Source organism: Arthrobacter sp. Soil736 (assembly GCF_001428005.1).
Classification (GTDB): domain Bacteria; phylum Actinomycetota; class Actinomycetes; order Actinomycetales; family Micrococcaceae; genus Arthrobacter.
In genome coordinates, this window is sequence record NZ_LMSB01000045.1 from 1 (window position 1) to 57,671 (window position 57,671).

Annotated in this window: 44 protein-coding genes, 2 tRNA genes, 1 pseudogene and 1 riboswitch (1 of these 48 running past the window's edge); of the genes and pseudogenes, 28 read left to right on the forward strand and 19 right to left on the reverse strand. The window is 67.3% G+C overall.

Features of this window, described 5'->3' with window-relative positions; all coding sequences use genetic code 11:
- Positions 1 to 138: 138 nt before the first annotated feature.
- From ASG92_RS21200 to ASG92_RS21210, 3 genes are all read right to left on the reverse strand, one after another.
- Positions 139 to 1,011 (reverse strand): site-specific DNA-methyltransferase, encoded by an 873-nt coding sequence (locus ASG92_RS21200; RefSeq protein ID WP_056633006.1) that lies wholly within the window; start codon positions 1,009 to 1,011, stop codon positions 139 to 141.
- A gap of 8 nt (positions 1,012 to 1,019) precedes the next feature.
- On the reverse strand, positions 1,020 to 2,735 hold the full coding sequence (locus tag ASG92_RS21205) for a DEAD/DEAH box helicase (protein WP_056633009.1): 1,716 nt from the start codon (positions 2,733 to 2,735) through the stop codon (positions 1,020 to 1,022).
- A gap of 299 nt (positions 2,736 to 3,034) precedes the next feature.
- On the reverse strand, positions 3,035 to 4,573 hold the full coding sequence (locus ASG92_RS21210; RefSeq protein ID WP_056633011.1) for an RNB domain-containing ribonuclease: 1,539 nt from the start codon (positions 4,571 to 4,573) through the stop codon (positions 3,035 to 3,037).
- A 41-nt stretch (positions 4,574 to 4,614) separates the two neighbouring features.
- On the opposite strand from ASG92_RS21210, the gene ASG92_RS21215 reads away from it, so the two are divergent.
- Positions 4,615 to 5,301, forward strand: coding sequence for a ferritin-like fold-containing protein (locus tag ASG92_RS21215; RefSeq protein WP_056633014.1), 687 nt, complete (start codon positions 4,615 to 4,617; stop codon positions 5,299 to 5,301).
- A 48-nt stretch (positions 5,302 to 5,349) separates the two neighbouring features.
- On the opposite strand, the gene thiE is transcribed toward ASG92_RS21215, so the two are convergent.
- The gene (gene thiE, locus ASG92_RS21220) at positions 5,350 to 6,054 is read right to left on the reverse strand and encodes a thiamine phosphate synthase (protein WP_056633017.1); all 705 of its coding nucleotides are present in this window, start codon (positions 6,052 to 6,054) and stop codon (positions 5,350 to 5,352) included.
- Positions 6,055 to 6,081: 27 nt separating this feature from the next.
- Positions 6,082 to 6,202, forward strand: a riboswitch (TPP riboswitch).
- On the opposite strand from thiE, the gene thiO reads away from it, so the two are divergent.
- The 4 genes from thiO to ASG92_RS21240 all read left to right on the forward strand — a co-directional run bounded on the left by thiO (position 6,195) and on the right by ASG92_RS21240 (position 9,342).
- Positions 6,195 to 7,535, forward strand: a complete 1,341-nt coding sequence (gene thiO, locus ASG92_RS21225; protein WP_056633018.1) for a glycine oxidase ThiO — start codon at positions 6,195 to 6,197, stop codon at positions 7,533 to 7,535. (Overlaps the previous riboswitch by 8 nt.)
- An 18-nt stretch (positions 7,536 to 7,553) precedes the next feature.
- Positions 7,554 to 7,790: a sulfur carrier protein ThiS gene (gene thiS, locus ASG92_RS21230; protein ID WP_056633019.1), complete on the forward strand. Its 237-nt coding sequence runs from the start codon at positions 7,554 to 7,556 to the stop codon at positions 7,788 to 7,790.
- 5 nt (positions 7,791 to 7,795) lie between these two features.
- Positions 7,796 to 8,611: a thiazole synthase gene (locus tag ASG92_RS21235; protein ID WP_056633022.1), complete on the forward strand. Its 816-nt coding sequence runs from the start codon at positions 7,796 to 7,798 to the stop codon at positions 8,609 to 8,611.
- Between the two features lie 65 nt (positions 8,612 to 8,676).
- On the forward strand, positions 8,677 to 9,342 hold the full coding sequence (locus ASG92_RS21240) for a 4a-hydroxytetrahydrobiopterin dehydratase (RefSeq protein WP_056633025.1): 666 nt from the start codon (positions 8,677 to 8,679) through the stop codon (positions 9,340 to 9,342).
- A 45-nt stretch (positions 9,343 to 9,387) separates the two neighbouring features.
- Here the strand turns inward: ASG92_RS21240 and ASG92_RS21245 are convergent, their stop codons facing one another.
- The 3 genes from ASG92_RS21245 to ASG92_RS21255 are packed head-to-tail and all read right to left on the reverse strand — an operon-like array spanning position 9,388 to position 10,649.
- Positions 9,388 to 9,690, reverse strand: a complete 303-nt coding sequence (locus ASG92_RS21245) for a hypothetical protein (RefSeq protein ID WP_056633027.1) — start codon at positions 9,688 to 9,690, stop codon at positions 9,388 to 9,390.
- Positions 9,691 to 9,698: 8 nt separating this feature from the next.
- On the reverse strand, positions 9,699 to 9,923 hold the full coding sequence (locus ASG92_RS21250) for a DUF3107 domain-containing protein (RefSeq protein ID WP_056633028.1): 225 nt from the start codon (positions 9,921 to 9,923) through the stop codon (positions 9,699 to 9,701).
- A gap of 57 nt (positions 9,924 to 9,980) precedes the next feature.
- Positions 9,981 to 10,649 (reverse strand): TetR/AcrR family transcriptional regulator, encoded by a 669-nt coding sequence (locus ASG92_RS21255; RefSeq protein ID WP_056633029.1) that lies wholly within the window; start codon positions 10,647 to 10,649, stop codon positions 9,981 to 9,983.
- Positions 10,650 to 10,733: 84 nt separating this feature from the next.
- On the opposite strand from ASG92_RS21255, the gene moeB reads away from it, so the two are divergent.
- Positions 10,734 to 11,933: a molybdopterin-synthase adenylyltransferase MoeB gene (gene moeB / locus ASG92_RS21260; RefSeq protein ID WP_056633030.1), complete on the forward strand. Its 1,200-nt coding sequence runs from the start codon at positions 10,734 to 10,736 to the stop codon at positions 11,931 to 11,933.
- Between the two features lie 34 nt (positions 11,934 to 11,967).
- Here the strand turns inward: moeB and ASG92_RS21265 are convergent, their stop codons facing one another.
- From ASG92_RS21265 to ASG92_RS21275, 3 genes are all read right to left on the reverse strand, one after another.
- On the reverse strand, positions 11,968 to 14,316 hold the full coding sequence (locus ASG92_RS21265; protein ID WP_056633035.1) for a multicopper oxidase domain-containing protein: 2,349 nt from the start codon (positions 14,314 to 14,316) through the stop codon (positions 11,968 to 11,970).
- Positions 14,313 to 14,999 (reverse strand): hypothetical protein, encoded by a 687-nt coding sequence (locus ASG92_RS21270; RefSeq protein ID WP_056633037.1) that lies wholly within the window; start codon positions 14,997 to 14,999, stop codon positions 14,313 to 14,315. The genes ASG92_RS21265 and ASG92_RS21270 overlap by 4 nt, the downstream gene beginning before the upstream one ends.
- Positions 15,000 to 15,097: 98 nt before the next feature.
- Complete coding sequence (locus ASG92_RS21275) at positions 15,098 to 16,447, reverse strand: glutamyl-tRNA reductase (protein WP_056633040.1); 1,350 nt, start codon at positions 16,445 to 16,447, stop codon at positions 15,098 to 15,100.
- Between the two features lie 158 nt (positions 16,448 to 16,605).
- Between ASG92_RS21275 and hemE the strand changes: the two genes are divergently transcribed.
- The 10 genes from hemE (at position 16,606) to hemL (ending at position 27,596) form a co-directional block, all read left to right on the forward strand.
- Positions 16,606 to 17,700: a uroporphyrinogen decarboxylase gene (hemE, locus tag ASG92_RS21280; RefSeq protein ID WP_056633043.1), complete on the forward strand. Its 1,095-nt coding sequence runs from the start codon at positions 16,606 to 16,608 to the stop codon at positions 17,698 to 17,700.
- Between the two features lie 4 nt (positions 17,701 to 17,704).
- A complete protein-coding gene (gene hemG, locus ASG92_RS21285) occupies positions 17,705 to 19,162 on the forward strand; it encodes a protoporphyrinogen oxidase (RefSeq protein WP_056633046.1) in 1,458 nt (485 codons plus the stop codon).
- A 113-nt stretch (positions 19,163 to 19,275) separates the two neighbouring features.
- On the forward strand, positions 19,276 to 20,166 hold the full coding sequence (locus ASG92_RS28625; protein WP_157372370.1) for a hypothetical protein: 891 nt from the start codon (positions 19,276 to 19,278) through the stop codon (positions 20,164 to 20,166).
- A gap of 73 nt (positions 20,167 to 20,239) precedes the next feature.
- On the forward strand, positions 20,240 to 20,941 hold the full coding sequence (gene hemQ / locus ASG92_RS21295; protein ID WP_056633053.1) for a hydrogen peroxide-dependent heme synthase: 702 nt from the start codon (positions 20,240 to 20,242) through the stop codon (positions 20,939 to 20,941).
- On the forward strand, positions 20,938 to 22,179 hold the full coding sequence (locus ASG92_RS21300) for a ferrochelatase (RefSeq protein WP_056633055.1): 1,242 nt from the start codon (positions 20,938 to 20,940) through the stop codon (positions 22,177 to 22,179). Before hemQ ends, ASG92_RS21300 begins: the two co-directional genes overlap by 4 nt.
- A complete protein-coding gene (gene hemC / locus ASG92_RS21305) occupies positions 22,176 to 23,174 on the forward strand; it encodes a hydroxymethylbilane synthase (RefSeq protein WP_056633057.1) in 999 nt (332 codons plus the stop codon). Before ASG92_RS21300 ends, hemC begins: the two co-directional genes overlap by 4 nt.
- Before the next feature lie 20 nt (positions 23,175 to 23,194).
- Positions 23,195 to 24,172 carry a uroporphyrinogen-III synthase gene (locus tag ASG92_RS21310; protein WP_056633061.1) on the forward strand — a complete coding sequence of 326 codons (978 nt, stop codon included), beginning with the start codon at positions 23,195 to 23,197 and terminating at the stop codon, positions 24,170 to 24,172.
- Positions 24,173 to 24,182: 10 nt separating this feature from the next.
- A complete protein-coding gene (hemB, locus tag ASG92_RS21315) occupies positions 24,183 to 25,163 on the forward strand; it encodes a porphobilinogen synthase (RefSeq protein ID WP_056633065.1) in 981 nt (326 codons plus the stop codon).
- A complete protein-coding gene (locus ASG92_RS21320) occupies positions 25,163 to 26,251 on the forward strand; it encodes an LLM class flavin-dependent oxidoreductase (protein ID WP_056633068.1) in 1,089 nt (362 codons plus the stop codon). Before hemB ends, ASG92_RS21320 begins: the two co-directional genes overlap by 1 nt.
- Before the next feature lie 13 nt (positions 26,252 to 26,264).
- On the forward strand, positions 26,265 to 27,596 hold the full coding sequence (gene hemL, locus ASG92_RS21325; RefSeq protein ID WP_056633071.1) for a glutamate-1-semialdehyde 2,1-aminomutase: 1,332 nt from the start codon (positions 26,265 to 26,267) through the stop codon (positions 27,594 to 27,596).
- Between the two features lie 115 nt (positions 27,597 to 27,711).
- On the opposite strand, the gene ASG92_RS21330 is transcribed toward hemL, so the two are convergent.
- From ASG92_RS21330 to ASG92_RS21345, 4 genes are all read right to left on the reverse strand, one after another.
- Entirely contained in the window at positions 27,712 to 28,554 is an 843-nt protein-coding gene (locus tag ASG92_RS21330) for a MetQ/NlpA family ABC transporter substrate-binding protein (protein WP_056633074.1), read from the reverse strand.
- A 113-nt stretch (positions 28,555 to 28,667) separates the two neighbouring features.
- The gene (locus tag ASG92_RS21335) at positions 28,668 to 29,339 is read right to left on the reverse strand and encodes a methionine ABC transporter permease (RefSeq protein ID WP_056633077.1); all 672 of its coding nucleotides are present in this window, start codon (positions 29,337 to 29,339) and stop codon (positions 28,668 to 28,670) included.
- Complete coding sequence (locus ASG92_RS21340) at positions 29,336 to 30,406, reverse strand: ATP-binding cassette domain-containing protein (RefSeq protein WP_082579650.1); 1,071 nt, start codon at positions 30,404 to 30,406, stop codon at positions 29,336 to 29,338. The genes ASG92_RS21335 and ASG92_RS21340 overlap by 4 nt, the downstream gene beginning before the upstream one ends.
- Positions 30,407 to 30,716: 310 nt before the next feature.
- A complete protein-coding gene (locus tag ASG92_RS21345) occupies positions 30,717 to 31,427 on the reverse strand; it encodes a 3'-5' exonuclease (RefSeq protein ID WP_056633080.1) in 711 nt (236 codons plus the stop codon).
- 109 nt (positions 31,428 to 31,536) lie between these two features.
- Between ASG92_RS21345 and ASG92_RS21350 the strand changes: the two genes are divergently transcribed.
- The 3 genes from ASG92_RS21350 to ASG92_RS21360 all read left to right on the forward strand — a co-directional run bounded on the left by ASG92_RS21350 (position 31,537) and on the right by ASG92_RS21360 (position 38,848).
- Positions 31,537 to 31,953 carry an MGMT family protein gene (locus ASG92_RS21350; protein WP_056633083.1) on the forward strand — a complete coding sequence of 139 codons (417 nt, stop codon included), beginning with the start codon at positions 31,537 to 31,539 and terminating at the stop codon, positions 31,951 to 31,953.
- Between the two features lie 98 nt (positions 31,954 to 32,051).
- Positions 32,052 to 35,342 (forward strand): ATP-dependent DNA helicase, encoded by a 3,291-nt coding sequence (locus ASG92_RS21355; protein ID WP_240987262.1) that lies wholly within the window; start codon positions 32,052 to 32,054, stop codon positions 35,340 to 35,342.
- Entirely contained in the window at positions 35,339 to 38,848 is a 3,510-nt protein-coding gene (locus tag ASG92_RS21360) for an ATP-dependent DNA helicase (RefSeq protein ID WP_056633086.1), read from the forward strand. Before ASG92_RS21355 ends, ASG92_RS21360 begins: the two co-directional genes overlap by 4 nt.
- A gap of 98 nt (positions 38,849 to 38,946) precedes the next feature.
- Here ASG92_RS21360 and ASG92_RS21365 read toward each other — a convergent pair whose 3' ends face one another.
- On the reverse strand, positions 38,947 to 40,332 hold the full coding sequence (locus ASG92_RS21365; RefSeq protein WP_056633089.1) for a macrolide 2'-phosphotransferase: 1,386 nt from the start codon (positions 40,330 to 40,332) through the stop codon (positions 38,947 to 38,949).
- A gap of 153 nt (positions 40,333 to 40,485) precedes the next feature.
- Between ASG92_RS21365 and nudC the strand changes: the two genes are divergently transcribed.
- From nudC to ASG92_RS21380, 3 genes are all read left to right on the forward strand, one after another.
- On the forward strand, positions 40,486 to 41,538 hold the full coding sequence (gene nudC / locus ASG92_RS21370) for an NAD(+) diphosphatase (RefSeq protein WP_056633091.1): 1,053 nt from the start codon (positions 40,486 to 40,488) through the stop codon (positions 41,536 to 41,538).
- 116 nt (positions 41,539 to 41,654) lie between these two features.
- Complete coding sequence (locus tag ASG92_RS21375) at positions 41,655 to 43,787, forward strand: ATP-dependent DNA helicase UvrD2 (protein ID WP_056633093.1); 2,133 nt, start codon at positions 41,655 to 41,657, stop codon at positions 43,785 to 43,787.
- Complete coding sequence (locus tag ASG92_RS21380; RefSeq protein ID WP_056633096.1) at positions 43,787 to 44,407, forward strand: M48 family metallopeptidase; 621 nt, start codon at positions 43,787 to 43,789, stop codon at positions 44,405 to 44,407. The genes ASG92_RS21375 and ASG92_RS21380 overlap by 1 nt, the downstream gene beginning before the upstream one ends.
- A gap of 60 nt (positions 44,408 to 44,467) precedes the next feature.
- Here ASG92_RS21380 and ASG92_RS21385 read toward each other — a convergent pair whose 3' ends face one another.
- Positions 44,468 to 45,898, reverse strand: coding sequence for a zinc-dependent metalloprotease (locus ASG92_RS21385; RefSeq protein ID WP_056633097.1), 1,431 nt, complete (start codon positions 45,896 to 45,898; stop codon positions 44,468 to 44,470).
- Positions 45,899 to 46,120: 222 nt separating this feature from the next.
- On the opposite strand from ASG92_RS21385, the gene ASG92_RS21390 reads away from it, so the two are divergent.
- The 5 genes from ASG92_RS21390 to ASG92_RS21410 all read left to right on the forward strand — a co-directional run bounded on the left by ASG92_RS21390 (position 46,121) and on the right by ASG92_RS21410 (position 52,089).
- Positions 46,121 to 47,272 carry a S16 family serine protease gene (locus ASG92_RS21390; protein WP_056633100.1) on the forward strand — a complete coding sequence of 384 codons (1,152 nt, stop codon included), beginning with the start codon at positions 46,121 to 46,123 and terminating at the stop codon, positions 47,270 to 47,272.
- Positions 47,273 to 47,512: 240 nt separating this feature from the next.
- Positions 47,513 to 50,440, forward strand: a complete 2,928-nt coding sequence (locus ASG92_RS21395) for a UPF0182 family protein (protein ID WP_157372373.1) — start codon at positions 47,513 to 47,515, stop codon at positions 50,438 to 50,440.
- Between the two features lie 254 nt (positions 50,441 to 50,694).
- Positions 50,695 to 50,768: transfer RNA gene (locus ASG92_RS21400), tRNA-Met, on the forward strand.
- 143 nt (positions 50,769 to 50,911) lie between these two features.
- A tRNA-Met gene (locus ASG92_RS21405) sits at positions 50,912 to 50,988 on the forward strand.
- A gap of 165 nt (positions 50,989 to 51,153) precedes the next feature.
- The gene (locus ASG92_RS21410; RefSeq protein ID WP_056633106.1) at positions 51,154 to 52,089 is read left to right on the forward strand and encodes a cytochrome b/b6 domain-containing protein; all 936 of its coding nucleotides are present in this window, start codon (positions 51,154 to 51,156) and stop codon (positions 52,087 to 52,089) included.
- Positions 52,090 to 52,098: 9 nt separating this feature from the next.
- Here ASG92_RS21410 and ASG92_RS27710 read toward each other — a convergent pair.
- The 3 genes and pseudogenes from ASG92_RS27710 to ASG92_RS21425 form a co-directional block, all read right to left on the reverse strand.
- Positions 52,099 to 52,801 (reverse strand): annotated as a pseudogene (locus tag ASG92_RS27710) (deoxyribodipyrimidine photo-lyase); the annotation flags it as partial.
- A 100-nt stretch (positions 52,802 to 52,901) separates the two neighbouring features.
- Complete coding sequence (locus ASG92_RS21420; RefSeq protein WP_056633112.1) at positions 52,902 to 53,696, reverse strand: PspA/IM30 family protein; 795 nt, start codon at positions 53,694 to 53,696, stop codon at positions 52,902 to 52,904.
- Positions 53,697 to 53,820: 124 nt separating this feature from the next.
- Positions 53,821 to 55,851, reverse strand: coding sequence for a TPM domain-containing protein (locus tag ASG92_RS21425; RefSeq protein WP_056633115.1), 2,031 nt, complete (start codon positions 55,849 to 55,851; stop codon positions 53,821 to 53,823).
- Positions 55,852 to 56,173: 322 nt separating this feature from the next.
- Between ASG92_RS21425 and ASG92_RS21430 the strand changes: the two genes are divergently transcribed.
- Positions 56,174 to 57,671, forward strand: partial view of a trypsin-like peptidase domain-containing protein gene (locus ASG92_RS21430; protein WP_056633118.1) — the 5' portion only. Its footprint extends 182 nt past the window's final position; the window shows 1,498 of its 1,680 coding nt (coding positions 1–1,498); its start codon is at positions 56,174 to 56,176; its stop codon lies beyond the right edge, outside the window.

Below are 57,671 nucleotides of genomic sequence, written 5' to 3' on the forward strand. Positions count from 1 at the left end.
CCGCCCAGCCACAACCGCCCGCCAGAACCAATGGCGAGACGACAACGAACTTTCTCCTGCCACGGCGCGGCAGCGACGCCTGACCGCTAGGTAGCAGCACGCGCGGTTCTGAAGCCTGAGAACGGCGTGAGCTGCTATCTAGTTGGGCGGGTAGGAGGCGAACTCGGCGTGCGCGCCCAACCGCTTGGCCATGACGTCGATCGCCGGCTGGTTCTGGTCCACGCAGACAAACCTGCGGCCCAGCTTGGCGGCAACTGCGCCGAGCGTCCCGGAACCGGCAAAGAAATCCAGGCACCAGTCGCCGGGCCGGCTTGAGGCAGCAACCACGCGGCGCACCAGGCCTTCCGGCTTCTGCGTCGGATAGCCCGTCTTCTCCTTGCCCGTGGGGGAGACGATGGTGTGCCACCAGACGTCGGTGGGGAGTTTGCCCAGCTCACGTTTGGCGGGCGTCACGAGCCCCGGCGCCATGTACGGCTCCCGGTCCACTTCGGCGCTGTTGAAGTGGTATTTTGCCGGATTCTTCACGTAGACAAGGATGTTGTCGTGCTTGGTGGGCCAGCGGTATTTGGCGCGCGCCCCGTAGTCGTACGCCCAGATGATCTCGTTCAGGAAGCACTCCCTGCCGAAGATGGCGTCCAGCATGACCTTGGCATAGTGCACCTCGCGGTAGTCCAGGTGCAGGTACAGCGTGCCGTCGTCAGCCAGCAGGCGCCATGCCTCGACCAGCCGCGGCTCCAGGAAGGACCAGTAGTCACTAAAGGCGTCGTCGTAGCGGTGCAGGGCGCCCTTGATCGTGTCATAGGAACGGCCCTTGAAGCCGACCCGGTCACCGTCGCCGCCGGCGTTGAGCACCATCCTGGTTTCCTGGCGCTGCTGCGCCCGGCCGGTGTTGAACGGCGGGTCCACGTAAATGAGCGTGAAGGCGCCGTCCGGCAGCGTGGGGAGGAACTGCGCGTTATCCGCGTGCACCACCAGGTTGCTGCCGTCCGGCGCCCAGACAGTTTCAGTCATTGAGGCTTTTAGGCCTCGGTGCCGCTTGGCTGTGAGCCGGTTGCCGCCGACTCGCTGCCGGCCACCACTTCGCCGTTACGGCGGCGGGTGCGCGTGCGGTTGCGGCGCGCGCGCGACGGCTGCTCGCCGTCGGCGGTTGCCGTTGCGGCGGAACCTGCTGCGGGGCCGGTTGCTGCGTCAGTGGCGGACTCGGAGGAACGACGACGGCGGTCTCCCGAACGTCCGCCCGTTTCGCCGCCGCTGCGGCGGCTGCCTTCCCTGCTGCCGGTGCGGCCGGCGTCGCGTCCGCCGGAACGGCCGCTCTCGCGTGCGCTGTCCCGTCCGCTGCTGCGGGTGGTCTTCTTGCCGGTCTCGCCCAGGTCCTCCAGGACTTCGGCGTCGACGCCGGCCAGCGTGCGCTTGCTGCGCGGCAGCCGGCCCTTGGTGCCTTCCGGAATGTCCAGGTCCTCGTACAGGTGGGCCGAGGAGGAGTACGTTTCGATGGGCTCGGGAACGCTCAGCCCCAGCGCTTTGTTGATGAGGCCCCAGCGCGGCATGTCGTCCCAGTCCACGAACGTGACGGCGGTGCCCTTGTTGCCGGCGCGGCCGGTGCGGCCCACGCGGTGCAGGTAGATCTTCTCGTCCTCGACGCACTGGTAGTTGATGACGTGCGTGACGTCGTCGACGTCGATGCCGCGGGCGGCGACGTCGGTGGCAACAAGGACGTCCACCTTGTTGTTGCGGAAGGCGCGGAGGGCCTGCTCGCGGGCGCCCTGTCCGAGGTCGCCGTGGATGGCGGCGGCGGCGAACCCGCGGTCCACGAGTTCCTCGGCAACCTTTGCGGCTGTGCGCTTGGTCTTGGTGAAGATGATGGTGCGGCCGCGGCCGCGGGCCTGCAGGATGCGGGCAACGACCTCGGTCTTGTCCATGCTGTGCGCACGGTAGATGAGCTGGCGGATGTCGCGCTTGGTCAGGCCCTCGTCGTCCGGATCCGCGGCGCGGATGTGGGTGGGCTGCGTCATGTACCGGCGGGCCATGGCGATGACCGGGCCAGGCATCGTGGCGGAGAACAGGAGCGTCTGGCGGACGGCCGGCGTGCCGGCGATCAGGGTCTCGACGTCCGGAAGGAAGCCGAGGTCCAGCATTTCGTCGGCTTCGTCAAGCACCACGATCTTGACGTTCTTCAGAACCAGGTGCTTCTGCTTGTAGAGGTCAATCAGGCGGCCGGGGGTGCCCACCACCACCTCCACGCCCTTCTGGAGTGCCTCGACCTGCGGCTCGTAGGCGCGGCCGCCGTAAATCGTGGCGATCCGGGCATTGCGCTTGCGTGATGCGTTCTGGAGGTCGTTGGCAACCTGCACGGCGAGCTCACGCGTAGGAACGATCACCATGGCCTGCGGGGCACCCGGGGCGGGCAGCTTGTCAAAGCCGGCGTCGTCCGGGCCCACCACGCGCTGCAGCGCAGGAATGCCGAAGCCGAGGGTCTTGCCCGTGCCGGTCTTGGCCTGGCCGATGATGTCGTGGCCGGACAGTGCCACGGGCAGCGTCATCGCCTGGATGGGGAAGGGGTGGGTGATGCCGGCATCGGCGAGGGACTCGACAATATCGGCGCGCACGTTGTAGTCCGCAAAGGACTTCTCCGCTATTTCGTGGGGTTTCTCATCGGAGATGATGGTCTCTTCAGGCTCGATGGTCTCGGTTCCGGAGTCATCAGAGAGAAGCTGGTGGGTATGCAATTCACTCACAGGGGAGTTTCCTTATTCATTTGGGCATTGACGCCGCCTGCTCAACGGGGCCGGCCCAAGGGGCCGTTCCGGAGCACGTCGGGCGCGCAAGCAATTCCAGTGGAAGCCGATCGCGGGCTATCTAAATGCTGGCACTGGGGACCAGCGGGTGTGTCTCAAGATCGCGTAGGGGCGGGCTTGTTGAATTCAAAATCAAGGAAATCAACGACCGGGCATCCATTACTACCCCTTCAGTCTAGCTGGCAAAACCGGATTCACTGACTGGCGCGGCCGCGCACCGGCAGGAACCAGCTGCAGGATCAGCCCACGAGCTCGAGGTGGATCTCGCGCGTGGCGATGTCCGAGGAGATAAGACGGACCCTCACCTTGGTGCCTGGCTCCATTTCGCCGGCGCATCTGGCCGTGACGGCCGGCTCCGCTATCTGGACGACGCCGGACGGGCCTGTGCCGTTGAAAGCCTTGCCGTTGAAACCTTTGCCGTTGGACGGTTTGCCGTTGGAACCCCTGCCGTTCCCGTTCCCGTTCCCGTTGCCGTTGCCGTTTTTGGCGGGCTTCGACCCGGAGATCACCACGGCGTCGAATTCCTGGCCAATGTGGTTGATCAGCAGGGCGGCCTCCACGGTGTCCAGGGCCAGCTTCTCCATCCTCGAAGCCAACTGGTCCGACGCAGCCATGATGACCGGCAAGGAGGGAAGCGCTTCACGGGCCCAGGCCGGCACGGTCTTGTTGTTGCTCAGTGCCTCGCAAATGACCAGGACGAAGCGGTCCACGAGCCGGCGCAGCGGCGCCGTGGTGTGTGCGTACGCCGTCCCGATGGCGGACTGGGTGGCCGCATCCGGGGCCGTCCCGTCGAAGTGGGTGTATCCGGCCCCGCGGAAGAGCATGCTTGCCGAATGGAGGATGGCCAGCTGCCGGTGGTCGGTGGGATCCAGCGTCCGGAGGTAATCCCCGTAGCTGGCCTTTCCGTCCCACGGCTTCCCCAGGGCGGCGGTCTGGCGCCTGAAGTGGCTGAGGGAGCGTTCGTCCGGTGCCGGCATGGTGCGCAGGATGCCCACTTTGCCCTCAAGCATCAGGGAGGCCGCCGCCATCCCCGTCATGAGGGAAATCTGGGCGTTCCAGTCCTCCACCGGAAGCGGCGGCGCCGCCACAATCCGGTAGCCGCCGTCGGGAAGCTGCACAATTTCCTGCTCCGGCATGTTCAGGCTTGCCCCGCCGCGTGCCCGTTCAAGCTCGACCCGCTTCAGCCCGACCTCTCTCAGGAGCACAAGCACCGGCGCGGCCGTTCCGGCGTCAAGTTCAGCCTGGACGCTCTTGTAGTTGAGCTTGGCCCGGCTGCGCACCATTGCCCGGCGCACCAGCACGGAGGTCACCTCGGCTGCGGCATCGAGCTCGAAGTCCCACACGAACGCTGAACAGAGCTGCCCGGCAAGCAGGCTGCCGGCATTCTCACTGATGACTACCGGGTGCAGCGGAATGCGGCCGTCCGGGGCGTAGAAGGTCTGTCCGCGGCGTCGGGTCTCGGCGTCGAGCGCACCGCCCGGAGCCACGAAGGACGGCACGTCCGCGATGGCATAGAGAATCCGGTAGCCGTCTCCTGACCGTTCGATGAAGAGTGCCTGGTCCAGGTCGGTGGATGACGGCGGATCGATCGTCATGAACTCGACGGCGGTCATATCAAGTTCGGGAAGCTGCCGCTCCGCGACGGCCGCTTCCGCTTCCTTGAGCACATCCTCCGGGAACGCTCCCGGCAGTTCCAGCTCCGTTCGGAGCGCGCTCAGGGCGTCCGTCAGCGCACTGGTCTGCTCGTGGACGCTGGGGGACAAGCGATGATGTGACACGAAAATCAGGTTAGCCCGAATTGCGCCGTTAGTCTTGGATTATGGGCACATCCTCGGCTGACACCGCTCGGTACGACCGCTTCGTGGCAGATCTGTTCGGCGTCATGGCATACGGCGAGCTTTCCGCCTTCGAACGGCTCTCCTCGGACGCCCGCTACTCACCCACGCTGCACGACCGCGCCGTGCTCGGCCGGATCGCCGTCATCGAGTTCCAGCATTACGAGATCGTGAGTGCCAAGCTCGCCGCCATGGGCGTTGACGTCGAGGACGCCATGCTCCCGTTCCAGGCCGCCGTGGACCACTTCCATGAGCGGACCCGCCCGGCGGACTGGTACGAATCCCTGATGAAGGCCTACGTGGTGGACACCGTCTCCGCCGACTTCTACCGCATGGTGGCCCGGTATGTGGACGCCGAAACCCGGGACGTCATCGAACAGATCCAGTCGTCGGAGGAAGCAACGGCCGTGCTCCGGCAACGTCTGAAAGGTGCACTCGCGGATGATCCGCGGCTCGCCTCGCGGCTGGCGCTGTGGGGCCGCCGGCTCCTTGGCGAGGCGGTCACGCAGGCCCAAAGGGTGGGCTACGAACACGCCTTCCTGAGCGGACTGCTCACCAATGCGGAGAGCGGTGCAAACGATGCCGCGGCGCGGGAGCTGGTACGCAGCCTCACTACGGAACTCGCGGAAAACCACTCGCGGCGGATGGTGCAGCTCGGACTGAGCGGGTAGCAGCCCGCCCGTCCGGCAACGGTCGCGGCGGCTGCCAGGCGTACGCCGCTACGACGCAGCGGCCGCCGGCTCGGCGGCATCCAGGGCAGCCAGCAGCTCGGCTGCCGCGGCCTCCGGGTCCGGAGCCTCGGTGATGGCACGCACCACCACGATCCGGTTGGCACCGGCCGCCAGGACCTCCTCCACGTTGCTGAGATCGATCCCGCCGATGGCGAACCAGGGCAGGAGCAGGCCGCCGACTCTCTCCTCATCCGCCTTCCGGACCGCCTCCGCGGCATACCGGACAAGGTCAAGACCGACGGCGGCACGTCCCGGTTTCGTGGGGGTGGCCCACACCGGACCCACACAGAAATAGTCCAGCCCGGTGCGGCCGTGGGTGGCGGCGATGGCGGCATCCACCTGGCCGGTGGTGTGCGTGGACAAGCCGATCACCGTGGAGGCGTGCAGCAGCTTCCGCGCCGAGCGGAGCGGCAGGTCCTTCTGGCCGATGTGGAACACCGGTGCGCCGGACAGCGATGCGATGTCGGCCCGGTCGTTGACGGCCCAGAGCCGGCCGTGCCTGTGGGCTGCCTGGCCCAGGACGTCCAGGAGTTCGAGTTCCTCGGCGGCCTCGATGGTTTTGTCCCTCAGCTGGATGATGTCCACCCCGCCGGCGAATGCCGCATCAACGAAGTCAGCGAAATCGCCGCGCTCCTTGCGGGCATCGGTGCAGAGGTACAGGCGGGCGGTCGTGTGGACGTCATGCGCGGTCATGGCACCTAGCCTAGTTCCTCTAAACTGGGCAGGTACCGCGGGAGCCCGCTGCAGCTGTCACAAACGGCGCAGGGCTGAGAGGGCGTAAGAGCCGACCGCTTGACCTGATCCGGTTAGTACCGGCGTAGGGAAGGATTTCCATGAACCCTGGATCCGGCGGGAACACTTCTGCCACACCAACACTGCATGCCGATGTGGCCGTCATCGGCGGCGGCGTGGTGGGCCACGGGATCGCCTGGGAGGCAAGGCGCTCGGGACGCTCCGTGGTCCTCATCGATGAATCGCCCGGGACGGGTGCCAGCTGGGCGGCCGCTGGGATGCTGGCACCGGTCAGCGAGCTGCACTACCAGGAAGAGGGACTCCTGGAGCTGATGCTCGAGTCCTCGGCCCGGTGGCCGGCCTTCGCTGCCGCGCTCGCCGACGGCGGCCGGGACACCGGTTATCTTCCGACGCCGACCCTCGCCGTCGGCGCGGACCCCGCCGACCGCCGCGCCCTGATGGACCTCCGCGAAGTCCAGCGGGCGAGCGGGCTCGTCGTCGAACCCCTGACCATCCGGGAGGCACGGTCCCGGGAGCCGCTGCTGAGCCCGGGCATCTCCTGCGCCCTGGACATCCCGGCCGACCACCAGGTGGATCCGCGGCGGCTCGTGGAAAGCCTCGCCGCTGCCCTGGCCGAGCACACCCCCGGCTCCGGGACCGCCGTCGCCGGAGCGTGGAAGGGGTACGCGGTCAGGGAACATGCCACCGGCCTGCTGTGGGACAGCGCGGGCGTCTGCGGGGTCCGGCTGACCGGCGGCGGGACTGTCCGGGCCGCCGAGACGGTGGTGGCCAACGGCCTAGCCGCGGGATCGCTGGACGGGCTGCCGGAGGGGCTCAGGCTTCCGCTGCGGCCGGTCTACGGGGACATTCTCAGGCTCAGGATTCCGGAGCGACTCCGCCCGCTGCTGACTGCCACAGTCCGGGGCATGGTCCGCGGGGTGCCCGTGTATCTGGTTCCGCGCCGGGACGGCACAGTGGTGATCGGTGCAACCCAGCGGGAAGACGACCTTTCCGGGCCCAGCGCAGGCGGGGTGTATCAGCTGCTCAGGGATGCGCAGTCGCTGGTGCCTGCAGTGGCGGAGCTTGAGCTCCTTGAATCAACGGCAAGGGCGAGGCCGGGAACGCCGGACAATGCGCCCTTGCTGGGCCGTGTCCCGTCCGGCCCTGTCCCGTCGGGGCGAGGCTCCGGACCGGCAGTGGCCGGAGCAGCAGTGCCCGGACCAGCAGTGGCCCGAACCTCGGTGGCCGGGCTCATCATCGCCACCGGGTTTTTCCGCCACGGCGTGCTCCTGACCCCGGCAGCCTCAGTAATCTGCCGCGAGCTGATGGACGGCGTAGAGGACGGGCGGTGGGATGCCTTCCGGCCCGGGAGGTTTTCCCCGGAACTGTCCGGCAGTTCGCCATCCGGAACGGCCACATTCATCAGGCCCAGTCACATTTGACCAGAACGAGGAACCAGCATGAACATCACACTGAACGGTATTGAACAGGCAGTAGGCGCCGGCGCCTCCGTCACAACACTTGTCAGCCAGGTCACCGGGCGCAAACTTGCCGCCAACGGACAGGCCGCTGACGGCCAACGGCTCGGGGTGGCCGTGGCTCGCAACTCAGAGGTGGTGCCGCGGAGCCAGTGGCACAGCACTGCCCTTGCAGAGGGCGACGACATCGAACTCGTCACGGCAGTCCAGGGAGGATGAGGACGATGACAGAAACAACAACGGCCGCAGCGCAGCCGGGGACCGGCTCAGCCGACCGCCTCGTCATTGACGGGGTGGAACTGTCCTCGCGGCTGATCATGGGCACGGGCGGGGCTCCCAGCCTGGACGGGCTCGGCGCCGCGCTTCTTGCCTCCGGCACGGAGCTGACCACCGTAGCCATGCGGCGCTACTCGCCCGCCGAAACGGGGTCCCTGTTCCAGCTGCTCCTGGACAACAACATCCGGGTGCTGCCGAATACCGCCGGCTGCTTCACGGCGCGGGACGCCGTCATGACGGCAGAGCTGGCGCGCGAGGCCCTGGAAACCGACTGGGTGAAGCTCGAAGTCATCGCCGACGAACACACACTCCTGCCGGACGCCGTGGAGCTCGTGGACGCCACCGAACAGCTGGTCAACCGCGGCTTCAAGGTCTTCGCCTACACCAACGATGATCCCGTGCTGGCGCTGCGGCTGGAAAACCTGGGGGCGACCGCCGTCATGCCGCTGGGGTCACCCATCGGGACCGGGCTGGGAATCCTCAATCCGCACAACATCGAGCTGATCGTGTCACGGGCCTCTGTTCCGGTGGTGCTGGATGCGGGGATCGGCACGGCGTCGGACGCGGCGCTGGCCATGGAGCTGGGCTGCGACGCCGTACTGCTGGCCACTGCCGTGACCAGGGCCCAGAACCCGTCGCTCATGGGGGAGGCCTTCAAACACGCCGTTATCGCCGGTAGGCTGGCGAAAGCGGCCGGGCGGATCCCGCGCCGCGAGCATGCCTTGGCGTCATCGGCCATGGAGGGCCGGGCAGAGTTCCTGTAGGCCCGGACAACCCACGGAAACCATGCGGCGCGGCAGGCTCACAGGATCGCTTTTAGGAGTCAGCCGTGGCCGCCAGGGACGATATCCTCACCCGCCCCCAGATCGACGACGCGCTCGCCAGCCTGCCCGACTGGCGCTACCGGCTTGGCGGCCTGGTCACCGTCTACAAGACGCCGACGGCGGACGCCGCGCTTGAGCTGATTGCCGCCGTCGGGCGTCTTGCCGAAGAGCGCAACCACCATCCCGACCTGGACTGGCGCTACAACCGTGTGTTCATCCGGTTCAGTTCCCACGACGCCGGCAGCGAGGTCACCCCGCTCGACGTCAACGCCGCTGCCGCGGTCAGTGACGCAGCCGCGGCGGCGGGCGCCCAGGCAGAGCCTGGCCTGTACCGGACCGTGGAGATCGGGATCGACACCGCGGACGCGGCGGAGATCTCGGAGGTCTGGCGGGTGGCCCTGGGTTACCGGAAGGGGCGTGACGGTGGCCTGGCGGACCCGTACGGCCGCGGTCCGGGGCTGTGGTTCCAGGAAACAGATACTCCAAACGACAACCGCCTGCATGTGGACGTCCACCGGTCCAAAGAGGAGTCGGCGCCGGCCCTGGAGAAGACAGCGGCCACCGGCGCGTTAATGAACAGTGACCACGCACCCGGCTGGGTGGTGGTCACTGACGCCCAAGGGAACCGGCTTTGCCTGTGCACTGAGGAAGGCACCGGACCGGACCTCTAGGATTCCGGGGTCTGTAGGATTCCGGGTCTGGAGAAGCGCAGGAAGCTAGATCTTCAGGGCTGCCGTCAGCCGCCGGGTGTCGTGCCTCGCACGGACCCTGCCCAGGAATACGGCCACGGCCACAGCCGCCGCGGTGCCCGCCACCATGGGAACGATCCACGGCATCCACGTGAGTCCCGGCTTGTAGCCGAGCCCCGCCGTCATGCAAATGATCCAGGCGAGCATGCCCACCGCGGCGGCCACGCCTGCCGGGAGGAGAATGCCGTATTTGGCGTGCCGTTTGTCATTGGCCCAGACGATGAAGCCTGCGGCAACGGTCACCAGGAGCACGATAACGAGGGACAGCACGGTGCTTCCTACAGTGCGCCGAAGCCGACCCGGCGGACTTCCTCGGCGCCGATTTCGACGTAGCCCAGGACGTTCGCGGGGATGATGATCTGGCGGCCCTTTTCGTCGGTCAGCCGCAGCTCCGTGCCTTTGGCGAGGGATTCCGCTACGACCTTGGCCACGGAGTCTGCATCCTGAGCCGATTCCAGCACAATTTCGCGGCCGATGTTCTGAATGCCGATCTTTACTTCCACAGCAAGGCCTCCCAGCCAATCAAAGTTGAAATTTCAAAGGTGTTCTCCCTTTGTAGTCTAGGACTCTTTGGGGAAGCGAGAGATTCCGCGCCAAGCTAAACGGTAGATAAGGTCACTGGCGACATCCAGGTCAAGATTGCCGTCCGTTTCGAGCCAGTAGCGTGCGCTGACCTGCGCCATGCCCGCGAGGCCCCGGCCGAGCAGCTGCGCCTCCAGCTGAGGCAGCTTGGTGTCTTCGGCGATGACCCGCGCGATGGCGTCCGCAAAGGCCTTGTTGAATGTCTCGAGGCGCGCACTGACGTCAGGATCGTTGACGAGGTCGGACTCGAACACGAGGCGGTGCGCCTGGTCGTCACTGTCGATGAACCGGTAGTAGGCACGCATGACGGCCTGGACGCGCTCTTTGTTGTCGGTGGTGGAATTAAGCGCGCCCATCAGGAGATCGGTCAGAGCCCCGAGGTGGCTGTCCAGGAGCGCCAGGTAAAGCTCGCGCTTAGAGGGAAAGTGTTGGTAGAGCACCGGTTTGCTCACATGGGCCGTTTCCGCGATCTCGTCCATGGCGGCTCCGTGGTAGCCGTTGGCGACGAACACTTCCTGGGCGGCCGCCAGCAGCTGGGCCCTGCGCTCATCCCGCGGCAGCCTGGCGGATCGCTGCCCGGCGGCGCGGGGGGTGGCGGCACGGGATTGCGCGGCCTGAGTTCGATCAACGTGTGCATGATGAACCACTGTTGGCCTTCTTTCAATTGCTGTTAACTTCACTTTACCCGGGGGTAATATGACCGCGCGGTATCTTCAGGCATACATTGAAGTATGGCTTCTCCGTCCACCGCAAATACTGCACGCACCTCACTGGACCCCTTGGTTGATCCGGCCCCTGGACTCTCGCCCGAAGAGGTGGAGCGGTACTCCCGGCACCTCATCATTCCCGAGATCGGCGCGCTCGGCCAAAGGCGGCTGAAGAACGCGCGCGTCCTGGTCATCGGCGCCGGCGGACTCGGCTCTCCCGCGCTGCTCTACCTGGCCGCCGCCGGCGTGGGGACCATCGGAATCATTGACGATGACTCCGTTGACCTGAGCAACCTGCAACGCCAGATCATCCACGGCGTCGGGGACGTCGGACGCCCCAAAATCGAATCGGCGCGGGATGCGATTGCCGCGCTGAACCCCTTCGTCGACGTGCGGCTGCACAACGTCAGGCTGGACGCCTCCAATGCCCTGGAGCTTTTTGCCGGCTACGACCTCATCCTTGACGGGGCGGACAACTTTGCTACCCGCTACCTCGTCAACGACGCCGCGGCGATCCTCGGCAAGCCCTACGTCTGGGGGTCGATCTTCCGCTTCGACGGGCAGGTCAGCGTGTTCTGGGAACAGCACGGCCCCACCTACCGGGACCTGTACCCGGAGGCGCCGCCGGCAGGTTCCGTGCCGTCGTGCGGCGAGGGCGGCGTTTTCGGGATGCTCTGCGCGGCCGTCGGGTCCCTGATGGTGACGGAGGCCGTCAAGCTGATCACCGGCGTCGGGCGTTCCCTGCTCGGACGTGTGGCGCTGTATGACGCCCTGGGCGGCAGCTGGCGCGAGATCAGGGTGGCCAAGGACCCGGCGGCCCCGAGAATCACCGAACTGACGGATTATGAGGCGTTCTGCGGAATCACCCCCCTGGAAGCCGCCGACACGGAACACACCGTCACCGCAACACAGCTGGCCACCATGCTCGCTTCGCGCAATGCCGGGCTGAGGGACTTCGAGCTCGTGGACGTCCGGGAGACAGGGGAGTACGACATCGTCCGGATTGACGGCTCCGTCCTGATTCCGCAGGGCCGGATCCTCGCGGGCGAGGCCTGGGGCGAGCTGCCGCAGGACAAGGACATCGTGTTCCACTGCAAGGCCGGGACACGCTCCGCGGCCGTGCTGGCCGCCGCACAAAAGGCCGGCTACCAGCGCGTGAGCCATCTCGACGGCGGCATCCTCGCCTGGGTCAGGGACGTGGAGCCGCAGAAGCCCGTCTACTGACGGGGGTGCCGTGTTATCGGCGGGGCAGGCCATGTCACCCCGCGATGACCGGGATTTGCCGGGACAGAATGACCTTCCCGGTGATCCAGTCCAGCAGGTCCACGGTGAGCTTGTACGTGCCCGGTGCAGGCGGACGCAGGAGCATGTCATAGCGCTCGGCCGCGCCGAAATTGACGATGCTGGTCCGCAGTGGGCCCGTGGCGGAAATCGGCCGTGCCGGCCCTGACGGGCTTGACGTGTCGCGGAAGGGCCGTCCGTCGTGCGCTATCAGTTCAGCCATGGCAACGCGCTTGCCGGCGGCGTCCGTGAAGTAGGCGTTGACGGGGAAGTAGTTGGCGTTCAGCAGGCGGAGCAGGGTGGGTTTGACAGTGCCTCCTGCCATCCGGGCGCGGATGCGGGTGAGGAAGAGGGGGCCTTCCTTGGTTGGTCTCGGGGCGAGTTCTCCTCCCATCAGGTAGAGGTGCTTGGGCTCGAATTTGTCCAGGCCCGCGTCGTCGCCCGAGAGCCCTGCCGCGTGGTTCAGTTCGTGCCAGCGGGGGTCCACCGAGTAGGGGACAAGCATCGTTTCGGTACCGATGTCGTATTCCGGCCCGTCAACGAACGCCCGGCGGGCACCCTTGGTCACCGGGTAGTCCGGATGGGCCACCGGGTCAATGATCAGCGGGCCGAACATCCCCATTTGCACATGCAACGTGGTGTTGACGTGGCAGTGATAGAAATACGTGCCGGCCGCCCCCACATTCGGATTGCCGGGTTGCCCCCGGTCCGGCTGCCACTGATAGGTGTAGTCCCCCGACACCTCGAAGGAGGTGTGGCCCACGCCGTCGTTCCGCGGATCCGGTTCGATGCCGTGCCAGTGAATCGTGTGGACCCTCTTGCTCGGCCGGATCGTGCCGTGGAACACCTGGCCCTCCGTGACCCGCACCAGGGGCGCCGGGTAGATCCGTCCGGAGTTCTCGGTTTCGAACGTCCACATCTCGAATTCACCGCCGTCGTCGAACTTCATCTTTCGGTTGAAGAACTTAAACTCATGGGCCACGTCCGGTGTCTGGCGGAACTCCGTTGCGGGGCTTCCCTCATGCATCTGCTGGGAGCTGAAGTCGACCTGGCTGCGGAACAGCTGGTGCGACGCGGTGCTGGCCGCGGCAGGCCCTGGGGTAGCCACCGTCCAGTGTCCCACCAGTCCGCCTGGATACATCCCGCCCCTGGCCACCTGGGAGGGTTCGGCGTGGCAGTGCATCGGGTAGAACCAGTCCTCCTTGCGGGCGTTCCATACCTGATCGGTGGCCTCCGGGGGGCGCCTCACGGGGAGGACAGAGTCCTTTCGGTCCAGGGGGTGCATCTCAATGACGTCCTCCCACTGCTGGAGCACGATGTGGCCGTCGGCATCGACCCTCCCGCCGGTACGGGGGAACGGGGCTCCGTTCCGGCTCACGGTCCAGAGATGGTTTCCGTGGAAATGCAGCTGGTGATGGACCACCCCGGCGTTGAGGAAGCGCATGAGCTGACCGGTCCTGAGCGTGCCGGCCGTGGCGGCCTGGCTAAAGTTGCGGACGTCGATGTGCCGGGCGGACCCGGACATCAGGGTGTCCTCTTCACGGACGCGGTTCAGGGCCTCATCCGTGGAGGCGGCCAGGGACTGGAAGCCGCTACGGCCGTTGAGCGTGAAATACCGCGGGAACACCGGCGTCTTATCGGGATCCACGGTCCCGTTGCGGGAGGCGATGCCGGCCCATACGGGGTCGACGTTGTGCAGCATCCACAGCCACTGCCGCTCGAATTCCGGCCCGTTCGGCATGGGCAGCCACGGCGAGGCCGGGTCGGTGACCAGCAGGGCGCCAAACAGGCCAAGAATACGCTGGACGGGGTCGGCGTTCGGATCGGCCGGATCGGCGCCGGGGTCGCAGTAGAGGTAGGTGCCTGCCTTCGGGGCCGGGAATTGCAGTGTCTTGGTCTGGCCGGGCCTGATCACGCCCGTACCGACATGGCCGTTTCCGGGCCCGGCGTTCAGGAACTGCAGCGCATGCTCCTGGGCGAGGTGGTTGGTCACCCGAATGCTGATGGTGCTGCCGGTTTCCGCGATCAGCGTGCGGTCCGGGAAGAAGCTGGCCCAGTATGCGCGGCGGACCAGGAATTCGCCGGGGTTGGCCGGGTCCTTGGCGGCGGGCGCCGGACGCCCCAGGGGCGGGACGGCCGCCTTGAGCGGGTAGGTGCGGCTCGCCACCACGGTACCGTTCCGCAGGAATACTCGGGGACTCACCGCGAGGCTCGGCTTCGGATCCGTGACGAGGGTGCGCCGGTCCCCGAATCCGCGATGGTAGACGAGTGAACCGTCCACCATGGGCAGGAAGCCGTCGTTAATGTGCAGGTCCAGGGGACTCATGACTTCACCTGGCTTGCGGTCAGGAGCGGCAAGGCCAGGCTCATGGTCCCGTCCTGCTCCGGCTCCGAATACTCCAGCTCCAGGTCAAGGGCGTCGTGGGGCGCAAGGTAGCTGATCCAGAGACGCTCCGTGGCACCTGCGGCTATGGCGCCCGGGCCTCTGTTGAAGTCCTGGGGCGTGACCGTGATGCCCGAAGGCACCAGCTTCAGGCGAAGCTGCCCCGGGGCAAACAGGACGGGCTCCGGCCGGCTGTTGGTCACGGCCACTTCGAGGAGGACGACGTCGCCCCAGGTGAAATTGGCAGGCTGCGGCCAGCCGGAATCCGGAATGACCCCGCCGTCATGCGTATGGACGGCGAGGCTGACGCCCTGATCGCCAGGTCCCCGCCGGGACGCGCCGGACAACGAGGCCACGGCGCCAGGTCCGGTAATCCGCGATGCGGCGGCGGCCAACGACTTTGTCGCCGGCCTGCCCTGCGCGTCCAGCCTGGCCAAACGGCCCGCATTCACTACCGACAGGGAGCCGAAGGCGGTGGCAACCGGTTCGGCGCTGTTCGACGTGCTCCACGAGTCCACGCCGTATGTGCCTCCGGCCGCGAGCAGCAAGGCCCCGCCGCCTACGATGAGGCCGAATTGCCGACGGGTCAGGGCAGGGGCGGTTACTGCAGGCGGATTCGGCTTCATGGTCGCACCCCTTAAAAGGATTCACGGACAGGTTCAATGCTGTCCGTGAAACCTATGGAAAGGTTGAGCGTGCGGCGCTCTAATCAGGGCGGAGGAAGCTAAGCGGAGTTCCGGCGCGCCCCGGCCTCGGGGAGCGTGGCCGGTGCCAGCTGGCTGTGATCGACGGGGCACTCGGCCTTTGCCGCGGCCGCCGGCTGTTCCACCGTGATGCCGTAAAGGGTTTCCAGGGCGGCGACGTAGTCGTCCTGCTGGCCGTTGGACGCCAGCTCCCGGGCCCGGACGGTAGGGACGTGGAGGAGCTGCTTAACCATGCGGCGCAGCGCAAATTCGACCTCTTCGGCCGCCGCCGTGCAACCGTGGCGGGCGCGCACCTTTTCCATTTCCGCGTCCAGGACGCTCATGGTGTGGCGGCGCAGGGCCACGATGGCCGAATCCACTGACCGGGCCTCCCGCTCCTGTTCAAAGGCTACGGCTGCGCCGGACACCAGGCTGCTGGCCTGGGCGAGGGACTCCGCCTGCTCCTGGGGAGCCGCGAGGCGCACGGACTCCAGCGTGAGGAGCTCCACGCCGTCGAGCTCTCCCACGGCGGGGTCGAAATCGTGCGTCAGCGCCAGGTCGATGGCGATCAGCGGCTGGGCGGAATTTGCGCGGACCTGGGCGAGCTCGGCTGCTTCCACCCTGGCGTCCGAGCCGCTGCACCCGATCATGACGTCGGCGGCCGCCACAGCGGCCGCAAGGGAGTCGCCGTCGAGCGCCGTGCCGCCGCGGGTGGCCACGAACGTTGCCGCCCGTCCTGATGAGGAGAACACCGAGATGTCGCGGCAGCCGCGTTCGCGCAACAGCGCCATGGTGGCTCCGGCATAGGCGCCGGTGCCGAACACCACAACCTTCTTCTGCGACCAGTCGGTTTCCTCGGAAAGGTCCGTGGCGAGATCGAGGGCCACCGAGACGATGGACAGGCCCCTGGACCCGAGCGCCGTCTGGGCGCCGACGTCCTTTGCCGTCTTGGATGCGGCCTGGAACAGGCGTACCAGGCCGGAGCTGGCGGTGCCCTCATGTTGGGCGGTGATCAACGCGCGTCGCACCTGTCCCGCGATTTCGCGTTCGCCGACCACCGCGGAGTCGAGGCCCGAGCTAACGGCAAAAAGGTGCTGGCTCACTTCGGGGCCCGTGTGGGTGCTGAATGACCGGGACACGAGCTGTTCACTGAGCCCGCTCATCTCGCTGATCTGGCCCACCAGGGCGGCGCGGGCGGCTTCGACGTCGTCCGCATGCGGCGTCTCGCCGTAGATTTCATAGCGGTTGCAGGTGGCAAGGACAACCGCACCCGTCACTGCCGGCGATCCGGCGAGGGCGGATGTTGCGATGCCTGAAGAACCGTTGCTTAGCTGAGCGACGGTTTCGAGGTCGATGTCGGCGTGAGTCGCCACCAATGAAAAAAGAACCACAGCAGGACAATCATAGCTTTTTCGCAACGGCGTAGAACAACCCTCTGCCGGGATCGCCGTCCTCCTGCCCTGTGATTCCTGCCACGCATGGTCCCGGCGGTCCCGGGATGACAGGCTGTCGTTATCTTTTAGGGCCGATTTTCGGCACAATCAAAGGCATGACTTCTAGCGCTGCAACTTCAGCCGGCACCGTTCTTGATGCAGGCCATCCGCTCATGGACGGGCGCACCGCCGACTCGCCGCTCATCACGGCTTACCGCGGCGGCAAGCCGAGCCGCCGTCCGGTGTGGTTCATGCGGCAGGCCGGCCGGTCCCTGCCTGAATACCTGAAGGTCCGCGAAGGCGTGGCCATGCTGGACTCCTGCCTCCGCCCGGAACTGGCCTCCGAGATCACGCTGCAGCCTGTTCGCCGCCACGATGTGGATGCGGCGATTTTCTTCTCCGACATTGTCATTCCGCTCAAGCTGGCCGGCGTCGGCGTTGACATCGTGCCGGGCGTCGGCCCGGTCCTGGACAAGCCAATCCGGACTGCCGCCGATGTCGCAGCCCTGCCCAAGCTCACGTGGGAGGCGCTGGAGCCGATCCGCGAGGCCGTCCGCCTGACCGTGGCGCAGTTGGGCAAGACGCCGCTCATCGGCTTCGCCGGCGCGCCCTTCACCCTGGCCGCCTACATGGTGGAAGGCAAGCCTTCCCGCGACCACCTGGGCCCCCGCACCATGATGCACGCCGATCCGGAAACCTGGACGGCGCTGGCCAACTGGGCCGCTGATGCGTCCGGGATGTTCCTTCGGGCGCAGCTGGAGGCGGGTGCCTCTGCCGGGCAGCTCTTCGATTCCTGGGCAGGTTCCCTGGGGCTGGCGGACTACACGCGATCTGTTGCGCCGGCATCCGCCCGGGCGCTGGACCATGTACGGCACCTCGGCGCGCCGCTGATCCATTTCGGCACCGGAACCTCCGAACTCCTCGTGGCCATGCGCGACGTCGGCGTGGACGTAGTGGGTGTGGACTACCGCCTCCCGCTCGACGAAGCGAACCGCCGGCTCGGCGGCACCGTGGCGCTGCAGGGCAACATCGATCCGGCGCTCCTCTCGGCCCCGTGGGACGTGCTCGAGGCACACGTCCGGGAGGTCATTGCGTCCGGCGCGGCGGCGCCCGGCCATGTCCTGAACCTCGGCCACGGCGTGCCTCCGGAAACCGACCCGGATGTGCTGACGCGCGTCGTCGAACTCATCCACTCCATTTCTCCGGAGTAAGGCGGTGGCCGCGGGCAATCCTCCGGCTGCCGGACGGACCGCCCTGGTGGTTGGAGGCGGCATCTCCGGCCTCATCGCCGCGAGGGAACTGGCCCAGGCCGGCTTCCGGACCACGCTGCTTGAAGCCACTGATGCGTGGGGCGGCTGCGTGGGCCGCCACGAGGTGGCCGGGCTGACGCTGGACAGCGGCGCCGAGTCCTTCGCCACCCGCTCCAGCGCGGTGGCTGACCTCGCCGCGGAGCTGGGGCTGGCCGGAAACATTGTGGCCCCCCACCCCGGCGGGGCCTGGGTGCAGCTGCCCGACGGTCCGCGCGAGCTCCCCAAAACCGGCGTGCTCGGCATCCCGGCAAACCCATGGGATCCGGAGGTGCGACGGTCCCTGGGGCTGCGGGGCTCCCTCCGGGCCTCGCTGGACAAGTTCCTGCCGACATCCGTGGGCACAACGGCGGACGTCTCGAGCGTCTCCGCCCTGGTGCGGGCCCGGATGGGCCGCCGCGTCCTCGAACGGCTCGTCGAGCCCGTGGTGGGCGGGGTCCACTCGGCCGACCCCGGACTGCTGGACGTCGACATGGTTGCCCCGGGTCTTCGCGCGGGGATTACCCGGCACGGGTCGCTGGCCGCCGCCGTCGCCGCCCAACGCAAGGGGTCAGGTGCGCAGGGGCCAGGTGCGCAGGGGTCTGCCGCCAAGGCAGGCTCCGCCGTCGCAGGTTTGACGGGCGGGATGCATACGCTGGTTGCCGCCCTCGTGGCGGATCTTCGCCGGCGCGGCGTGGAGCTGGTGCCCGGCACACGTGCCGACGGCGCGGCGCACACGCCTGGCGGATGGCGGATTGCGGCACGGGGGGAAACGTACGACGCCGATGTCCTGGTGATTGCCCTCGACGGGCCCTCCGCCGTCGGGCTCCTCGAGGATGCCGTGCCGGCTTTGGCCGGCCACCGACCTGGCCCGGGACCGGAGGTCAAGCTTGTGACACTTGTTGTGGACCTCCCTGAACTGGACGCGCGCCCGCGCGGGACCGGAATCCTGGTGGCCCCGCAATCCGCCGGAATCCGGGCCAAGGCGCTCACCCACGCCACGGCCAAATGGGACTGGCTTGCCGCGGAAGCGGGGCCGGGCAGGCACGTGTTGAGGCTGTCGTACGGGCGCCGGGACAGTTCCGCCCCGGCCGGACAGGCACCGGCTGCGGGGCCCGACGCGGCCCTGCTTGACATCGCTTTGCAGGACGCGTCAGCCCTGCTGACCGTTCCGGTCAAGGCTGAGAACCTTGTGGGCTGGGATGTGGTCTCATGGGCCGGCGCCCTGCCGTTTGCGGCCGTCGGGCACCGGCAGCGGGTGGCGGACGTCCGGAGGATCTGCTCCGGCAGTGCGGGTCTGCTGATGGTGGGCGGGTGGCTCGCGGGCAACGGCCTCGCGGCCGTGGTGGCAGACACCCGGAAGCAGGTGCGGGCGTTCCTGCAGTAGCGGCCGCCCCGGAGGATTCTTTTCCGGTCTGCTTCATTGCCGCCCGCGTTACCTGCTGGCGGCAATGTTCGCAAGTTTTCCCCTGCGCGATTTTGTGTCTAGTGTCGATAACTATGGTCAATCAGAAGTCCGATAACTTTCGTACGCTGACTGGTTTCCATGGGGGTCTTCGGCGCGGCACGGCAGCAGCTGCGCTCGGAGCGGTGCTGGTCATGTCCGCAGGGGTTCCTGCATCCAACGCTCTTACGCCTGCCCTGCCGGCAGACCCGGACAGCGGCACCTCGGCCACCACAGGACTGAGTGCCGGCGTCTCCGGTGTGGCCGATCTTGGGGCCTGGGCGACAGCCGCACTGACGGCCGAACCGGATCCGTCCGAAACGCCGGCCCCGACGCTGTCGCCCTTGCGGACATCGTCGCCGTCACCGTCGGCAACGCCCACGGCCACCGCCACGCCTACGCCCACCCCGACCGCACCCTCGGTCACAGCGCCCGCGCCGTCGCCGACCGTCTCGCCGTCCGGGACCTCCGCCCCCGCTCCGGCTCCCTCCGGCTCAGCCCCTTCACCAGCTGCCGAACAGGCCGGCACATCGCAAGCTGCGGGCTCCGGCCCGGCCAGGCCCCTACCCACCAGCGCAAGCCAGTGGACCGCCCCGGCTCCGGCATCATCCCCGGCCGCTGCCGCAAGCGGGCCCGCTGCCGGCCCGGAGCCGACCGGCAAGACCGGTTCGGTTGCGGACCTCTCGGCGCTGTCCGCGGCGTCAGGCTTCGGGGGACGCTCCGTCCCCGGAATCGCGTCCGGGGTATGGGGCTCGGCCGGGTTGAACGGTCCGACGAACATGGCTGCCGCCGACTCCCCGTACATCGCGCGCGGGCCTGCTGAGAGTGCCGTTTTCGCTGCCACGCCCGGAGGCGCCGTCTCGCCGCTGGTCTGGTGGGGTGCCGGACTGCTGATCCTGGCGGGCGCGGCAGGCCTTGCCGTCGTCAGAATCCGCCGATCCCTGTGACATACCCCACTTCTACGCTCTGTAGAAGTGGGGTTTTTCGACTTGGGCGCACGGAAGGGGCAGACTGGTATTCATGAGCCACACTCCTGCCGAATCTGTCACCAAAACCGAAGAATCAGCCGAGCAGTTCTTCACCCTCTGGACCGTGTTCAAGCGCTCCGCCGAGGTTCTCCGCAGCGCCGATGCTGCCGAGGATTTCGACGCCCTGATTGCGCGCCTGGCCGAGGGCGGGGTGACCCACCGCGGAAGCTACGACGTCTCCGCCATGCGGGCCGACGCCGACGTCATGGTCTGGCTTCACGGCCCCAAGCCCGAGGCGCTGCAGCAAGCCATCCGCGACATTCGCCGCAGCAAGCTCTTCGCCGGGACCGAGCTGGTGTGGTCGGCCATGGGCGTCCACCGTGAAGCGGAGTTCGCCAAGAACCACACTCCGGCCTTTTCGCGCGGCGTCGAACCGGCGGAATGGCTTTGCGTGTACCCGTTCGTCCGGTCCTACGAGTGGTACCTCCTGCCGGAGGACGAGCGCGGCCAGATGCTGCGCGACCACGGCATGCTGGGCCGCGACTTCCCCCAGGTCATTTCCAACACGGTTTCCTCGTTCGCGCTAGGCGACTGGGAGTGGATCCTCGGCCTCGAGGCCCCTGAACTCGTTGACCTGGTCGACCTGATGCGCCACCTGCGCTCGACCGAGGCCCGCAACCACGTCCGCGAGGAGATTCCGTTCTACACGGGCCGCCGGATCACCGCCGGGGAGATCGCCGAGGTCCTGGCATGAGTCCGCTGAATCCCCAGGACTCTGCGGTGGCGGTGAACCCCGTGACCGAGGCCGGCAAGATGGCGCCCAAGGAATACGACGCCGTGCTGCTCGCCTCATTCGGCGGCCCCGAAGGCCAGGAAGACGTGATCCCGTTCCTCCGCAACGTCACCCGCGGCCGCGGCATCCCCGACGAGCGGCTTGAAGAGGTTTCGCACCATTACCGCGCCAACGGCGGCATCAGCCCGATCAACCAGCAGAACCGGGAGCTCAAGGTGGCCCTTGAGGCCGAGCTCGCTGCGCGGGGCATCGGTATGCCGGTGCTGTGGGGCAACCGCAACTGGGATCCGTACATCCCGCAGACCCTCCAGGACGCTTACGACGCCGGGCACCGCAAGCTGCTCATGGTCACCACGAGCGCCTACTCCTGCTACTCCAGCTGCCGCCAGTACCGGGAAGACATCGGCATGGCGCTGACTGAAACCGGATTGGACGGCCGGCTGGAAGTAGACAAGGTCCGCCAGTACTTCGACCACCCCGGCTTCGTGGAGCCCTTCATCGAAGGCACCGCCGCGGGCATCGCCGAGGTCCGTGCACAGCTGGCTGCCGCCGGACACCCGGAAGCGCCCGTGCACGTTCTGTTCGCCACGCACTCCATACCCACGCGCGACGCCGAGGCCGCCGGACGGTCCGCCGAAGAGCCCCGCGAGTTCGCCGAGGACTCCGCCTACGTGGCCCAGCACCTGGCCACCGGCGCGGAGGTCATGCGGCGGGTGGAAGCCGAATCCGGGCACGCGGCCCCCTGGTCCCTCGTGTACCAGTCACGGTCCGGAGCGCCGCATGTGCCCTGGCTTGAACCTGATATCAATGACGCGATCGGGGACCTGTCCGAGCAGGGCATCAAGGGCATCGTGATTGTGCCCCTCGGATTCGTCAGCGACCACATGGAGGTCGTCTGGGATCTTGACACCGAAGCCTTGGAGACCTGCCGCGAACTGGGCCTGGCCGCAACCCGCGTGCCGACGCCCGGAACGCACCGCCGCTTCGTCGAAGGGCTCGTGGACCTGATCTGCGAACGCACGGTCGCAAACAACATCCCCGACCGTCCGGCGGCCACTGCCCTGGGCCCCTGGTACGACGTGTGCCGTCCGGGCTGCTGCGCCAATTTCCGGGGGGAAAAGCCCACCATTGCTGGAGCCGACACCACGGTGGGCACCGGTCACGACCCCTACGCCGCCGGGGGAGAGGACGCCCGATGACTGTCCGGATCGGAACCCGCGCGAGCAAGCTCGCACTGACCCAGACGCAGCAGACAGCCGACCGGCTGGCCGCCGTCGGCGGTTTCCCAGTGGAACTCGTGCACATCAGGACCGACGGCGACGTCCTCACCGGATCGCTGTCCCAGATGGGCGGCACCGGCGTCTTCGTCGCGGCGCTCCGTGACGCGCTGCTCCGCAACGAGTGCGATGTTGCAGTGCACTCGCTCAAGGACCTGCCCACGGGCTCCGCCCTAGGGCTGACTCTCGCCGCAACTCCGCGCCGCGTGGATGTCCGCGACGTGCTCTGCGCCCGCGACGGATTCAAGCTGGCTGATCTTCCGAGGGGCGCGCGGGTGGGCACAGGCTCGCCGCGCAGGGCGGCGCAGCTCCGCGCCGTGCGTCCCGACCTGGACATCGTGGACATCCGCGGCAACGTGGACACCAGGCTCGGCCGTGTTCCCGGGCTTCCGGGCAACGCGACCGAGGCCGTGGTGGACGGAAAATCGTGCGACCTTGATGCCGTGGTGCTGGCTGCCGCGGGTCTCGAGCGCATCAGCCGGCTGGACACCGTCACCGAGTACCTGGAGACGGACATCATGCTTCCGGCCGCGGGCCAGGGATCGCTGGCCATTGAATGCCGCACGGCGGACGCCCCGCGCAGGGCCGGCTCCACTGAGGGTTCGCAGGGCGTGCTCGCGCAGGCACTGGCAGCATTGGACGATCACGACACCCGGCTCGCCGTCACCGCAGAACGTGCGCTGCTGGCGCGGCTCGAAGCCGGCTGCGCCGCTCCCGTCGGTGCGTACGCCTACCGGAAGGGCAGCATGCTCTACCTGGAAGCCGTTGTGTGCGCCGAGGACGGCACTGCGTCCGTGCGTGACAAGCGGGCCACCGACGGCCTGACCGAAGTGGGCGCGACGCTGCTGGGCATCGAACTGGCCGAGGCTCTCCTGGCCGCGGGGGCTGCGGATATCGCTGACCTGACCGCGTCCTGACCGTCGGCGGCCAGCGGCTTATGGGACAGAGGAACCGGCAGGGTCCGGAGGGCAACCCCGCCGGTCGCCCGGACGCGCGGCGCCCGCTCGAGGGCGCCCGCATCCTCATCACGCGGAGCCCGGACCGCGCGGAAGCCCTCGCAGCGGAACTCCGGCTGGCCGGGGCCGAGCCGCTCCTGCTGCCGCTCACCGACGTCGAACGTGCCAGTGACCAGGGCGCCCTCGACGACGCCTTCGACGCGCTCGGTGCAGGACATTTCGGCTGGCTCGTGGTCAGCAGCGCCACGACCGTCCTGGCCCTGACAGAGAAAGCCGCCGAGCGGGCTGTGGCCTTGTGCGAGTGGATTCCGCAGTCAACCCGCGTGGCCGCAGTGGGGCCGGCGACCCGGCGCGCCCTGCAGTCCGCCGGGATCACAGTGCATTTTGTACCCGGGCAGGAGCACTCAGCCGCCGGGCTGGCGGCCGAGTGGCCCGGGGGACCAGAAGAGGTGCTGCTGCCGCAGGCTGACATTGCGGCGCCTGCCCTGGCGCAGGGGCTCGAGGCGAAAGGTGCCCGGGTCCGGACGGTGGTGGCCTATCACACGGTGGATTATCCGGCCGCGCGGGACCGCCGCCTCGCCTCCGCCGTGGACGCCGGCGCCGGGACCGCGAACGGCGCCCTGCCGGTGCTCACGCCCGGCGCCGCCAAAGGCGCCGTGGCGGCCGGCGAGGTGGCCGCCGTCGTCGCCGCTTCACCGAGCGCTGCCCGCCGCATTTTCGCCGAACTTGCACCCCTCGGGGCCTGCCGGGTCGTGGCCATCGGAAAGGCAACCGCCGCCGAGGCGGAAGCCCGGGGCCTGACCGTTGCGGCCACGGCCCGCGAATCAACCCCGGAAGGCCTCGTGGCGGCAATCATCCGCGCACTGCACCCCGAAACCGGCCGAGCCCCGGCCGGTACCCGAGCCCCGGCCGGTATCCGGTCGCCGGACATCCATTCATCAGCACCAGGCACCCAGTGAAGGACAGGACATGAGTTTTCCGCAGCACCGCCCACGGCGGCTCCGCACCACCCCCGCCATGCGCCGGCTTACGGCGGAGACCAGGCTCGCGCCCGCAGAGCTGATTCTGCCCGCCTTCATCCGGGAAGGCTTGTCGGAACCAAATCCGATCGCCTCCATGCCGGGCGTGGTTCAACACACGACGGAGACTCTCAAGCGTGCCGCCGCGGAAGCCGTGGAGCTCGGTGTCGGCGGCATCATGCTGTTCGGCATTCCTGCGGTCAGGGACGCCACGGGAACGGCATCCCTGGATCCGGACGGCGTGCTGAACAAGGCCATCCGCGACGTCCGGGCCGAGGTCGGCGACGACCTTGTGGTGATGAGCGACGTCTGCCTGGACGAGTTCACCGACCACGGCCACTGCGGCGTCCTGGACGCCGACGGCTACGTGGACAACGACGCCACCTTGGACATCTACGCCAGGATGGCGGTGGCGCAGGCCGACGCCGGCGCGCACGCGCTGGGTCCCTCCGGGATGATGGACGGCCAGATCGGCGCTATCCGCGACGCACTCGAGGACGCCGGCCACGTGAACACCGCCGTCATTGCCTACGCCGCCAAATACGCCTCCGCGTTCTACGGTCCGTTCCGTGAGGCCGTCGATTCCCAGCTGAAGGGGGACCGCCGGACCTATCAGATGGATGCCGCCAACCGGCGGGAAGCCATCCAGGAGGTGGAGCTGGACCTTGCCGAAGGGGCGGACATGGTGATGGTCAAGCCTGCCATGAGCTACCTCGACATCCTGGCCGACGTCGCCGACATGAGCCCCGTGCCGGTGGCCGCCTACCAGATCTCCGGTGAGTACGCCATGATCGAGGCGGCTGCGGCCAACGGCTGGATCGACCGCCGCGCAGCCATCACCGAATCGGTCCTTGGTATCCGCCGCGCCGGAGCGAACATGGTCCTCACGTACTGGGCGAGTGAACTCGCCGGCTGGCTCAAGGAGTCCTGATGCCGGAGTCCGCCGCGTCTCCCACCGCCCCGGTGGGACCCGACGAGATTCTCCTGGGCCTGAACACGTTTGGTGACGTAGGCGTCGACAGCGACGGTGAGCCGAAGCCGCATGCGCAGGTGCTGCGCGAGATGCTGAACCAGGCCGTCCTGGCCGACGCCGTCGGGCTCCATGCCTTCGGCGTGGGGGAGCACCACCGTCGCGACTTTTCCGTGTCGGCGCCTGAGGTGTTCCTTGCCGGCGCCGCAACGCGGACCTCCCGGATCAGGCTCGGCTCCGCGGTCACCGTCCTGAGCTCGGACGATCCGGTCCGGGTCTTCCAGCGGTTCTCCACCCTGGATGCGCTCTCCGGCGGCCGGGCGGAAGTCATGCTGGGCCGTGGCTCGTTCATTGAATCATTTCCGCTGTTCGGACTGGACCTGGCGGACTACGAGGTCCTGTTCGAGGAAAAGCTCGAGCTCTTCGACAAGGTGCGCGCGCAGAAGCCCGTCCACTGGGAGGGCCGCACGCGGCCGCCCCTGAGCGGACTGAGCGTCTTCCCGCCCCTGGAGCACCACCTGCTGCCGGCCTGGATCGGCGTGGGCGGCACCCCGGAGTCCGTGCTGCGCTGCGCGGAGTACGGCTATCCGGTCATCTTTGCCATCATCGGCGGCCAGCCCCGCTCGTTTGCACCGCTGGTCAACCTGTACCGCGAGGCGATGGCCAAGTACGGCCATCCCCTGCAGCAGATCGCCACCCATTCGCCGGGGTACATCGCCGACACTGACGAGGCGGCCCGGGAAGAACTCTTCCCGCACTGGCTTGCCCAGCGGAACCGGATCGGGGCCGAGCGCGGCTGGGGTCCCGGCAACCGGGGGGAATTCGACGCCATGTGCGGGCCGGAGGGCGCCCTGTACGTTGGCTCACCAGAGACGGTGGCGCAAAAGATCGCCCTGCTCAAACGGAACCTGGGCGTTGACCGCTTCGACCTCAAATACAGCAACGGGACCCTTCCCCACAGCTCCATGATGCGCTGCATCGAACTGTTCGGCACCGTGGTGGCACCCAGGGTGGCCGAGCTGCTGTCCGGGCTGCGGCCCGCCGACTGAAAGAATAGGAACCATGACCTCCAGCACGCCTCGCAACGAGGAACTCTTTGACCGCGCCCGCCAGCTCATGCCAGGCGGCGTCAATTCCCCGGTCCGCGCCTTCGGATCGGTGGGCGGCACGCCCCGGTTCATGGTTTCGGCCAAGGGCCCGTATCTGACCGACGCCGACGGCAAGGAATACGTGGACCTCGTCTGCTCCTGGGGCCCGGCGCTGCTCGGCCACGCCCACCCGGCCGTCCTCGAAGCCGTGCACGCGGCCGTTGACCGCGGCCTGTCCTTCGGCGCCTCGACACCCGATGAAGCGAACCTGGCGGCGATCGTCAAGGAACGGGTGTCCGCCGTCGAGCGGCTGCGCATGGTGTCCACCGGCACGGAGGCCACCATGACGGCGATCCGGCTGGCCAGGGGCTTCACCGGCCGCAACCTGGTGATCAAGTTCGCCGGCTGCTACCACGGCCACCTCGACGGGCTGCTCGCGTCGGCCGGCTCAGGCGTGGCCACCCTGGCCCTGCCCGGTTCGACCGGGGTCACGGCCGCCACCGCCGCCGAAACGCTCGTGCTTCCCTATAACGACCTCGACGCCGTCGAAGCAGCCTTCGCCGAGCACGGGCCCAACATCGCCGCCGTGATCACCGAGGCGGCGCCGGCCAACATGGGCGTCGTCACCCCCGGCGAAGGATTCAACGCGGGTCTTTCCCGGATCACGGCCGCCCACGGCGCGCTGCTGATCATCGATGAGGTCCTCACGGGGTTCCGCACCGGGTACTCCGGCTACTGGGGGCTCACGGGCGGGGCAGCGGATGCGGCCGAGAAGTGGACCCCGGACCTGCTCACGTTCGGCAAAGTGATTGGCGGGGGCATGCCGGCGGCGGCCCTCGGCGGCCGCGCCGACGTCATGGACTACCTGGCGCCCATCGGGCCCGTCTACCAGGCGGGCACGCTGTCCGGGAACCCGGTGGCCATGGCCGCCGGCGTGGCTACCCTCACGCACGCCACGCGGGACGTCTACGCGTTCGTGGACGCGCGCTCACTCGAGCTGTCGTCGGCCCTTTCCGCCGCCCTGGACGCGGCCGGCGTCGACCACTCGATCCAGCGCGCCGGAAACCTGTTCTCGTTGGCGTTCGGCACGTCGGAGCGGGGCGTCCACAATTACAGCGACGCGCAGAAGCAGGACGTTTTCCGTTACGCGCCGTTCTTCCACTCCATGCTGGACTCCGGCGTGTACCTCCCGCCGTCCGTCTTCGAGGCCTGGTTCCTGTCCGCCGCACACGACGACGCCGCCATGAACCGGATCTTCGACGCGCTGCCCGCCGCGGCGGAGGCTGCCGCCGCCGCGAAGGCCTGACCCGCCGTCGTTCTTCAGTCCTTTCCCGCGGGGCACGAAGCGACTCGCATTAAACAACTCTGGCACCCGCCGCGGCGGGTGCCAGAGTTGTTTAATGGCTGTTGCGCTGCCCGGCCTAGAAGGCGGGAGTCACGTCTCCGTTGGGCCATTCCTTCTCAATGAAGGCCTTGACCTCGGGGGAGTGGAGGAGTTCCTCAAGCTTCTTGATGCGGACGTCGTCCTTCGACTCCGTGCGCCATGCCAGGAAGTTGGCGTACGGGTTGTTGTCCGTGGACTCCACTGCCAGTGCGTTGTCGGTGCTGAGGCCGGCCTTGAGGATGAAGTTTCCGTTGATCAGCGCCAGGTCCACGGAGGGATCCTTCAGGTCGTTGATCAGCAGCTCAGGCTGGTTCTCCGAGAACTTGAGCTTCTTGGGGTTCTGCGCGTCGGTCAGTGCGATCACGGAGGTGTCGTCCTTGATGTCCTTGACCAGGCCGGCCTTTTCCAGGACCCGGAGCGCCCGGACCTGGTTGGAGGGATCGTTGGTGATGGCAACCTTGGCGCCGTCCTTGATCTCCTTGATGTCCTTGACCTTCTCGGAGAAGGCTGCGTAAGGCTCGATGTGCACGCCGGCGCCGTGACCGAAGTCGTAGCCCTTGGTCTTGACCTGATCATCGAACCACGGCTGGTGCTGGTAGTAGTTGGTGTCCAGCGAGCCGTCGCTCAGGGCGGTGTTGGGCGTCTGGTAGTCCTCGATCTCCTTGATGTCCAGCTTCAGGCCGGCCTTCGGAGCGAGGTCCTGGTTGATGAATTCGAGGATCTTGGCCTGCGGGACCGGGCTGGCGCCGACGCTGAGCGTTGCGGGCTTGGCCGGGTCCAGGGTCTGGGTCTCGGCGCTGGGCGCGGGCGAACCGCCGCACGCGGTCAGTGCCAGGGCAGTGACAATGCCGGTGGCGAGGAGGGTGAGTGATTTACGCATCGGGTGCGTTCCTTTCGAAATAGCCTGGATCCCGACGGCGTGGCCGGGGGGATCCGGTTCAGATGCAGTGAGCGGCTACTCGCTGCGTGAAGTCTTGGAGTGGTGACGCAGAATCAGCGGTGGTCGAGGCTCCGGGAGATCCACTCGCCCGTGAGCTGGATGACCTGGACCAGGACGATGATCAGCACGATCGTGACGATCATGACGGTGACGTCGAAGCGCTGGAAGCCATAGTTGTAGGCCAGTTTTCCCAGCCCGCCGCCGCCGACGAGGCCGGCCATCGCGCTGTAGCCCACGAGGGTCACCACGGTGGTGGTTGCGGCGGCCACCAGGGCCGGCAGGGATTCAGGCAGCATGACCTTGTTGATCACCTGCATCCTCGTGGAGCCCATGACCTGGGCGGCATCGATCTTGCCGTGGTGGACATCGCGGAGGCACGCCTCAACGAGGCGGGCGAAAAACGGAATGGTTCCGATGGAAAGCGAGACCGAGGCTGCCACCGGGCCGAGGCTCGTGCCCACCAGGAGCCGGGCCAGGGGGATCAGGGCCACCATCAGGATCGCGAAGGGGATGGACCTCGTGATGTTGACCACGATGTCGCTGACAATCCTGTTGACCACGGGCATGGGGCGGAGTCCGCCCGGGGCACTGACGTGCAGGAAGACGCCCAGCGGCAGTCCGACCAGGACGGTGAAGAACGCCGAGATCCCCACCATCTGCAGGGTTTCAACGATCGCTTCGGGGAGGGCCTTGGCGAGGACCGGGTTGCTGAAGATTTCGTTCACTTGAGGTCTCCCGTCTCGGCGGCGAAGTCAGGCGTTTCGGACGCGAAGTCAGACGGGTCGGACGGAACGACGGCGGCGTCCACCACTTTCGCGCTGATCCCGCGGTCGCGGAGGTACCCCACAACGGAGTCATAATCGACGTTTTCTGCCAGCTGGACCCGCAGGTGCCCGAACTGCTGGCCGCCCAGCGTTTCCACGCTTCCTGCGAGGACATTCAGATCGATGTCAAAGTGCCGCGCGACGCTCGTGAGGACAGGTTCCTTGGCGCTTTCGCCGGAAAAGAGGATCTCCAGGACGGGGCCTGCCTGGAGGGCGCCCTTGATCGGTTCCGAGGCAGGCAGCGGAAGGAGGGCCCGGGCCAGCTTGCTGTCCAGTTCGGCCGCCACATCCGCCAGTTCCCCGGCTTCGACGACCCGGCCCTTGGCCAGGAGTGACACCGAGCCGCAGACGCGCTTAACCACGTGCATCTCGTGGGTGATGATGAGCACCGTGAGCTGAAGGCGCCGGGTGAGGTCCTGGATGAGGTCCAGGATTTCATCGGTGGTGGCCGGGTCCAGGGCGGACGTCGGTTCGTCACACAGCAGCACGTCGGGATCGGACGCCAGGGCGCGGGCGATGCCTACGCGCTGGCGCTGGCCTCCGGAGAGCTGCGACGGGTAGGCGTTCTCGAAGCCCTCAAGTCCCACGAGCTTGAGCAGCTCAGCTACCCTCGCCCGGATCTGGTCCTTGGGGGTTTTCACCAGCTCCAGCGGATGGGCCACATTGCCTGCCGCCGTGCGGGAATCCATCAGGTTGGCGTGCTGGAAGACCATGCCGATCCGGCGTCGTGCCGCACGGATTTCGGAGTCCCGCACCGAGCTGAGCTCAGTGCCGTCGATGTTGACCGAACCGGACGTGGGGCGGTCCAGCAGAGTCAGGCACCGTACCAGCGTGGACTTCCCTGCTCCCGAATGGCCGATGATGCCATGGATGGAGCCTTTGGGGACCGAAAGGGATACCCCGTCGAGGGCCACCACTTCCTTTTTCCCCTGACGGTAGACCTTGCGCAGGTCGGTAACTGTGATCATTTATCCTCAGGCGGTAGGGCTTGGGCAGGGCATAGCACAAGCGCGCTTCTGAACTAAATTATGTCAGCGCCGGGAATAAGCCTCCACTTCCGAAGATTGTTCGGCGTCGGACGCTTGACGCCGCACCATCAACGGGCCAGTCTGAACTGCGGTGCGGTGATGGGCGGCCTGCGGGCTGCTTCCTGAATTGCTGCCGGGCCGTGAGTCTGCTGGGGCTTGGGCCGGGGACTGTGATCTTTGTCCTACGGAAGCTGCGCGGGGGCAGCGTTTGCGCCCGCGAACCGCCTCCTGCCGCTGTTGGAACCGGCCTCTAGAAATCGCCCCTGCTGGCGTCTTCCGGGGGCAGCACGGGCCAATCGCCCTCGATGACGGCGGCGGGTTTGGTCTTGCGGAGATACTGCTGGAAGTCGGCGGCCTGGCTGACGGCCCAGTCGACCTGCAGCTGGTGCAGTTGGCTGGCCGGCAGCCTCAGCTTGGGGAACTTGCCCGCCATGGCGTCGAGCATGCGCAGGGTGGCCAGGGCGTCGGCGGCCGAGGTGTGGGCGTTTTCGAGGTCCACGCCGTACTCTTCGCAGAGTGCCGTCAAGGTCCGCTTTCCCTTGCGGTACCGGTCCACCTGCTTGTTCATGATGTAGGGGTCCAGGACCGGAAACCTGCTCAACTGCGGCACCCGGTAGCGTGCGGATTCGGCGGCCAGGACGGTGAAGTCGTAGCTGGCGTTGAACGCGATGACCGGGACGCCGTCGTCGAAAAGCTCCTGCAGCACGGCCGCGAGTTCCCTGGTGACCTCAGGCGCCGGCTTGCCGTGGCTTCGCGCATGTTCGGTGGTGATTCCATGGACGTCGCTGGCCTCCGCCGGAATCTCAATGCCCGGGTCTGCCAGCCACTCGTGCTCCCGGATGACATTTCCCGTGGCATCCACCAGGGTCACCGATGCCGTGACGATCCTCGCGGCGCGGGAGTTGCGTCCCGTGGTTTCGAGGTCGAAGGCGGCCCGGGGGAGGGTGTTCCAAGTGCTCATGGCTCCACGCTACCCGGTGCCGCCGACAGTTTTGGCGCACGCCCCGGGCCTGTCGGCAAGTCCGCCGTGCCGGTCCGGCGTGAGGACGTCTGGCCGATAGTCTGGAACCATGCGGACGGAGTATGTGGAGGCGGTGCTGGCAGTCGTTGAGCTTATCCCCTCCGGTTCGGCGGTGGCCTACGGGGACGTCGCCGAACTCCTCGGATCCGGCGGTCCGCGGCAGGTCGGTTCCGTCATGAGCCATTACGGCAGCGCGGTCCCGTGGTGGCGGGTGCTCAGGGCCAGCGGGCTGGCGCCGGAGGGACTGGAAGCGGAAGCCCTGCGGTTCTACCTGCAGGAGGGAACGCCGCTGCGCGGCGAATTCCTCCGGTTCGCACGGACGGGCGACGGCCGCTGGCGGGTGGACCTGTCTGCGGCGCGCTGGGCGCCCTCCGACAGCGAATTCGCAGCCCTGGACGCCATCGCTGAAAGGCTGGAAGCGTCGCTGCGTAAATTGTCGGTGCCGGATGATGGAATGTCTGAGTGACCGCAACAATCACCCAGTCCGAAACCTTCTCCGCGACGACCGGACGCCAGGATCAATCCGGCGGCGCTCCGGCATCGCCCGGATCCGGTCTTCGGCTTCTGCCGCCGCGCCAGGTCCACAATGCCGTACCGGTACTGTCCCCGGACCAATTCGCCGCCGTCGAGGTCCCGCGCGGAGCAGGCCCGGTGCTCGTGCCCGGAGCGCCGGGCACCGGCAAGTCGACCGTCCTCATCGAAGCGGCCGTCCGCAGGGTCGAAGCCCACTCGGTTGATCCCGAACGGATCCTCATTCTTGCGCCCGGCAGGCTGGCCGCGGACACCCTGCGGGACCGGTTCACGGCACGGCTGAACCGGAGCCTGAGCACCACGCCGGCCCGCACCTGGGCGTCCTATGCCTTCGACCTGATCAGGCGCGCCAAGGCCGAAGGAATCCTGCCGCTGCCCCGGGCGCCCCGCCTTCTTTCCGGTCCCGAACAGGACCTCATCATCAAGGAGCTGTTGGACGGTCACGCCCTGCCCGGCCTGGGGCTGCCGTGGCCGGCCGATCTCGACGCCGCGTTGGCCACGCGCGGCTTCCGGCAGGAAGTCCGGCAGCTTTTTGACCGGATCATCGAATCCGGCCGGACCGCCGAGGACCTTGCAGGCCTCGGCCACGAATGCGGCCGCCCCGACTGGACCGCCGCCGCCGCCCTGTACGCCGAATACCGCGACGTCCTCGATCTGCGCATGCCCGAGGCCTTCGATCCCGCCGGGATCATCACCGCCGCGCGGCAGCTTTTCCAGGATTCGCCGGACTTCCTGGCCGCGGAACGCGACCGCCTCCAGCTGATACTTGTGGACGACATCCACGAGGCCAACCCCGCGGTCTTTGAACTGCTGGCCGATGTTGCCGCGGGCAAGGACGTCTTCGTGGCGTCTTCCCCGGATACGGTTGTCCAGGGCTTCAGGGGCGCCCGTCCGGACCTCGTCGCCGAGCTCCCCCGGTTGCTGGGAGAGGACGGCCGGGACGTGCTGGAGAGGCCGCTGCGGTACGCCCACCGGCACCGGCCCGCCGTCGCGCAGGCCTGGCTCGGCGTTGCGGACCGGATCTCCCTTCGCGCCGGCGGGCAACTGGCCCGCCGCCTCGAGCAGTATCACCCTGAACCCGCTCCCGACGAACACGCCCACCGCCGGCCCTTCACCGGGGACACCGGCGCCAGCCCCGCCGGTGCCTCCGGCGGGACCGTCGAGGCACACCTGCTGCCGTCGGCTGTCCATGAATTGCGGTACGTCGCCCAGCGGATCCTTGAAGCCCAGATAAATGACGGCCGGGAACTGGCGGACATGGCGGTGATTGTCCGGAACGGCGGCCAGCTGAGCCAGCTGCAACGCTACCTGTCGGGCCAGGGAATCCCGGTGCGGATTCCCGTGGCGGAGTCGGCTGTCCGCGATGAAGTGGCCGTCCGTCCTTTGCTGGACGCGTACGCCGTGGTCCTCGATCCGGACGCCCTCACGCCGGAATCCGCCGTGTCGCTGCTGACGTCCCGGATCGGCGGAGCCACTTCCCTTGAACTGCGCAGGCTGCGCCAGTCCTTGCGGCGCGAAGAGATCCTGGGCGGAGGCGGACGCTCCAGCGATGCACTGCTCGTGGAAGCACTTCTCGAGCCCGGAGCTCTCGGTTCCCTGGGGATCGAAGGACGGTCAGCGCGTCGGGTGGCCCGGATGATCCAGGCGGGCCGGAGGGCCACCGCCGAGGCCGGCGCCAACGCGGAGACCGTGCTCTGGGCCCTGTGGCACTCGACCGGCCTAGCCGCAAGCTGGACTGCCGCCGCACTGTCGGGAGGGCTGGTGGGGGCCAGGGCGGACCGTGACCTCGACGCCATGATGGCTCTCTTCCATACCGCCGAGCGCTACGTTGACCAGATGCCGGGGTCCGGGCCGGACCAGTTCCTCGAGTACCTGCTCAACCAGGAGCTTCCCATGGACACGCTCGCGGCCCGTGCGCAGATGGACGACGCCGTCGAGCTCATGACACCCGCCAGCGCCGCCGGACGGGAATGGCCGTTCGTCATAGTTGCCGGACTCCAGGAGGGCGTCTGGCCGAACACCCGGCTCCGCGGGGAACTGCTGGGGAGCACGCTCTTCGCCGATGCCGTGGAACACGGGGTGGAGTACGCGCTGCAGCGGGGTCCGCTCAGCCGGCTCAGGGAGATCCGGTACGACGAACTCCGGAGTTTCTCGGCCGCCGTGTCCCGGGCGAAGGAAGTGCTGATCTGCACGGCCGTGGCCTCCGAAGACGAACAGCCGTCCTCGTTCCTGGACTACGTGGCCCCGCTGATGCCGGACCAGGACGCAAGGGGATTCACGCCGGTGGAGAGGCCGCTGACGCTCAGGGCACTCGTGGCCGAACTGCGCCAGCATGCGCAGCTTGCTGACCGGTCCGCTGCGGAATCGGACGAGGCTGTCCGGGTCCTGGCCCGCCTGGCCACGGTGGATCCGCCCGTTCCCGGGGCACACCCGGACACCTGGTGGGGGCTGGCCCCGCTGTCCTCCGAGGAAAGAGTGGTGCCTCCGGGAGGAACTGTCTACGTTTCGCCCTCCAAGGTGGAGTCCGTCCAGAAATCGCCCCTGGACTGGTTCATCCAGGCGGCAGGCGGTGAGGCGGCCACAGATTTTGCAAGGAGCCTTGGCACCCTGGTTCACGCGATCGCCCAGGATCTCCCTGACGCCTCCGGGGCCGAGTACCTCGCCGAACTCGTCACGCGCTGGCCGTCCCTCGGCATGAAAGACAACTGGGAGGGAAAGCTGGATTTCCGGCGGGCCGAAGCCATGGTGCGGAAACTGGCGCAGTACATCCTTGTCATGCGCAGCGAGGGCAGGCGCCTCGTCGGCGTGGAGCAGGACTTTGAAGTACAGCTGTCCGAACCCGCCGCTGATCCGCTGCCGGACGGCGCCATCGGTGACGCCCCCCGTTCCGCGGTCCTGCGCGGCCAGGTGGACCGGCTGGAGATTGACTCCCGCGGGCGGCTGGTGATTGTCGACCTCAAAACAGGGAAAAGGCAGCCCGGCAAGGCTGAGCTGGGCCGGCATCCGCAGCTTGGCGCCTACCAGGCCGCGGTCCTCGCCGGAGGCTTCAGCGGTTCCGCGGGAGTTTCCGGGGACGCCCAGCCCGGCGGTGCCGTGCTCGCCCAGCTGGGAACCACCGCCAAGAGCCCGGGCGTCCAGCACCAGGATCCCCTTGATCCGGGGGAGAACTGGGCGCTGGACATGGTCAAGGAGGCGGCCAACGTGATGTCAGGCCATGAGTTCGAAGCCAGGCACGATCCCTCCAAGAGCGGATTCGGCGGTCACGGCTGCCGTCTGCCGGAGGTGTGCCCCCTGTGCGCACGCGGCAAGCAGGTTACCGAATGAGCCGCCCCGCAGACGTCCCTGCGCCCAGGTTCAGCCCCGAAGAGCTGTCCGTCCTGCTCGGCGAGAAGAACCTGCCCACCGCAGAACAGTCGGCCATCATCTCCTCACCGCTGACGCCCCGGCTTGTTATTGCCGGTGCGGGATCGGGCAAGACCGCCACCATGGCCGACCGCGTCGTCTGGCTGGTCGCCAACGGCTGGGTCAAGCCGGAGGAAGTCCTCGGTGTCACCTTCACACGGAAAGCCGCCGGCGAACTGGCAAGCCGCATCCGGGCCAAGCTGGCCGCGCTGCAGCGGATCTCGGAAGCCGACGCCGGCAACACGGTGTTTCCGGCCGGCCTGCTCAGCACCGATGCGCTGGAACCCAAGGTCTCCACGTACCACTCCTTTGCCAGCGGCGTCGTGTCCGACTACGGGCTCCGGCTTGGCATCGAACGTGACGTCGTCCTGCTGGGCGGAGCACAGGCCTGGCAACTGGCAAGCGAGGTCGTTGAGGCGTTCGACGGCGACTATTCGCATTTCCGGGTAGCCAAGTCGACACTCGTCAAGGCCGTCATTCAGCTCGCCGGCGAGTGCGCAGAGCATCTTCAGGACCCGGCCGAGGTTCACGACTGGCTCATGCAGCGGCTGGCCGAATTCGGCGCCCTGCCGTACGTGGCAGCGGCAAAGAAGAATCCGAGCCAGGCCGCCGGCGAGCTGGGCGCCATGCTCCGAACGCGGGCGAGTGTCGCGGAGCTCGTGGGCCGGTACTCCGAGGCCAAAAGGGCCCGGGGTGCCCTCGACTTCGGCGACCTCGTGGCGCTCGCCGCCAGGGTGGCCCGCGAGATTCCCCTCGCCGCGGAGATGGAACGCCAACGCTACAAGGTGGTGCTCCTGGACGAATTCCAGGACACCTCCCATGCGCAGCTGGTCCTCTTCTCCAGGCTGTTCGGGGACGGCCACGCCGTCACGGCGGTGGGCGACCCCAACCAATCGATCTACGGCTTCCGCGGCGCGTCCGCCGGTCAGCTGTTCCACTTTGTCAACGAATTCCCGGTCCGGCTGGATGACGGGGAGGAAGGGCCGGCCAGGTTTAGCCCGGCGCCAACCTCCTACCTGACCACCGCCTGGCGGAACGGGCGCCACATCCTGGCGGCGGCCAACGTCATTTCGGCTCCGCTGAGCGCCGCTGCTGCCCAGGCGGGTCCCGCCGGAGAACGGGCGTCAGCCGCGTCCGTCGAGGTGCCGCCGCTGCAGCCCAGTCCGGCCGCCGTTCAGGGCCGGGTGATCCTTGGACGCTTCGCCACGGACGAGGACGAGGCCGCCGCCATCGCACGGGACCTGCTGAAATACCGGGTCACCGATTTCGAACAATCATCAACCGCATCACCCGTTCCGCCGGCCATGGCCGTGCTGTGCCGCCGGCGGGCCCAGATGGAATGCATCAGGCGGGAGTTTGAGGCCCAGGGGATTCCCTACGAAATCGTTGGTCTCGGCGGCCTGCTGGACACGCCTGAAATTGTGGATCTGGTGTCCACGCTTCGGGTCCTTGCTGACCCCGGCAGGTCGGATTCCCTGATGCGGCTGCTCGCCGGTGCACGCTGGCGGATCGGCACCGCCGACCTCATGGCATTTCGAGACTGGTCGGCGTTTCTTGCGCGCCGCCGCGGACAGAGCGCGGCCGATGCGGCGGCAGCCGGCGGGAGCGATGAGCCGCCGGCCGACGTCGTCATCGAGGGTGACCTGACCGACGCGTCCAGCCTTGTGGAAGCCCTGGACTGGCTGCCCAAGGAGGGCTGGACGTCGGCACACGGGCGCACGCTGACGGCCCCCGCCCGGGAACGGCTGCACAGGCTGGGCACGGAACTCAGGCAGCTGCGCGGACTAATGGGGGAGGACCTGACCACGCTCCTGGGTGAGGTGGAGCGGGCCATGCTGCTCGACATCGAGGTTGCCGCCCGGCCCGGGTTCAGCATTCACCAGGCCCGAAGGAACCTGGATGCGTTCCAGGACGCGGCTGCCGGATTCCTGCAGACGTCCCACCGCGTGGACGTCCTCGCGTTCCTCTCATGGCTTGAAGCCGCAGCCGCCGAGGAAGGCGGCCTCGACGTTCCGCCGGCCGACGTCAACCATGAAGCTGTCCAGCTGTTGACCGTGCACGCATCCAAAGGGCTCGAGTGGGATGTGGTCTTTGTCCCGGGCCTCAACAGCGGGGCCTTCCCCAGCAGCCGTGATTCCCGGTGGAGCAGCGGTTCCGCCGCACTGCCCTGGCCCCTCCGCGGCGACAGGGCAGACCTTCCGCAGTGGGATATCGACCAGCCGGACCAGAAGGGGTGGCTGGACGCTGAAAAGGACTTCAAGGGCGCCGTCCAGGCCCACGGCGAAGCCGAGGAACGGCGGCTGGCCTACGTCGCGTACACGCGGGCCAAGCACGTTCTGTGGGTTTCCAGCGGTGCGTGGGTCGGCGGCCGCGGCGGAATGGCGGAGATGTCGCCGTTCCTCGCGGAGCTGGGCCCCCTCGCCGGGACCGGAACATCCGCCGGCGCCCTTCCGGCCCAGGACGCCAGAGCCGATATCCATCCCGGCTCGGTGGACGAGGAGTCCCTTCCGGACGAAAGCCCCCTGACGCGGGACCTTGAAGTTGCCATCTGGCCGTACGATCCCCTCGAAGGCCCTGTTGATCCGCGCACCGGCAAGAGGCTCCGGCTCGTTCCCGGGCGGCGGGCGGCCATGGACTCCGCCGCGAGCCGGCTGCGGACCGAAATTGCTGCCCTCCAGGAGCTGGCCTTTGACGGACAGCCGGAGCTGCCGGATCCCGCGGGCCGGCCGCGAACGCCGCTCCACCCTCATGCCGCTGGCTGGGCGCGGGAGGCCGCCCTGCTCCTGGAACGCCGCGCCCGCCGTGCCCAAAGCCGGGACGTCCACCTGCCCGGGCACATTTCCGCATCCACCCTCGTCGACCTCGGGGAGGATCCCGGGGTTGTCCTGCAGCGCCTCAGGCGGCCGGTCCCGCGCGAGCCGGGGATGTCAGCCCGCAAGGGGACGGCGTTCCACGCCTGGGTCGAGGAGTACTTCGGAACGGCAGGCATGCTGGACTTCGACGAAGCCCCCGGATCTGACAACCACATCGACGAGGCGTACGGACTGGAAGACATGGTGGCCACGTTCAGGGAGTCCCCCTGGGCACACCGGTCTCCGGCCCACGTCGAGGTGCCGGTCGAAACCCGGATCGGTGAAGTCGTGGTCCGCGGACGGATCGACGCCGTGTTCCGCGATGCCGACGGCTGCTGGGATCTTGTGGACTGGAAGACCGGCAGGCGGCCGTCCGCCGGGCAGCTGAAAACGAAGAGCGTGCAGCTGGCCGTCTACCGGCTGGCCTGGGCACGGCTCAAGGACCTGCCGCTGGAGGAGGTGCGGGCTGCCTTCTATTACGTTGCGGACAACCAGGTGGTTCGCCCTCATGACCTGGCATCGGGGGACGAACTGGAGGGCATTGTCGCCGCGGCCCTGGCCGCCCCGCGGACCTAAGGTATGGCAAGCGCAGCTTAGGGCGCCAACGGCCGGGTGCGAGCTCGGCTTGGCCCTTAGCCCTTAGCCCTTAGCCTTGGGCCCCCCAACGCCTCGGATCAAGGCGCCTTGGCATCCACGATGCTGATGGCTGCCGTGGAGGTGTCATCGGCGGAAAGCGGCTTGGGCTGCGCCGCAGCCTCGACCTGGTCCGCGACGGAAGCGCCCGGTCCGTCCGTCGCATCCGGCACTTCCGTTGTCGGTACATCCGCGGCGGCCTGTTCGTCCACGGTGCCGTCCGCGCTGCCGTCTGCGTCCACGCTGTCAGGAACGTCCACGCCGGCCGGAGCAGCCGGCGCGTCGGCCTGGTCCTCGTCAGCCGGGATGGGCATGACGTGCACGGCCGGCATCGGCTCGGAGACGTCGGTGGCTGGCGGCGCGGCAATCAGCTCGGCCGCAACCGGACCAGCTGAAACCGTGGCAGCTGGAACCGGGGCAACTGAAACCGGGCCGGGCGCCGTCGAAACCGGCGCCGCTGAGCCCGCCGCGGCCGCCGGCGACGGCAGGGGCTCCACGCTGATGGGCTGCCCGCCGTGCTCTGCGATGTCCTCCGCCAGCGTGGCCAGCATGCCTTCCGCCTCGGAAATCATCTCGGCATCAGCAGCGGCAATTCCCTTCACCAGATATTGCGCAAGTGCGAATTCCGCGGAGAGCGCCGCCCTTCGGAGCAGATGACTGTCGGGGACGTCGCGGCGGTGTTTGGTGTAGTGGCGCACCACGGCGTCCACGAAGTCGTGCTCGTTGGATGCCACGAGCCAGGCAAGGTCGTCGGCGGGGTCGCCGATTCGCAGGTCGGTCCAGCCGGTGACGGCCGTCACCCGGTCCTCCTCGACAAGCAGGTTGTCCTCGTGGAGGTCGCCGTGGACCACACACGGATTGAAGCGCCACAGTGACACGTCTTCCATGGCGTGCTCCCAGCGGCGGAGAAGCAGGGGCGGAATCTTTCCCGTGGTCGCGGCCATGTCGAGCTCGTTCAGCCTGCGCTGGCGGAACTCGTTGGGGGTGTAGCTCGGCAGATCGGCGTTGCTTACCAGGGCACGGGGCAGATCATGGATGGCGGCCAGGGCTGTTCCGATCTCCTTCGCCAGCTCCTGAGACCCCGCCGTCAGCTCCTCAACGGTGCGCGTGGAGCCATTGAGGTGGGAGTATACAAACGTGCTCAGATTCTGCTGGCGGACGGTCCCGGCCACAGTCGGCATCAGAAAGGGAAGCTCCGCCCGGATGGCCGGGGCGAAGGCCCGCAGCACCAGGAACTCCGTCTCCAGCCGCGTGCTCGCCTCCGCATGCCGGGGCGAACGGACCCGCCAGCGCTTTCCCTCGGAGTCGAGCAGGAGAGCCGAATCAAAGTCCGCCGGATCATCCGGTGCGGAACTCACGGCAGTCGGGCTCAGTCCGGGGACCGCCGCGGTTGCCACAGCTGCCAATTCGATCGGTTCTCTTCTCACGGTTCCACGGTAGATTGACTCGCGTTCAAGACAACGATGTGTCGCGGCGAGTCTTGAGATCCAGCCGAAATATGAGCCTTCCGCCGCCCCAAAGCGGGCTGTCCGGTGCCTGCGGAAATGTGAATTGTCACCCCGAGTCAGTACGGTGGATACATGAGTCATGCGGAGGCCGCTGCGCCGGTCAGTCAGCAGTCGGGCCAGACGCCCGAAAATCAGCTGTCCGAGGGTGATTTGGCGGCAAACCATCTTTTCGACACCGTCCTGCCGGTGCGCCCTGCACTGGTGAACCGCGGCTCCGTTGAGCGGATGAAGCCGAACGTCGTCGAAGACCTGCTGGCGCGCGGCGGCACGCAGGCTATGGTCCTCTCCGGCAGGCTCGCCCTCATTCACGACGACGCCCTTGTCCTGACGGACGCCGCCCTGCTGCTGGACCGGCTCCGAAGTGCAGACTCCGGGCCCTCGCTCGTCATCTACCTGGGCTCCGCGCTGGAGAACGCCGATCTGCCGGCAGGGACGGAGATCCTGCTCTTCATCCTGCCCGCGCCGGTGAATCCCGGCGACGCAGGACTCCCCGCGGGCGCCACGTGGGAAGGATTCCGCGACGTTGCCGCCCGGCTCGATCCGACCCACACGGCCCTTTTCGTCGAGGCCAGCGCCATCGCCAACTGGCATGCCAGCCACACCCACTGCCCCCGGTGCGGCGCCCCGACCACCGTGGAGACCGGGGGATGGGTCCGGCGCTGCCCCGTCGACAACTCCGAGCACTATCCCCGGACCGATCCCGCGATCATCGTCACGGTGGTGGGACCGGACGACCGCCTGCTCCTTGGGGGCGGAGGGCCCCTCGACGCCAAGAACTACTCAACACTTGCCGGCTTCGTGGAGCCGGGGGAGTCGCTCGAGCAGGCAGTGGTCCGTGAAATCCGCGAGGAAGTGGGCGTGCGGGTCAGGGCCTGCCAGTACCTCGGATCCCAGGCCTGGCCCTTCCCGGCATCACTCATGCTCGGATTCACCGCCGTCACGGATGATTCCGAGGCAAAGCCCGACGGCGTTGAGGTCACCCGTGCCCGGTGGTTCAGCCGGGAGGAACTCCAGGAAGCCGTGCTGAGCGGCGAGATTGTGATTTCCACCAGGCTCTCCATCGCCCGGTCCCTGATCGAACACTGGTACGGCGGCGTCATCCAGGACCGGCCCGCCGACGAATGACCGGGACGGACACGTACGGAGGATTGCTCCGGGCCGGCCTCGCCGCAGTGACATCAGCCGCAATGACATCAGCCGGCGTGAGTACTTTTATCCATCCCATCGACTGAGCAGCAGAAGTGACTACAGAAATTCCTGAAGGCAACGACTCCCTGGAGGACCGCATCCTGGGCGGCCTCGACGCCGAGCAGCGGGAGGTGGCCAGCACCCTCACCGGCCCGCTCTGCGTGCTCGCGGGGGCCGGAACCGGCAAGACCCGTGCCATCACGCACCGGATCGCGTACGGCGTGCATTCCGGGGTCTACAGTCCGCAGCGGCTGCTGGCCGTGACCTTCACGGCACGTGCTGCCGCTGAAATGCGCAGCAGGCTGCGCGACCTCGGCGTGGGTAACGTCCAGGCCCGGACCTTCCACGCCGCCGCGCTCCGGCAACTCCAGTTCTTCTGGCCGCAGGCTGTCGGCGGGACGCTGCCAAACCTCCTGGACCACAAGGCGCAGATGATCGCCGAGGCCGCGCGCCGGCTCCGGCTGAGCACGGACCGGGCCTCCATCAGGGATTTGGCGTCGGAGATCGAGTGGGCCAAGGTGTCCATGCTGACGCCCGCCAACTACCTGGAAAACGCCCGGGACCGCGGCAACCCCGGAGGCTTCGACCTCACAGCCGTAGCCCGGGTCTTCCAGTCCTACGAGGACGTCAAGACCGACCGGAACGTCATCGACTTCGAGGACGTCCTGCTGATCACCGTGGGCATCCTTCAGGAGGACCCGAAGGTCGCCGCCACGGTCCGCGAACAGTATCGGCATTTCGTCGTGGACGAGTACCAGGACGTGTCCCCGCTGCAGCAACGCCTCCTGGAGCTGTGGCTGGGCGGCCGGGATGAACTGTGCGTGGTGGGCGATGCCAGCCAGACCATCTATTCGTTTACCGGCGCGTCTCCTCGCCATCTGCTCGGCTTCAAGGCGCTGTACCCGAACGCAAACGTGGTCAAGCTGATCCGCGATTACCGTTCGACGCCCCAGGTGGTGAAGCTGGCCAACGACCTCCTGGCGGCCCGCCGCAGCGGAGGCCCGGCCGCGGACGCCGCCTGGGCGGCGCCGCTGAAGCTGGTTGCCCAGCGGAACGCCGGACCGGCGCCGCAGTTCACCGAATGCTCAGACGACGAAGCAGAGGCCGCTACCGTCGCCGCCAAGATCCGCGGCCTGCTCGACGCCGGCACGCCCGCCAGCGAAATCGCCATCCTGTTCCGCACCAACGGGCAGTCCGAAGCCTACGAACAGGCACTCGCCTCCGCGGGAATCGGCTACCAGCTGCGTGGCGGCGAGCGATTCTTCGCACGCAAGGAAGTGCGCGACGCCATCCTCCAGCTGCGCGCGGCTACCCGCGCCGTCGCGGAGTCCGCGCCGCAGCCGCTGGGCCAGCTCGTCCGCGACATTGTTGCGTCGCTGGGGTACACGGACGCCGCCCCGCACAGCGGAGGCGCTCTGCGGGAACGCTGGGAATCCCTTGCCGCCCTGGTGGCCTTGGCGGATGAGCTCGCGCTGAGCCGCGGCCCGCAGTTCAGCCTCGCGGACTTCGTCAACGAGCTCCAGGAGCGGTCGTTGGCCCAGCACGCGCCCACGGTGCAGGGCGTCACGCTGGCGTCCCTGCACGCCGCGAAAGGCCTGGAGTGGGATGCCGTGTTCCTGGTGGGGCTGTGCGAAGGCCTCATGCCCATTTCGTTCGCCGACACTCCGGAGGCCGTGGACGAGGAACGCCGCCTGCTGTACGTCGGCATAACCCGTGCGCGCGAGCACCTTGCGCTGTCCTGGTCCACCGCACGGACACCGGGCGGCCGCGCCAACCGGAAACCGTCACGCTTCCTGGACGGGCTCCGGCCGGACTCCGTGGCCAGTTCCAGCGTGCGCGGCAAGGGCGCCGTGCCCCGGCGGAAGGCAGCCGCGCCAGCGTCCTGCCGGGTCTGCGGCAGCATGCTGGCCAGCGGCGCCGAACGGAAGGTGGGCCGCTGCAGCCAGTGCCCGCCCACCTACGAGGAACAGACCTTCAACGCGCTCCGGGAGTGGCGCAAGGAAGTCGCCCTGTCGGCCGAAGTTCCGGCCTTTGTGGTCTTCACCGATGCAACCCTCACGGCGATTGCCGAGGCCCGGCCGGCGTCGCTCGAGGAACTGGCCCGACTCGCGGGCGTCGGCCCCTCCAAACTGGAGAAGTACGGCGAAGCCGTCCTTGCGGTCCTGGTGGAAAGCACCACGCTCTGATGCCCGGCACGCCGCAGACGACGCACGACGGCGCCCCCGTTGTGGTGCGCCGGTCGGCCCGCCGGCGCCGCACCGTTGCCGCTTTCTGGGAGAACGGCACGGCGGTCGTGGCGATTCCGGCCCACTTCAGCAGGAGTCAGGAAGCCGAATGGGTGCGGCGGATGCTGGAGAAGCTCAGGTCCCAGGGGGACAGGCAGTCCAACGGCACGGGCCGGCGGCGTCCCTCATCGGATGCGGCCCTGGCCGGCCATGCCGCCCACCTCTCGGCAAGGTACCTGGGTGGCAGGGCCAGGCCGACGTCGGTCCGCTGGGTCAGCAACCAGAACTCGCGTTGGGGTTCGGCCACTCCCGCTGACGGCTCCATCCGGCTTTCAGACAAGCTCCGTCCCATGCCGCAGTGGGTTATCGACTACGTGCTGCTCCATGAACTGGCACACCTGCTGGTGGCCGGGCACAACGCCGCCTTCTGGAAGCTGCTGGAGGCCTATCCTGAGACCGCACGCGCCAAGGCCTTCCTGGAGGGCGTGGCGTTCGCCACGGCCCGCGGCCTGCCCGCGGAGGGCAGCAGCCAGCATGGGGAGGCCGACGACGCCGGGCTGCCCGTCGCCGTCGGCCCATAGCCGCTACTGGGCCAGTTACCCGGGTTATCCGTAACCTGGGCCGTTCCTTCGCGGCCGCTCCTACGTGTCCTTGGCGCCGGGAGCTTCGCCACCGGGGCCCTCATCCTCCGCAGCGCCGCTGTCCTCGGAAGGCCCGGCTTCGGGGGTGTCAAAGCCGCCGTTCAGGAGCTTCATGAGTGCGTCGTCCACCTCGCTGTCGCTGGCCTCGGCCAGCTTGCGGCGTTCGCTGAATCCCTTGGGGTCATCCAGGTCCTCGGCCGTGGGGAGCAGGTCGGGGTGCTTCCAGATGGCGTCGCGGCCGTCAATGCCGCGCTCTTCCTTCAGTGACGCCCACAGCGTTGCAGCCTCGCGGAGGCGCCGGGGGCGCAGTTCCAGTCCCACCAAGGAGGCGAAGGCGTGTTCGGCAGGGCCGCCGGTGGCGCGCCGGCGCCGGACAGTCTCGCGGAGTGCAGCAGCGGACGGGAGGACCTTCTCGGTCGCCGCGGCGGTGAGTTCGTCAACCCATCCCTCAACCAGCGCCAGGGCGGTCTCCAGTTTCTGGAGCGCCTGCTCCTGCGCCGGCGTCCGCTGGGGCATGAAGACGCCCTGTGAAAGGGCCTCCTGAATTCCCTCGGGGTTGCTGGGGTCGAGGTCCCGGGCGAGCTCTTCAATCCGCGACGTGTCGATGTGGATGCCGCGGGCGTAGGCCTCGATGGCACCCAGCAGGTGCCCCCGCAGCCACGGAACCTGGACGAACAGCCGGGCGTGGGCGGCTTCGCGGACAGCCAGGAACAGCCGGATGTCGTTCTCCGGAAGGCTGAGCCCTTCGCCGAACTTCGCCACGTTGCCCGGCAGCAGCGCCATTTCCAGGTCGGCCAGCGGAACGCCGATGTCTGTGGAACTGACCACCTCGGCGGACAGTGCACCGATGGCCTGTCCCAGCTGCATGCCGAAGATGGCGCCGCCCATGTTCTGCAGCATGGACGAAGCGCCGCCCATCATGGACTTCATTTCCTCCGGCATCTGCTCCGTCATGGCGCTGGACAGCGCGTTCGCGATGCTGTTGGCCACCGGCTCCGTGAGCCGCTTCCAGGTGCCGAGGGTCTCCTCGACCCACTCAGCGCGCGACCAGGCGCGGCCGATCAGGCCCGTCGCCGGCAGATCAGTGACCGGGTCCAGCCAAAGCTCGGCAAGCCGCAGTGCCTCGTCCACCTCGCGGGACTGCGGCGTCGTGATCGACGGATCTGAGCTGCTGGCGGCAACGCGACGGGCGTTGTCGTGGGCCAGTTTCCAGTTGACGGGACCTTCGGACGGGGCGCTCATCATGGCCTGCACCTGTGAAAACATCTGTGCCAGCAGGTTGGGATCGTCGGGGAGCCCGGCCGCTTTCGCCAGTTCGGCGGGGTCGATGTCGCCCATGCCCTTGCCGCCCATGAGGTTCTGCAGCATTTCTGCCAGCGGATCCTTCGGGTTTTCGTCGCCGTTGGGCGGATTGAGTGGGTTGGAGGTCATGATCCCGCCGATCGTCGGTGTGACTATTGATCAACCTTCACGCTACCCCGCGGGCGGGCGGCTGTCTGCCGAAAGAGGGTCCGTTCGCTGTAGGCAAAGAGCTTTCGCCCGGCCCGGACGCGTAGTGTTAGAAGTCGGAATATTTGCAGGCTGTGCCACGGCCGTCCGCCTGGCTGCAGCCACAGTGCCGCGATGTACAACGCGGCGCGGAGAGGTCCTTCAGTGACGATTACCAAGGGCGATCAGCCCTCAGAGGAGTCCGCGGCTGCCACGGGCGGCGGCGAACCGGACGGCGCGGGCGATGCCCGCAATCCCGAGGCGGCGCGTGACCCCCGGGTCTCAACCATGATGCTCTCCGGACTCCTCGCCCTCGGACTCGGCGTGACGGCCGCTGTCCTGCCGGTCCCGTACGTTGTGGAATCGCCCGGCCCCACGTTCAACACCCTGGCCAGTGACAACGGCAAGCCTGTCATCAGTGTCACCGGGCACGACACGTTCCCGGCGAAGGGAAACCTTGACCTCACCACGGTCTACGTGGACGGCGGCCCCAATGGTCCGGTCAGCGTTTTTGAGGCCTTTTCTGCATGGCTTGACGGTTCAAAGGCCGTTTATCCGCAGGAACTGATTTTCCCGACGGGCGTCACCAAGGAACAGTCGGCGCAGGAGAGCGCGGTGGCCATGGCCACGTCGCAGGAGAATGCCGTGGCTTCGGCGCTGAACGAACTCGACATCCCGTACGGGCAAAAACTGGAGGTCGCCGATCTCGCTGACGGCTCTGCCGCCGCGGGCAAGCTCAAGGCAGGGGATGTCTTCACCTCGATCAACGGCAAGGCGGTCACGTCACTGACCGTGATCCAGGAGGAACTGGCCGCCGGCAAGGGCAAGCCGGCCGCCGTCGTCGTGGACCGTGGCGGGAAGCAGGTCACGGAAACGGTGACGCCGGCCCGGAGCGAATCGGGGCGGTACATCCTCGGCGTTCTGCTCAAATACCGATTTACCTTCCCGTTCGACGTGAAAATCTCCCTCGACAAGGTGGGCGGCCCCAGCGCCGGAATGATGTTTGCCCTGGGAATCATCGATACCGTGACGCCCGGAGACCTCACCGGAGGCAAACACATTGCCGGGACCGGAACCATCACCCCCGAGGGCGCCGTGGGGCCCATCGGGGGAGTGGCCGTGAAGATGCACGGCGCGCGCGACGCCGGTGCCACGATGTTCCTCGCCCCCGCGGCGAACTGCGCCGAGGTCGCAGGGCATATTCCGGAGGGCCTCCAGGTGGTCAAAGTGGAGAACCTGGATGAGGCGCGTCGCGCGGTTGAACTGGCCGCAACCGGTGGCGACACATCGGGTCTTCCGGCCTGCGCTAACAACTAGACTAAATCTAGGAACTATGGCCCGGCTTCACTCGTGGCAGTAATTGACAGCCGTTGCCACGCGGGGCGCCGGACCGCGCAAGCTGACAGGTGCGGCGCGCCCACGGGCGCTCAGCACTGTGCATGCTGTTACCTGAAAACTTAAAATAAGATCAGCAACTGACAAAGCTATGAGGTACAGAGTTTGTCCCGTCCTGCCAGCCCCACCCCGCCCGGAAGACTCCAGCCAAGGCGCGGTGCCTTGACGCCGACGCTCATTGTCGTAGCGCTGGTTGTCGTCGGATTCATTTTCTTCGCCAACGTGTGGACGGACGTCCTCTGGTACCAGCAGCTTGGCTTCTTCGAAGTGTTCCTTACGGAAAACCTCGCCAGGATCGGCATCTTTGCCGCTGGTTTCGCCATCATGTTCGCCGGCGTTTTCTACGCCATCCGGATCGCCTATCACGCCCGGCCGGTCTATGCTCCGGACTCCGAAATCCGCGACAACCTCAACCGGTACCAGGCCCAGCTGGAGCCCGTGCGCCGCGTGGTCATGATCGGACTTCCCGTGCTGTTCGGGCTCTTCGCTGGCAGCGCGGCCTCCAGCCAGTGGCAGAAGGTCCTTCTGTTCTTCAACCAGGAGCCCTTCGGCCACAACGATCCCGCGTTCGGGCTGGATATCGGTTTTTACCTGATGACGCTGCCGTTCCTGGGCTTCGTCACCGGATTCCTGATCAGCGTGGCAATCGTGGCCGGCATCGCCGGCATCCTGACGCACTACCTCTACGGAAGCATCCGCATCATGGAGCGCGGCATCTTCACGAGCCGCGCCGCCCAGATCCATCTCGCCGTGACGGGCGCGTCGTTCCTGATCCTCCTCGGCGTCAACTTCTGGCTGGACCGCTACGCCGCCGTGCAGAACAGCGGCGGCCGGTGGGCGGGCGCGTTGTACACGGACGTCAACGCCGTCATTCCCACGAAGGCCATCCTGGCCGTCGCAGCTATCCTCGTCGCCATCCTCTACATCTTGGCGGCAATCATCGGAAAGTGGCGGCTGCCCGTCATCGGCACGGCGATGCTGGTCATCACCTCCATCCTGGCCGGCGGCGTCTACCCCTGGGTCATCCAGCAGTTCCAGGTCCGTCCGTCGGAGCAAACTCTGGAGAAGGAGTACATCGAACGCAACATCGGCATGACCCGGGCAGCCTACGGCCTCGACCAGGTCAAGGTGGAGCGGTACAACGCCACCACCACCACCACGGCCGGAGCGCTGGCGCCGGACGCCCAGACCACTGCCAATATCCGGCTCCTGGATCCGAACCTGATTTCGGATGCCTTTTCGCAGCTTGAGCAGTTCCGTCCGTACTACCAGTTCCCCAAAGCATTGAACGTGGACCGGTACGAGGTCAACGGCAAGGTGCAGGACACCGTCATTGCGGTGCGCGAGCTGAACCCGGAAGGCCTTAGCCCGGACCAGCAGTCCTGGCTGAACCGCCACATCGTTTACACCCACGGCTACGGCGTGGTGGCCGCGAAAGGCAACAAGTTCACGGTCGACGGCAAACCGGAGTTCCTGCAGTCCGGCATCCCGTCCACGGGTGTCCTCGGCAACGACAAAACCTACGAACCGCGAATCTACTTCGGCGAGGACTCTCCGGAGTACTCGATAGTGGGAGCGCCGGAGGGCGCGCCGTTCCGTGAACAGGATCGTCCTGTCTCCAAGGAGGGCGGCGAGACGCAGTACACCTTTACCGGGAACGGCGGCCCGAACGTCGGCAGCTTCTTCAACCGGGTCCTGTACTCGATCAAGTTCCAGTCCTCGGACCTCCTGCTTTCCGACGGCGTGAACGGAGCCTCGCAGATCCTGTACGAACGCAATCCCCGTGAACGCGTGCAGAAAGTGGCGCCTTACCTGACCGTCGACGGGAACGCCTACCCGGCGGTTGTTGACGGCCGGGTCAAGTGGATAGTTGACGGTTACACCACGAGTCAGTACTACCCCTATTCCCAGCAGGAACAGCTGTCGGCCGCCACCACGGACTCGCAGACCACTGCAGGACGCAACGTGGCGCTCCCCAACAGCTCGGTGAACTACATCCGCAACTCCGTCAAGGCAACGGTGGATGCCTACGACGGCTCCGTCACGCTCTACGCCTGGGACGATCAGGATCCGCTCCTGAAGGCCTGGCAGAAGATCTTCCCCACCTCGCTCAAGCCCTACTCGGAGATGTCGGCGGCCGTCATGAGCCACGTCCGCTACCCGGAGGACCTGTTCAAGGTCCAGCGTGAGCTCCTGGGGCGGTACCACGTGACGGACCCCGTGAGCTTCTACAAGAACGACGACGCCTGGAGCGTTCCCAACGATCCCACCGTTTCGGATGCGGTCAAGCAGCCGCCGTTCTACATGTCCCTGCAGATGCCGGACCAGAAGAAGCCGGCGTTCCAGCTGACGTCGGCCTACATTCCCCAGGTGGTGGACGGGAATGCCCGCAACGTGCTCTACGGATTCCTGGCCGCCGATTCGGACGCCGGGAATAAGAAGGGCGTTAAGGCGGATTCATACGGCGAGCTCAGGCTCCTGCAGGTTCCGCCGGAGGCCCAGATTCCGGGCCCCGGTCAGGCACAGAACAAGTTCAACTCTGATCCGACGGTGTCGCAGGCACTGAACCTGCTGCGGCAGGGTGCCTCTGACGTGCTGAACGGCAACCTGCTGACGCTGCCTGCGGGTGGCGGCATGCTGTACATCCAGCCTGTCTATCTCAAGTCCACGGGTGAGACTTCCTACCCGACGCTGCAGCGGGTGCTGGTGGCCTTTGGCGACAAAATCGGCTTCGCCCCGACCCTGGACGAGGCGCTCAACCAGCTGTTCGGCGGCCGATCCGGCGCCACGGCCGGTGACTTCGCCAACAGCGGGCAGACGCCCACTCCGCCGGGCACGACGCCTCCTGCGGCGGGCGGAACAGATGCCAAGGCCGCCCTGAAGGCCGCCCTGGACGAAGCCAACGCAGCCATCAAGGCCGGCCAGGAGGCTTTGGCGAAGGGCGACTTCGCAGCCTACGGCGAACAGCAGAAGAAGCTGGCGGCGGCGTTGAAGAAGGCGCTCGACGCCGAGGCAAGGATCCCCGGCGCCGGCACGGCCAGCACTCCGACGTCACCGTCCGCCACTCCGGCGCCGACGCCGAGCAGCTGACGGCCGAGCCGGCAGCACCCTAACGGTCAGCACGCGCCACGTGAGGAAGCCGGTCCCGCGCCCCCAGAACGGGGGCGCGGGGCCGGCTCTTCGCATTCCCCGCCCCCGCTGCCGTTGCCCGGAGCCCTGCGCTTGCGGCGTGCCGGGCAGCGGGCTGCGGGGCGGGGGCAGCGGTCCCTTCATGGGCCGGAGACGCAGATCACGTCGCTTCGATTTGGCCTCCCGTTCACCGGACGGTAGAGTTGTTATTGCGACGCGGGGTGGAGCAGTTCGGTAGCTCGCTGGGCTCATAACCCAGAGGTCACAGGTTCAAATCCTGTCCCCGCAACTGAAGAAAGAACCCGGATCACAAGGTGGTCCGGGTTTTTTGCTGTTTCCGGCGAGCTGTCCGGATTGGAATGCGGGGCGAGGTCACTCAGGGGACGGGGTGGCGGGAGCGCCGGCAAAAGTAGGGTAGTGTTAGTCAAGCGACGCGGGGTGGAGCAGTTCGGTAGCTCGCTGGGCTCATAACCCAGAGGTCACAGGTTCAAATCCTGTCCCCGCAACCAGAAAGAGGCCCTGACCGGGGATTATCCGGTCGGGGCCTCTTGCTTTGGCGGTCCGTTTTGTCCAAGTGCTAGCAGTTCCTAGTATTCTCTTTCGCAGGGCCCGGAATTCCTGGCCGGCGCGCGGCGCCCACACTGGTCAGTCATTCTCGAGAGGAATGTAGTTCGATGTCCACAACGAAGAACAAGTCCGGCACTTCGAAGGGCAAGCGGTCCAGGCTCTACTGGGCGGTGCCCGCTGCGCTTGTGGCCATGGTGCTGGTGGTCCTGCTCGCCAAGTGGCTGACCGGCCTGCCTGCCGTCCGGTCCTTCCTGGCGGACTACCCGGGGCATTCGGAACTGCCGGCCGGTGCTCCCGTCGGCTTCCCCGCGTGGCTGGCGTGGCAGCACTTCCTGAACGCCTTCTTCCTCCTGCTCATCATCCGCACCGGCTGGCAGGTGCGGACCACAACGCGCCCGGGCGGCTACTGGACCCGCAACAACAAGGGCCTCATCCGGACGAAGACCGCCCCCACGAAAATCAGCCTGGAACTGTGGTTCCACCTGACCCTGGATGCGCTCTGGATCCTGAACGGACTGGTTTTCGCGGTCCTGCTGTTCGCCACCGGGCAATGGATGCGGATCGTGCCCACCAGCTGGGACGTTTTCCCGAATGCAGCTTCCGCCGTGCTGCAGTACGCGTCGCTGAACTGGCCCACGGAAAACGGCTGGGTCAACTACAACGCCCTGCAGCTGCTGACGTACTTCGTGACCGTATTCATCGCCGCCCCGCTGGCCTTCATCACGGGCCTGCGGACGTCCAGCGCCTGGCCCAAGAAAGCTGCGGCCCTCAACAAGGCCTACCCGATCGAGGCCGCCAGGGCAGTGCACTTCCCCGTGATGATCTACTTCGTGGCGTTCATCGTTGTCCACGTGTTCCTGGTCCTGGCCACCGGCGCGCTGCGGAACCTCAACCACATGTACGGCGGAAGCGACGACGTGAGCTGGGTGGGTTTCTGGATCTTCGCCGCGTCCGTGGCGGTGATGATCGGTGCGTGGTTCCTGGCACGGCCGCTCTTCCTGCGTCCCATCGCTTCCCTCATGGGCAAGGTCACCAGCCGCTGATCCTAGGACACTCTGTGTCACCGGATTGAAAATCCGGAAATAGGGCGAAGCGTCCGCGCCGGAGCCCGCCACCCACTGCCAGTTGGCCGGATTGCTTGCGGCGTCGGCGTCCACGAGCGTGTCCCAGAACCATGCCTCACCCAGGCGCCAGTCGGCCAGCAGAACTCACGCCAGCCGAGCTCGCTTCGAAAAATACCGACGTCGGGAGGAGCGTGCCGCGGGAAGCGTTCGCGGAGCGCGTGCCAGATCCGGAACGGACTGATCTCGCCGAAGCGAAGATGCGGGAAAAGCCGGCTGGTGCCCTCGACCCCGGGCACGTCCCGTCCGGTCCCGTATTCTTCGACCGGTCCGTCCAGGAAATCCTCAAGCCGCCGGCGGGCGCCCTCTCCGGGCATCCAGGTGGCCGCGAGGCCGCCGCTCCAGCCCCGGCCAGGCAGGAACTCCAGAAGGGTCCGCCAGTGCCCGTCCGGACCGTCCACGGCTCGAACAGCAGGTTCGCCTGGTGGCTGGTGGCGTCGATGCCCACCGCGGTGGCCCACTCCTTGACGCCTGCGTCCAGTGTGCGCTCCGGCAGCCCGTAGCGTCTGTTCCAAAAGACCGCCCCGGCACCGGTCTGCTCCACCAGTTCCCGGATGACGGAGGCGGCGCCCCCGCGGCGGAGCAGCAGCCGTGATCCCCTCGCTTCCAGGTCCGCCGAGAGAGCGGAGCCAGACAATCGTGGAAGCCATGGCTCGACGCTACATGCCGCGGGCATGGCGAAGGCCGGGGTCCTGGGGACCCCGACCTCATTCCGGTTAGCTCATGAGAGCGGGTTAGAGCTTGTCGAAGTCAGCCTCTTCGACGGTCGAGCCCGACGCTGAACCCGCGGAGGCGGCTGACGCGCCGATGGCCGGCTTGGAACCTCCGGACTTCAGGGCCGCCAGGCGGGCCTCGATTTCCGTCTGCTCGCCGAGATCCTCGAGCTGGTTGAACTGGGCGTCAAGGCTCGACGCCGCGAGCTCCTGCTGGCCGCGGACCTTGGCCTCCTCGCGCCGGATTTTCTCCTCAAAACGCCCGACTTCGCTGGTGGGGTCCATGAAGTCGATGCTCTTGAGGGCATCGTGGACCTGGGACTGTGCGGCAGCCGTCTTCGAACGGGCCACGAGCTCGTTGCGCTTGCTGGTGAGCTGGTTCAGCTTCCCCTTCATCTGGTCCAGGCCGGTCTTGAGCCGGTCCACCACCTCGGACTGGGACGCGATATTGGGCTCAGCGGCCCTTGCCTCGTTCTCAGAGGACATCTGGCGCTGCAGGGCAACCTTCGCCAGGTTGTCGAATTTCTGGGCGTCGGCCGCGTCGCCGCCGGCGCGGTACTCATCGGCTTTGCGCGACGCCGCCAAGGCCTTGTTGCCCCAGTCCTGGGCGTTCTTGATGTCTTCGTTGTAGTCGTCCTGAAGCATGCGCAGGTTTCCGATGGTCTGGGCCACCGCAGCTTCGGCTTCCGCAATGTTGTTGGTGTAGTCGCGGACCATCTGGTCCAGCATCTTCTGCGGGTCCTCGGCCTGGTCCAGCAACGAGTTGATGTTGGCTTTTGCCAGCTGCGCCATGCGGCCGAAAATGGACTGCTTCATGGTGTTACCTTTCGTCCTGCTCAGTGTGTCCCACTGAATTCAGTGAACAGTTGATACCGCTTCTATCCGCCGGCCGGATCACCGGCCCGGCGCTTAGTCTTTGGTTCCTGGCTCTCGCTGCCGGCTAGAAACTGCCGGAGTCACCGCCGCCGAAATCACCGCCGCCGAAGTCGCCGCCGCCACCCGAGTCGCCGCCCCAGCCGCCGCCGTCGCTGTGACCGCCGCCCCAGCCGCTGCCGCCGTTCAGGATGGAGTTGATGAGGATTCCGCCAAGGATGGCACCGCCGAGGCCGCCGCCTCCGCCGCCGCCGAACATGCTGTTCCTGCCGTAGCCCTGGTTGGCATAACCGCCGAAACTGTCGACGTCGGACTGGGCCAGTTGGGCGGCCTGGGCTGCGAGGGCGTGCGCCTGCTGCGCGTACGTCAGCGCAGTGACGGGATCATTGCGCGAGATGGACAGCGCGTAATCGAGGTTGCGCTGGGCCTCCGCCAGCCGGGTGCGGGCTTCGGTCCCCACCCCGCCGCGCCTGGCCGTGATGTAATCCGAGGTCGCGCTGATCTGCGCCTGTGCAGACATGATGGTCTGCTGCAGGGAAGCCTGGGCGCGGCGCGCCTGCTCCTGCTGGTCACGGATACCGCTCAGGGCCTGATCAAGGGAGCGGTGCGCCGTCTCCACCCTTTCGAGGGTGGCAATCGGGTCAATCTTGCCGCCTTGGATTTCACTCTTCACCTGAGCCAGTGCCGCTTCCACCCCGGCCACAGGGCCGGAAAGCTCCGGGTGCGCGCCGGTCTGGATCATGGCCCTCGCCTGGGCCAGGTCCTGGGACGTGTCCACAACGGCGGATTCGAGTCCCTGCCGGGCCTCGTCCAGGCTGCCGGCAACCTTGGAAATGGCGTCCAGGAGCACATTGGTCTGGTGCAGGCTCTCTTCGGCAGCGCGGACGGCCACGGCGGCGAGGCTTCCCTCTCCCGCTTCCAGCTTTTCGCGGGCGGTGGTGCCGGCGTTCTGCACGAAGGCGAGGCGCTCCTTGGCCTGGGTGATGTTGTCCGCCACCTGGACGAGCGCGCTGTCGGCGTACTTGCCGCGCAGCTCAGCCAGCGTCCGTTCAGCCTTCGCTATTTTGGCGTCAGCGTCGATTGCCCCGGCGTTGACGGCGGCCAAGGCCTGCGGCGCGTTCTTTTCCAGTTCGCGGAGCGAGTCGAAGTCGGCCTTCTGCTCCTGGAGTGATGCCAGGGCTGCCTCGGAGCGGCGGATGATCTCGCCCAGCCAGCTGCGCTGCTGCTCCTCGGTGTCAGGAATGTGGTCATCCAGCTGCTGCTGCAGCTTGAAGGACTCGGACATGTGCGCCTTGGCCTCCTGGAGCGCCCTGGTGAAGTTGCCGACGGCGGATTCACCGTACTGCGCCTCTGCGAAGCCGAGCTCCTGTTCGCTGGACTTGATGGCGTCGTCAGCTTCGATCAGGAGTGAGCCGCTCTTCCTGCGGAGTTCGTCCACACTCAACGAAGCAAGGGGATCAAGCTCGGCACCCTGCGGGCCGTAGCTCGCGCTGGACGCCTGGGCCTTCTTCCGCCGGTTCCGGAGGTAGAGATATGTTCCCGCGCCGCCAGCAGCCACGACTCCGACGCCCACGAGAACAGCAGTACCGGCGCCGCCGGACGGAACGGTGCCGCTCCCGCCGCTGGCCGCGTCACCAACGGCTGCCGCGGTGTCAATGGCAGCCTGTGCATAGTCCTTCTTGCCGCCGGCCAGGTTGGCTGCGACCGCGTTTTGTGAGATTGCCCCGGTCTTTGAGGCAATGGCACTCGCCGAGTTCGGGGCGAAGTAGTACTGGCCGGCGGTTGAGATGGCAAGGAGGACGTCAGCCCTGCCCATGCCCTTCTGGTCGGCGACAGCCTTGCCCCAGTCCGCGGGCTTTGCAGGGTTTTCAAAGGAGTTCACTGTGACCACGTACAGGTTGTACTTGTGGTCCTTGAGGAGCTTCTGGATGGCATCCTGGACTTCACCCTTGCGGCTGCCCAGGACATTCGCATTATCTACTATGTTCTGGCCGGACGGGATGGTTACCGGATCTTCAGCCCAGGCTGCTGTGGCAGGGAGCGCGAGCATTCCAGCCAGACCGATTACGGCGAGAACACGTTTCAACATTGACCGCATGGCAACCCTTCAGCACGCCTGCGACTGATTCAGGATGAAACAGTCGTCTCAGAACGCAGCAGCGCCCCCACGCCAGGTGTAAAGCCGCAGGTCGCTGTGGCAATTCTTCTTGATTCTATGGTGCACCAATGGGGCCGTCCACAGCGGGGAATATGCCACCAGCGAAACGCGCTAAAGAGCCACGGGGACGCGCCGGCAGGCGGCACGGCGCGCCCTTGGGAGGGTGTCCGGGGTACGCATTCAGGAACCTCCCAGCAAACATCGATTTTAGTTTCAGTCGAATCGTCCATAGTTAATACAGACGAGGATGAAAGGAAGTCCAATGACTGAGAACCCAGTGCCGGGCGCAGCACCTGAGAACCGAGATCCTGCAGGGCGGCCCGCTGATCCCACGGCTCCGGCTGCGCGCGAGGAGGGTCTCCAATCTCAGGCACGCCAGCCGGCGGGAAACTACGGGGAAAACCCCACCGAGCCCCTGGACCGCAATAATGCGGACCGCGATAGTGTGGGCGGCCATGATGCCCAGCGGGCCGGCTCTGACTACCCCACCATGCGGCTGGACCGGCCGGCCCAGGACGCCCCGGGGGATGGCCAAGGCCACCCGCAGAACGAGCCCTTCAACGGACCGCGTCCCGTGTACCCCCAGCACGCTCCTTTCTACGGGTACCAGTCCGGGCCCGCAACCCAGCAGTTCGCGTCCGCCCCGCATCCCGGGGACCCCGGCCAGCCCAATCAGTCGCCGTATGCCCAGCATGGCGCCCACTCCGCCCTTCATGACAACCGGGCCAACGCGCCCAAGCGCAAGGCCAGCTTCGGTGTGGGCACCCTCGTGGCCAGCATCCTCGCCGCAGGGCTCGTCGGCGGCGGCGTGGCAACGGTCGGTGCCGGCAATCTCTTCGTCGCCGGGACTGCGCCGGCTGTGAGCAGCGGCAGCCAGCCCGGGACCGTGATCGTCAATAACAAGGATGACGTCAACGCCATCACGGCCGCTGCCCTCAAGGCATCGCCGAGCGTTGTGACGATCAAGGCCACGAACGGCAGCGAGGGCGGCACTGGCTCGGGCGTCATCCTCGACGACCAGGGCCACATTCTCACCAACACCCACGTGGTGACCCTTGACGGCACGGCCGCCAGCGCGGATATTGAAATCCGCACGTACGACGGCCGCGTATTGACGGCAAAAGTCATCGGTACCGACCCCCTCTCGGACCTGGCCGTCATCAAGGTGGACAACCCTTCAGGGCTTACGCCGGCCACGCTCGGTGATTCGGGCAAGCTGAACGTCGGCGACACCGCAGTGGCTATCGGCTCCCCTCTGGGCCTCACGGGCACGGTGACGGACGGCATCGTCTCCACGCTTAACCGGACCATCAGCGTCGCATCCTCGGCAGCGCCCAAGGACGGCGCTGACAATTCCCAGGGCGGCGGCCAGGGCTTCGAGTTCGCGCCGCCGGGGCAGGGGCAGGGCCAAAGCTCAGCGAGCAAGGGATCCATTTCCATCAACGTCATCCAGACTGACGCCGCGATCAACCCGGGCAACTCCGGCGGCGCCCTGGTGAACAGCAAGGGCGAGGTGATCGGCGTGAACGTCGCCATCGCGTCGGCCGGCGGCAGCTCCGCGGCGACCGGAACGGGCAACATCGGGGTGGGCTTCAGCATCCCGATCAACAACGCCAAGCGGGTGGCCCAGGAGATCATTGACAACGGCAAGGCGACCCATGGCCAGCTGGGCGTCAGCGTCAAGCCGAAGGCGGCCTCGGCATCCGGCTTCTCCGTGGGCGCGGATGTCGACACGGTGGAGCAGGGTTCCGCGGCGGCCA

Bases quoted from the DNA above. Each gene is read 5' to 3' on its own strand.
- ASG92_RS21200 (WP_056633006.1), bottom strand. From the start codon at position 1,011: ATGACTGAAACTGTCTGGGCGCCGGACGGCAGCAACCTGGTGGTGCAC.
- ASG92_RS21215 (WP_056633014.1), top strand. From the start codon at position 4,615: ATGGGCACATCCTCGGCTGACACCGCTCGGTACGACCGCTTCGTGGCA.
- thiE (WP_056633017.1), bottom strand. From the start codon at position 6,054: ATGACCGCGCATGACGTCCACACGACCGCCCGCCTGTACCTCTGCACC.
- thiO (WP_056633018.1), top strand. From the start codon at position 6,195: ATGAACCCTGGATCCGGCGGGAACACTTCTGCCACACCAACACTGCAT.
- thiS (WP_056633019.1), top strand. From the start codon at position 7,554: ATGAACATCACACTGAACGGTATTGAACAGGCAGTAGGCGCCGGCGCC.
- ASG92_RS21235 (WP_056633022.1), top strand. From the start codon at position 7,796: ATGACAGAAACAACAACGGCCGCAGCGCAGCCGGGGACCGGCTCAGCC.
- moeB (WP_056633030.1), top strand. From the start codon at position 10,734: ATGGCTTCTCCGTCCACCGCAAATACTGCACGCACCTCACTGGACCCC.
- ASG92_RS21265 (WP_056633035.1), bottom strand. From the start codon at position 14,316: ATGAGTCCCCTGGACCTGCACATTAACGACGGCTTCCTGCCCATGGTG.
- ASG92_RS21270 (WP_056633037.1), bottom strand. From the start codon at position 14,999: ATGAAGCCGAATCCGCCTGCAGTAACCGCCCCTGCCCTGACCCGTCGG.
- hemE (WP_056633043.1), top strand. From the start codon at position 16,606: ATGACTTCTAGCGCTGCAACTTCAGCCGGCACCGTTCTTGATGCAGGC.
- ASG92_RS28625 (WP_157372370.1), top strand. From the start codon at position 19,276: ATGGTCAATCAGAAGTCCGATAACTTTCGTACGCTGACTGGTTTCCAT.
- hemQ (WP_056633053.1), top strand. From the start codon at position 20,240: ATGAGCCACACTCCTGCCGAATCTGTCACCAAAACCGAAGAATCAGCC.
- ASG92_RS21300 (WP_056633055.1), top strand. From the start codon at position 20,938: ATGAGTCCGCTGAATCCCCAGGACTCTGCGGTGGCGGTGAACCCCGTG.
- hemC (WP_056633057.1), top strand. From the start codon at position 22,176: ATGACTGTCCGGATCGGAACCCGCGCGAGCAAGCTCGCACTGACCCAG.
- ASG92_RS21310 (WP_056633061.1), top strand. From the start codon at position 23,195: ATGGGACAGAGGAACCGGCAGGGTCCGGAGGGCAACCCCGCCGGTCGC.
- hemB (WP_056633065.1), top strand. From the start codon at position 24,183: ATGAGTTTTCCGCAGCACCGCCCACGGCGGCTCCGCACCACCCCCGCC.
- ASG92_RS21320 (WP_056633068.1), top strand. From the start codon at position 25,163: ATGCCGGAGTCCGCCGCGTCTCCCACCGCCCCGGTGGGACCCGACGAG.
- hemL (WP_056633071.1), top strand. From the start codon at position 26,265: ATGACCTCCAGCACGCCTCGCAACGAGGAACTCTTTGACCGCGCCCGC.
- ASG92_RS21330 (WP_056633074.1), bottom strand. From the start codon at position 28,554: ATGCGTAAATCACTCACCCTCCTCGCCACCGGCATTGTCACTGCCCTG.
- ASG92_RS21340 (WP_082579650.1), bottom strand. From the start codon at position 30,406: ATGATCACAGTTACCGACCTGCGCAAGGTCTACCGTCAGGGGAAAAAG.
- ASG92_RS21345 (WP_056633080.1), bottom strand. From the start codon at position 31,427: ATGAGCACTTGGAACACCCTCCCCCGGGCCGCCTTCGACCTCGAAACC.
- ASG92_RS21350 (WP_056633083.1), top strand. From the start codon at position 31,537: ATGCGGACGGAGTATGTGGAGGCGGTGCTGGCAGTCGTTGAGCTTATC.
- ASG92_RS21360 (WP_056633086.1), top strand. From the start codon at position 35,339: ATGAGCCGCCCCGCAGACGTCCCTGCGCCCAGGTTCAGCCCCGAAGAG.
- nudC (WP_056633091.1), top strand. From the start codon at position 40,486: ATGAGTCATGCGGAGGCCGCTGCGCCGGTCAGTCAGCAGTCGGGCCAG.
- ASG92_RS21380 (WP_056633096.1), top strand. From the start codon at position 43,787: ATGCCCGGCACGCCGCAGACGACGCACGACGGCGCCCCCGTTGTGGTG.
- ASG92_RS21385 (WP_056633097.1), bottom strand. From the start codon at position 45,898: ATGACCTCCAACCCACTCAATCCGCCCAACGGCGACGAAAACCCGAAG.
- ASG92_RS21410 (WP_056633106.1), top strand. From the start codon at position 51,154: ATGTCCACAACGAAGAACAAGTCCGGCACTTCGAAGGGCAAGCGGTCC.
- ASG92_RS21420 (WP_056633112.1), bottom strand. From the start codon at position 53,696: ATGAAGCAGTCCATTTTCGGCCGCATGGCGCAGCTGGCAAAAGCCAAC.
- ASG92_RS21425 (WP_056633115.1), bottom strand. From the start codon at position 55,851: ATGCGGTCAATGTTGAAACGTGTTCTCGCCGTAATCGGTCTGGCTGGA.